This is a genomic window from Allosalinactinospora lopnorensis (assembly GCF_000981225.1).
In the GTDB taxonomy this organism is placed as follows: Bacteria; Actinomycetota; Actinomycetes; order Streptosporangiales; family Streptosporangiaceae; genus Allosalinactinospora; species Allosalinactinospora lopnorensis.
Map to the genome: position 1 here is coordinate 1 of NZ_LAJC01000052.1, position 43,809 is coordinate 43,809.

A 43,809-nucleotide genomic window follows, 5' to 3' on the forward strand; every position below is an offset into this window, starting at 1 on the left:
CAGGCCGCGCAGCCGCAGGCCCAACCCGGCGGCCGGCGCGGGCGCGTTCGCCTGGCTGCTGGTCGTCGGTGTCCCGCTCTACGCGCTGCTGGTCGCGACGTTCCAGCGCAGTGAGGACTACACGGCGTCCAACCCGCTCGCGCTCCCCACGGACCCGACGCTGCGCAACTACGTCGCGGCGGTGCACAACGGTCTGCCGGGCTTCATGTGGAACACGGTGATCGTGACGGCCGCGGTGGTCCTCCTAGTTGTCGTACTCGCGACGACCGCGTCCTTCGCCGTGGTGCGCGCCCGCACCCGCTGGAGCGCGGGGATCTTCCGCGTCTTCCTGCTCGGCCTGGCGATCCCCATGCAGGCGGTGATCGTCCCCGTCTACCTGATCATCGTCGAGCTGGGCCTCTACGACTCGCTGACGGCGATCGTGCTGCCCACCGCGGCGTTCGCGCTCCCGGTGTGCATGCTCATCCTCACCGGTTCGATGCGGGACATCTCCGACGACCTCTACGAGGCGATGGCACTGGACGGCGCCGGGTCCGTCCGGACGTTCCTCCAGCTGGTGGTCCCGATGTCCCGCCCGGGGATCAGCACGGTGGCCGTGTACGCGGCCCTGCAGGCGTGGAACGGCTTCCTCTTCCCGCTCATCCTGACCCAGTCCCACGAGAACCGCCTCATCACCCTGGGGCTGTTCGAGTTCCAGGGGCAGTACCGCGTGGACATCCCCGGCCTGCTGGCCGCCGTGGTGCTCTCCGCGATACCGATCCTGCTCGTCTACCTGATCGCACGCCGCTCCCTGGTCGCCGGTCTGATGGGGGTCGGCGGCAAATAGCCGGCCCCCTCCCGGGCCCGGGGAGCCGACTCCCGCTCCGCGAAACGAGCACCGACCTTAGAAGGGCGACCACATGACGCGTCTTCCCGACTCCGACGACGGCCGCCGCGCCGGGGCGACCCCCGCGGGCGCGGTGGAGGAGGCCGCCGCACCGTGGCGGGACCCGTCGCTGCCGGCCGTCGAGCGGGCCGAGCGCCTGCTCCGGCTCATGACGCTGGAGGAGAAGATCGCCCAGCTCCACGGGATCTGGGTGGGGGCGGACGCCGCCGGTGAGAAGGTCGCGCCGCACCAGGACGACCTGTCCGAGGAACCGCTCGACTGGGACGAGATCATCGCCGGCGGCCTGGGGCAGCTCACCCGCCCCTTCGGAACCGCGCCCGTCGACCCGGCAGCGGGGCGGCGGGCGCTGGCCCGCTCCCAGCGGGAGATCGCGGCCGCGAACAGGTTCGCCATCCCGGCGCTGGCGCACGAGGAGTGTCTGGCCGGATTCGCGGCCTGGACCGCGACGATCTACCCGGTCCCGCTGGCATGGGGGGCGTCCTTCGACACGGAGCTGGTGGGGCTCATGGCCGCGCAGATCGGTGAGAACCTGCGCCGGGTCGGTGTCCACCAGGGGCTGGCGCCCGTCCTCGACGTCATCCGCGACCCGCGCTGGGGGCGCACCGAGGAGACCATCGGCGAGGACCCCTACCTGGTGGGAACGGTCGGCACGGCCTACGTCCGCGGGCTGCAGTCCTCCGGGATCATCGCGACCCTCAAGCACCTCGCCGGGTACTCCGCCTCCCGCGCGGGACGCAACCTCGCTCCGGCCTCCGTCGGCGTCCGCGAGATGGCCGACGTGCTGCTGCCCCCCTTCGAGATGGCGGTGCGCGCCGGCGGCGCGAGGTCGGTCATGCACGCCTACAACGACAACGACGGCATCCCCCCGGCCGCGGACCACACCCTGCTCACCGAGCTGCTCCGGGACGAGTGGGGATTCGGCGGGACCGTGGTGTCCGACTACTACGGCGTCAGCTTCCTGGAGACACTGCACGGTGTGGCGGACTCCCCGGGCCGGGCCGGCGTCCTGGCCATCGCAGCGGGGGTGGACGTCGAGCTGCCCACGGTCCGCTGCTACGGAGCCCGGCTGACCGAAGCGGTCCGTTCCGGAGACGTTCCCGAAGAGCTGGTCGACCGGGCCGCCCGGCGGGTGCTGACCCAGAAGTGCGAACTGGGAATGCTGGACGCCGGGTGGACGCCGCTCCCGGAGGAGCCCGCGCCGGACGCAGGGGACGGCCACCGCGGGGGCGAGGGAATCGACCTGGACCCGCCCGAGTACCGGGAGCTCGCCCGGCGGCTCGCAGAGGAGTCGGTGGTGCTGCTCGCGAACGGAGGAGGCGCGCTCCCGCTGGCGCGCGACCCGCGCCTCGCCGTGGTCGGCCCCAGCGCCGCCACCAGCACGGCCATGCTCGGCTGCTACTCCTTCCCCAGCCATGTCGGCTCCCGCTTTCCCGAGTTCTCGCTGGGGGTGGAGATCCCGACGCTGCTCGACGCGCTACGCGCCGAAATCCCGGGGGCCCGGGTCGAGTACCAGGAGGGGTGCGACGTCGACGGGACCGACACGTCCGGGATCGAGGAGGCCGTCGCCGCCGCGCGCTCGGCCGAGGTCTGCGTCGCCGTCCTGGGCGACCGCGCCGACCTGTTCGGGCGCGGCACCTCGGGCGAGGGGTGCGACGCCGAGGACCTGCGGCTGCCGGGCGTCCAGCACGAGCTGCTCGAAGCCCTGGTCGACTCCGGTACCCCGGTCGTCCTGGTGCTCCTCGCCGGCCGGCCCTACGCCCTGGGCGGGATCGCGGACCGGCTCGCGGCGGTCGTGCAGGCCTACTTCCCGGGAGAGGAGGGCGGTCCGGCCGTGGCCGGGGTCCTTTCGGGGCGGGTGAACCCGAGCGGCCGGCTGCCCGTGAGCGTGCCCCGCACACCGGGCGCGCAGCCGGCCCCGTACCTCGGCCCGCCGCTGGCCCACCGCAGCGAGGTGAGCTCGGTCGATCCCACACCGCTCTACCCGTTCGGCCACGGTCTGTCCTACACCCGGTTCTCCTGGGAGGACCCGCACGTGGCGGGCCGGGCGCTCGACGGCGCCGAGCCGGTGGTCGCGGGTACGGACGCGGCGGTGACGGTCGATTGCACGATCCGCAACGTCGGCGACGTCGCCGGTGCGGACATCGTCCAGCTCTACCTGAGCGACCCGGTCGCCCGGGTGACCCGGCCGGCGCGCCGGCTCGTCGGCTACGCGCGGGTCCACCTGGAACCGGGCGCCGCCCGGGAGGTCGAGTTCACCGTGCACGCCGACCTCGCCGCCTACACCGGGCCGGACGGCCGCCGCATCGTCGAGCCCGGCGACCTGGAGCTGTCTCTGGCGGCGTCGAGCGCGGACGTGCGCCACACCGCCCGGGTCCGCCTTGAGGGAGCGGTCCGCACCGTCGACCACACCCGGAACCTGACGAGTGAGGTGTGGCTGAGCGCTTCGTGGCCGGCCGCCGCGCGGCCCTGACACCAGCGGTCCCCGATTCCCGCCCTCGACCCCTGAGCCGCTCATCCGGGGAGGGGAGGCCCATACTTTTCAGGAAAGCGATTACCGAGCGGTCACGGTGCGGCTGCCCAGCACGCGGGCCCGACCCGGCGAACCGCGGCGGGTCGGCCCGAGCGAGTGAGGAGAAGGATGGACATCCCCCGTCGACCAGAAGACGCACCGGCGGTCCCGGTACGCGCGGCGATCGTCGGCACGGGCACCATCGCCCGGTTCCACATTGAGGCGCTGCAGTCGATGCCGGACCAGGTCGAGACCGTGGCGGCCGTGGACGTGGCCGAGGAGAACCTGGCGAGGTTCGGTGCCCGCTACGGGATACCCGGCCGCTACAGCGACCTGCCGGAGATGTTGTGCGAGGCGGCGCCCGATCTGGTGCACATCTGCACGCCTCCGGCCCTGCACCGCGAACAGGTCGTGACGTGCCTGAAAGCGGGCGTCTCCGTCCTGGTGGAGAAGCCGCCGGCGCTCAGCCTGGCCGAGTTCGAGGACATGGCCTCCGCCGAGGGCGGCCAGGGACCATGGGTCGCCACCCTCTTCCAGCATCGGTTCGGCTCCGGAGCGCGGCGCGTACGGGCGCTGGTGGCGGTATGCCACACGACCTGGTACCGCGAGCAGTCCTACTTCGACGTCCCGTGGCGCGGCCGGTGGGAGACCGAGGGCGGCGGTCCGACCATGGGGCATGGCATCCATCAGATGGATCTGCTTACCGCCCTCCTCGGTGATTGGGTCGAGGTGTCGGCCACCGCCCATCAGCAGGCCCGTGATGTGGAGACCGAGGACATCTCCCTCGCCCACGTGACCTTCGCCAACGGGGCGGTGGCCAGCGTCGTCAACAGCCTTGTCTCATCCCGCGAGGAAAGCTACATCCGGATCGACTTCGAACACGCGACCATCGAGCTCCCCCACCTGTACGGCTACGGCGACGACGACTGGCGGGTGACCCCCGCCCCCGGGTTCGAGGAAACGGTCATGGCCGCGTGGCGGGCCGGTGAATCGGGCGTCAACAGCGGTCACGCCGCCCAGATCACGCACGTCGTCGCGGCCGTGCGGGCGAAGCAGGCGCCGCCCGTGACCTCCGCCGATTCACTGCGGACACTGCGGCTCGTCGCCGGCGTCTACGCGTCGGCCTTCCAGCGGCGGCCGGTCACCCCCGCCGACCTCGGCCCCGGGTCGCCGTTTCACGACCGCATGAACGGGGACGGGCCGCGATGGTGATCGCCGCTCTCATCGAATAGCCGGACCGCACGCATCGCGACACGACCTCCCGATCGACAGGAGTCGGTTATGACCACGGATCAGCGCGCCGCCGGCACCGGCGCGCCTCATCACGCGAACGACGGGACGGAGCCGCCCGCCCGGGGCATCGGGCTGGTGCACGAGCACGACCGCTCACTGATCCTGACCCACGACGGCGCGGAACTGGCCCGCTACGTCTACCGGCCGTGGGACGCCCGGCTGGAGTCGCCGCGTCCCTACTTCCACCCGATCCGCACCCTCGGCGGCGACCTGGTCAGCCTGTACCGGCCGCACGACCACGTCTGGCACAAGGGCATCGCCTGGTCGCTCCCGAACGTCGGGTCGGCCAACTTCTGGGGCGGCCCGACCTACGTACGCGACCAGGGCTACCGGCAGCTGGGCAACGACGGGAGCATGTGCCACCGGGGGTTCGACCGCCTTGAGACGCTCGCGGACGCGGTGGTGGTCGGCGAACGCCTCGACTGGATCACCGAGCAGGGCCAGACCTGGTTCGCGGAGCATCGGGGGATCCAGGGCACCGTCGACCCGGAGCGCGGCGTCTGGACCCTGGTGTTCGAGACGTCGTTCAGCAATCTCACCGAACGCACGATCGCCATCGGCAGCCCCACCACCGAAGGCAGGGAGAACGCCGGATACGGCGGGCTCTTTTGGCGTGGCCCCCGCTCGTTCACCGGTGGCCGCGTCTACACCCCGCAGGCGGAGGGGGGCGACGACCTGGTGGGCGTGCGCGCGCCGTGGATGGCGTTCGCGGGGCGGCACGACGAGCACGACCGCTCCTCCACGCTGGTGTTCGTGGACGCGCCGGACAACCCGGGCCACCCCACGCGATGGTTCGTGCGCACCGGCACGTTCGGCTGCGTCTGCCCGGCGCCGTTCTTCGGCGAGGAGGTCCCGGCCGAGCCCGGCGCCACGCTGTCCTACCGTTACGCGGTGGTCATCGCCGACAGGGACCGCGAACGGCAGGGCTCCGCGCGGCTCGCCGAGATGGGCCTGGCCGAACTCGAACAGGCGGACTCCCGCGGGAAGGTGGCCGGCCCGTGACCGCTTAGGACCGACGGCCGCAGGCCGGGCCGACCGCGGCACCCCCGGGCTTCCCCGGCGGTACCGCGGTCTCCCACCTGCGGGTCTACGACTGGCCGACCGCGGACGCCCTGGCCGGCGGCTCCCCGCACCTGCACACCGCCTCCGCGGAGGGGTACGTGGTGGTGCGCGGCGAGGGAACGCTGGAGACGCTGAGCAGCGCGGGGTTCCGCGAGACCCCCTTGGGACCGGGCACCCTGCTGTGGTTCACGCCGGGTACCGTCCACCGCCTGGTGAACCGCAGCGGGGACCTCGAACTGCTCGTCGTCATGCAGAACGCCGGGCTGCCCGAGGCGGGGGACGCCGTTCTGACCCACCCGCCGGAGGTGCTCGCCGATCCGCGCGCCTACCAGCGGGCGACGGCCATCCCCGCTCCGGATGAGTTCGACGACACCGCTTCGGCGCACGCCGCGATGTCCCGGGCCGCGCGCCGCCGCCGGGACCTGGCCATCGAGGGCTACCTCGCGCTGCGCGACCGCGTCGCCGCCGAGGGCGGCGGCGCCCTGGCGGACCTGCACGAGGCCGCCGTGCGGCTGGTGCGGGACAAGGCCGCCGGCTGGCGCCACCACTGGGAACGCGGTCCCCTGGGCCAGGCTGAGGCGACCGGCCATCACCTGGGGGAGATCGCAGCGGGGCGCGGGGAGCACTTGAGCCGGGCCGCCGTGTACACGGCGGACTCCCCGCCCGGTCCGCTGCGCAACGGCATGTGCGGAATGCTGAAGGTCTGGGACCTCGACGGCGCCCGGCCGCTCGGCTGAGCCGACGCATCCCGGCGCCGTCTCCGCTGCGGGATCGTCCGGCGGTGGAGGGGAGCGCGGCCTTCGGGGGCCGCTCGGCTCCGGAGCCGCCGCGCTTCGGCCTGTCATCCGGTTGATTCCTCCTTGCGGCGGGTCAGAGGTTCGGATTACGCTACGGAAAACGCTTTCCCCATGGTTTCCGAGGTGCACCCGTGACTCCCGCTATCAGGCTCCCCGGCGCAGACGGCTCGATCGCCGAGCACCGTATGCGCGAACCGAAACAGTGGCCCCGACCTGCCGATCCCCCGCGCAGCCGGGTCGCCTACGCCGCCGCTCACGTCGCCGCCGACCCGCTCGGCGACAACGCTCTCGGAGCGCCGTCCGCTGTGGATTGGGAAGGCACCCTGGCCTTCCGGCGCCACCTGTGGTCGCACGGTCTGGGGGTGGCCGAGGCGATGGACACCGCGCAGCGGGGCATGGGACTGGACTGGGCCGCCACCCGGGAACTCATCCGCCGCAGCAGCGCCGAGGCCAGGAGCGTCGGTGGCCGTGTCGCCGCCGGGGCGGGCACCGACCACCTCCCCGCGCGGGTGGCCGACCTGGACGCCGTGCTGGCCGGGTACGAGGAGCAGATCCGGGTCGTCGAGGACGCCGAGGCCCAGGTGATCCTGATGGCCAGCCGCCAGATGGCCGCGCTCGGGCGGGGGCCGGAGGACTACCACAAGGTCTACGGCACACTCCTCGGCCAGGTCCGCGAACCGGTCATCCTGCACTGGCTCGGCCCCATGTTCGACCCCGCGCTGGCGGGCTACTGGGGGTCGGAGGACATCGAGCGCGCCTCCGAGTCGCTCCTCGCGCTGATGCGCGAGCACGCGGCCAAGGTCGACGGTGTCAAGGTCTCCCTGCTCGACGCCGACCACGAGGTCCGGCTCCGCGCCGAGCTGCCCGAAGGCGTCCGCCTCTACACCGGCGACGACTTCCACTACCCCGAGCTGATCAAGGGCGGCGGCGGTTCGCACAGCGATGCGCTGCTCGGGATCTTCGCCGCCATCGCCCCCGCGGCGTCGGCCGCCCTGCACGCCCTGGACAACGGGGACGAGGCCGGCTACGACGCGGCGTTCGACCCGACCGTACCGCTGGCCCGGCACCTGTTCACCGCCCCCACCTACTACTACAAGACCGGGATCGCCTTCCTGGCCTGGCTGTCGGGGCACCAGCCCGGTTTCACGATGGTCGGCGGGCTGCACGGCGGCCGCGGCATCGTGCACCTGTCCCGGGCCTTCCGGCTCGCCGACGAAGCCGGGCTGCTGCCCGACCCCGAGCTGGCCGCGGCCCGGATGAACTCGTTGCTCGACGTCGCAGGAGTGGCCCGATGACCGATCCGCGGATAGCGCGCCTTTCGCTCAATCAGAAGACCGTCAACCGGTGCACGGTCGCCGAAGCGGTCGACGGCTGCGCGGAGTTCGGGATCCCGGCCATCGGGTTGTGGCGCGAACCCGTGCACGACATCGGCGTGCGCAAGGCGGCGGGACTGGTGCGCGACGCCGGGCTGCGCGTGTCGTCGTTGTGCCGCGGCGGCTTCTTCACCGTCGAGGAGGGCCCGCAGCGGCGCGCGGCGATCGACGACAACCGCAGAGCCATCGACGAGGCCGCGGATCTCAGGACCCCGTGCCTCGTCCTCGTCGTCGGCGGGCTTCCGAGTGGATCACGCGACCTCGCCGCCGCCCGGCTGCGTGTCAGCGACGCGCTGGTCGAGCTGGCGCCCTACGCCGGGGAACGCGGCGTACGGCTGGCCCTGGAGCCGATGCACCCCGTCTACTGCGCCGACCGCGGGGTGCTGTCCACTCTGGGGCAGGCGCTGGCGATCGCCGAGCCGTTCCCGCCCGAGCAGGTCGGAGTGCTGGTCGACACCTTCCACGTGTGGTGGGACCCGGAGGTCTTCCCCCAGATCGAACGAGCGGGATCCCGTATCGCCGGCTTCCAGGTCTGCGACTGGATCACGCCGCTTCCCGCGGACGTGCTGCTGGGGCGCGGGATGATGGGCGACGGCCACATCGATTTCACGTCCCTGCGCGCGGCGGTGGACGCCGCGGGGTACAGCGGCGACATCGAGGTGGAAATCTTCAACGAGGAGGTGTGGGCCAGCGACCCCCGCGAAGTCCTGCGCACGATGGTCGAGCGCTACCTCGGCACCGTTTGCGGGCCGCCGCACCAGACCCCGGAGGGGCCGCGGCGCCCGGGCGGGTGACCGTGGCGGGAGTGCGGGGCGCGGGCCTTCCAGGTGCGTCTCACTCCCGTCCCGGGGGAGTGGTGCTCTCCCGTATCACCACCTCGCCGGCGATGGACACGCGGCGGGGGGACCCGGTCGGTTCCTCCTCCAGCGCCAAGCGGGTGGCCTCTTCCCCCATCCACTCCAGCGGCAACCGCACGGTGGTCAGCGTCGGGGTCAGATCGCGCAATGTGGGGATGTCGTCGAACCCGGCGACCGAGAGGTCCTGCGGTACCCGCAGGCCCGCGTCGCGCAGCGCCGCCATGGCGCCGGTCGCCATGACGTCGTTGACGGCGAAGAGGCAGGTGGCGTCGGTGCCGGCGGCCAGCAGTTGGCGCGCGGCCTCGTAGCCGCCGTCGCGGGTGAAGGTGCCGTGCACCACGTTGTGCGACAGGAGTTCGGCGTCGGCGTCCGACAGGGCGGAGCGGAAGCCGTCCAGTCGTTCCTGCGCGGTGCGCAGGTCGGTGGGGCCGGCCAGGACCGCGAAACGGCGGTGGCCTTGGGCGGTGAGTTCCTTGGCCAGCGCGGCGGCCCCGCCCGGGTTGTCGGGGACCACGGTGTCGGCGGGCAGCCCTTCCTGGGAGACGCACGTCACCCGCCCGCCGCGGGCGATGAACGCGGTCATCTCCTCGGCCAGTCGGCGCGCGTCCTCCTCCGAGGTCGTGCGGCTCCCGGCCAGCACGACCGCGCGGGCGCGGTGCGAACGCAGCGTCGACACCAGTTCCGTCTCGCGCTCCGGATCGCGGCCGGTGGTGCCCAGCATGACGACGAGCCCTTCGCCCTCGGCGCGACGGGTCACCCCCGCGGCGATGCTGGAGAAGTACGGGTCGGCGATGTCGTGGACGATCAGCCGACGAGAGAGCTGGAGTTGCGGGCCAGGGTCTGCGCGGAGGCGTTGGGAAGGTAGCCGAGCTCGCGGGCGCTGGCGGTCACGCGCTCCCGCAGTTTCTCACCGACCTGGCGAGTGCTGCCGTTCAGCACGCGCGAGGCGGTGGCCAGTGAGACTCCGGCCTTGCGAGCGACCTCTTCCAATGTCACGTGTTCGCTGCCCAAGGTGACCCCCGCCTTCGTTGGAAAGCTTTTTCCCTTCGATAATAGTGCGAATTTCCGCACCAGTTCCCGCGACTTGTCGCAGCGGAAGGCGGTGGCCGGCGCTCCCGGCTCCGCGTATGCCCGCGCCGAGGCAGGCGAGGGCCGCGGACGGGTCGGGACCGCGTGCACCGGACGGCACCGGGGGCGCCCCGCAGCTCGCAGCGGGACGCCCCCGGTGTGTGTCAGGAGGGCCGCTCCGCCCCGGCCCGCGGGGGCGCCGCACGGGAGCGGCGCCGCTCCCGTGCCGCGACGGCCATGTCAACGGCGAGGAACAGCAGCAGCGAGACGCCGAGCACCGGCATCAGGTAACCGATCCCGGCCGCGGCGAGCACGATCAGGACGCGGGTGCCGATCGGCAGGTTGCGCCATGCTCCGCGCGGGATCGGACGGCCCAGGGAGAAGCTACCGCCCGCCGTCGGACGCCGTTGCCACCACATGCGGTAGCCCCAGATCACCAGGCCGATGACCGACAGGGCGAGAGTGGCGAGCAGGAGCTGGTTGGCCAGACCGAAGAGCAGGCCCATGTGGGCCGCGATGCCCCAGGTGGTGAGCTTGGCCATCAGGGGGTAGTCGGCGAACCGCAGCTCCTCGACCACCTGGCCGCTGTGCGGGTCGACGGCGACCGAGTCCTTCTGCGTCGGCCACTGGCTCCGCGTTTGAGTGACCGCGTAGGCCGCGCCCTCGGCTTCGGGGTAGCTGACCTCCACGGGGCCGTCCAGCCCCGCCTCACGCGCGGATTCCAGCACCCGGTCCACCTCGACGCCGGCGCCGTGCGCGCCGTGCCCGCTGTGCCCGGAGTCGGGGGCCGCGGCGGACAGCGCGGGCGTCTGCCACTGCATCGCCTCGCGGATCTTCGAGATGTTGTCGCCGGCATATGTCGACCAGCTGAGGCCGGTGGCGGAGAGGACGAGGAGACCGGCCGCGGCCCAGACCCCTACGGAGCCGTGCCACGACATCGTCCTGCTCCGGCCGCGCGCCTGGGAATCAGGGGCCAGGATGGCGCGCAGGCGCCGCTTGCCGCGCCGCTTCGACACCCACAGGGCCACCCCGCCGGCGGCGACCACCCAGACCCAGCTCGCCGCGAGCTCGCTGTAGAGATGCCCGGCGTCGCCGAGGTGTAGATTGCGGTGGAACTGCGCGAGCCAGGCGCGCACCGGGAGTGAGCCGCTGCTGCCGTAGCTCTCCAGCGCCCCGCGCACCTCGCCGGTGTAGGGGTTCACGAAGGCCCCGAGGCGGTGCGACTCCTCCATGCCGGGCACGTCGAGAAGCACGCGGGTGCTCTCGTCGGCCGCTTCAGCGGGGCGCACCCCGCTCAGCGTTCCCTCGGGATGGGCGGAGGTGGCCGCGGCCACCTGCTCGCTCAGCGGCAGCCGTTCCTCGCCCACCGGAACGTGCAGTTCGTCGGCGTAGAGGACCTCCTCGATCTGAGGGGTGAAGGTGTAGAGCAGGCCGGTTATGGCGGCTATGAGGATGAACGGCGCCACCAGGATGCCCGCGTAGAAATGCAGCCGCAGCAGCGCCGGGCGCAGCAGCGACCATGTGGAGCGCCGCCCGGAGGGAGGCGGCCCGGCGCGCTGGGCGTCCTCACCGGGAGGAGGGTCGGGTGGGGTGGGACTGACAGAGACATGGTGATGAGAGGTCATGATGCGTCTTCCGTGACAGCTCGACGCAGTGGCATGCGCACGCGTCGAGACGGACGTGATCGATGCGTCCGGGCGCACCTGGGCGCGCGGACGGAACCGCCGGGCATGGGCGCGCGGGCGGCGGTGAACGTCAGGTCGGGAAGAGCAGCGGCGGGCCGCGGCGCACCAGGATGTGCCGCAGGAAGCCCAGGGACGCGGACCCGGCCGCGACGCGGTGGTGCCACACCGGGACGGAGCGGCCCCATGCCCGCAGGGGCGGGATGACCAGGACGAACAGCGCGTCCCAGAGAAGTCTGCGCAGAAGCCGGAGAAGAGTGAAGAGCGAGGACTCGCCCTGGCGCAGCCACCAGGCGCTGACCAGCAGGGCCAGGACGTGGGCGAGCAGCATTCCGGCACCGGCACTGCTGTCGGCGGTGCTGTCCGGCAGCACCAGATGCCCGGAGCTGTGGATGCGGGCGAGCCCTGATACGGGCAGTCTCTCCGTCGGGTGGAAGACGGAGAAGAGGATGTGCAGCGCCATCTGGCCCCACGCCATCCAGCCGCAGATGAGGCCGAAGCTTCTCTCCTGCGAGGCGACCGCGTATGCGGTCAGGAAGACCAGCAGGAAGCCCGCGGCCAGGCCTGCGAACGGCACCCCGTGGCCGGAGGCCAGGGCGTGCCCGCTCGCCGACACGCCGACACACACCGACGCGAACACGGCGGCGCGTGGTGAGCGTAGCGGCGCTCTCTCGGGCACGGCCGTCATTGTTGCACCTAAGGTCACAAAACGGTAGCCCGATTCTTACTCTAAGGACACATATCGCTCCACCGCCGGGGCTCCTGGCCGGTGTCGCGGTGAGCACGACGAAACCGGTCCCCCGGCGGGCGCCGGGGGACCGGTTCTCTCACGGCCGCGGGACGGTCACGTCAGCGTCGCGGCCTCACCGAGCGAGTACCAGGTTCTGTCCTGGTAGACGAGTGGTGAACGGGGGCGCCTGCCCGCCTGGACCTGGACGACGCGGACGAGGACCACGATGGAGCTCCCGGCCGCCATTCGGTCCACTACCCGGCCGCGCAGCCAGCTGTCCACTCCCAGCAGCACCGGCTCGCCGCTCGCCAGCCGGGTCCAGCTGTCCGTGTCGGCGAACCGGTCGATCCCGCCGGTCGCGAACCTCTTCGCCAGGTCCAGGTGCTCGGCTCCGAGCAGGTGGACCAGCACCGTCTCGGAGCCGGTGATCCCCGGTGTGGCCGAGGAGTCCGCGGCCAGGGAGAACAGCAGCAGGGCCGGTTCCGCGGAGACCGAGGTGACCGATGTCGCGGTCAGGCCGGCCGGCCCCGTGCCGTCGTCGGCGGTGACGATGGAGACGCCCGCCGGGTGGTCCCGGAAAACGGCCTTGAAATCCTCCGCGGCGACCGTGTCAGGCGAGGACGCGTCCGGTACGGAACGGTGGACGTCTCTGGTCGGGCCGGCGGGCGCACTCGCGTTGCGGAAAGTCATGCGGATCAATCACCTTAGGCGCTGTCAGCGGGTGGTCCGAGTGCTACCGTCCCTGCTCCTGCAGGTCCAGGAAGACCCATCGGGAACCCGGCGCCAGCCCGGCCAGCCACTTGCCGCAGTTCTGCAGCACCACCGGCCCGGAGGTGATGTGCTGCGTCCCCGCGTTGAGATCGCGGAAGAACCGCTGCAGGTCCCCCCGCCGCAGGGCCGCCGTGGCCGCCCACTTGTACACCACCTGACCCGCGGCCTGCACGGACCAGGTCGTGTGGTTCAGCGCCAACCGGGTCAGGGTCTCCTGCTCCGTGTCGAGGAGCTTCCCCCGATCCAGCATCGCTTCGTTGTCCGCCCAGACGTCCATGGCCCATGCGCGCGCCGCCCGCAGCTTGCTCTCCGCCTCCGCGTACTCGGCGTAGAACTGCTGGGTGTCCACCGAGGCGTTCGGTGTTCCGGTCTTCCTCGCGGCCAGGGCCTTCAGCTCGTCCAGCATCCGGCGACCCACACCGAGGGCCCACCCGGTGTGGCAGATCCCGGCCATGTTCGCCAAGCCCATGCGGTAGATCGCGCCGCCGATGCGGGCGTCCATCGTCGCCACCTCGTAGACGTGGCTGTCGGGAACGAACACGTCCTCGCAGGTGTAGTCGATGCTGTGGGTGGCGCGCAGCCCCATCACGTCCCAGTTGTCGATCAGTGTCGCCTGCTCCTTGGGGAACGTGAACACCAGGGGCCGGCCGGTTTCCTCGCACAGCGCCGCCGTGTGGATGTGGCTGGCCATGGGGATGCCGGAGGCGAAGTGCCAGTGGCCGCTGATGCGGTAGCCCCCGTCGGCCCTGACCGCTTTGCCGAGCTTGGTCCCCTGTCCGGCGATCAGCGCGTAGCGGCCGTTCTCGACATCGGGGTACAGGTCGCGGGACGCCTCCTCCCCGAGGTAGGCCGCCGTGGTGCCGGTGACCATCTGCACGGCCATGAACGCCCAGCCCGCGGAGGCGTCCGCGTAGGAGATCTTGGCGATGGTCTCGATCACCTGGCGGGGCGAGAACTCGTAGCCGCCCAGGACGCGGGGGATGCCGATCTTGAAGGCACCCGTTCCGTACAGGGCCTGGACCACCTCGTCCGTGAGGCGGCCCAGTTCCTCGCACTCCTCGGCACGGTCGCTCACTATGTGGCTGATGCCGTCCAGCCGCTCCATGAGCGGCTGGAACTCCTCGCTTACGTTGATTCCGGTCGTGGCTGCGAGCTCAGTGGCCATGTCGTCCATTCCTTGGTGAACGCCTAGCGTGGTCGAGGATCCAGGTAATGACCGGTTTGATCGTATGATCAGAATTCGACTCGAATGTCAGGCCGTGCCCGTTTCCGGTGATGCCGTACTCGGGAAGGTGCACGTGCTGGGCGCGGGCGCCCGCCGTGTTCAGGAAGTCGACGACGTGCGGCGCGAACCCGGCGAAGGCCGAGGAGCCTCCCGTCACCACGGCGACCGCCGTGCCGGCGAGAGCCGGGATGCGCAGCGTCGCCGGGTCGGCGTTCTCCGCCTCCTCGGGGCGGTGCAGCTCCGGGTCGTAGGTGATCCGGTGAGCGGTCAGCCCCCAAGCGAGTTTGCCGAAGCCCGGGAACTCCGCGAAGGCCGGACCCATCGGCTCGATCGCCGCGATCGCCGCCACCCTGCCCGGCCGGGCATCGGCGACCAGCCACCCGACCGGTCCACCGGCGGAATGGGTGACCAGGACCGCCGGGCCGGTGATGTCCAGGAGGCGGCCGAGCCGGTCGGCGTCCATCCGCTGGGACTCGGCCAGGTCCGCGGGCAGCGGCCCCATTGGGCAGAGCAACTGATCGATATGGGGGGACCCGATCTCCCGCTCGTAGACCCACTGGGTCTGCTCCGGTCGGACCTCATCGGGCAGGAAGAGCGCTTTCGCCGCCTCGTACGGGAACTGGCCGCCCATGGCGCCGACGACGTCCGGATGGAAGGGCGACCGGCCGTGGCCGCAGCGGTCGACCACGTACACGGCGAAGCCCGCCTCCACGAAGCGGGTCGCCCATCCGGGACGTCCGTCAGGGGTGCCGGTCCAGTCGGTACCCTGCCCGCCGCCTCCGTGCACCAGCACGAGCGGGTAGGGGTGTGCGGTCTTCGGCGGGGCCTCCCAATGCACGAACATCGGGGCCCGCTGGACGGTGCCGTGCGCGGTCTCGACCCGCTCTCCGGGAATCCAGAAATGCCCGCGCCTTACGGTGATCTCATGGTCGACTGCCACATGCGGTGCCGGCTGGGGTGCCATCGCACAACCTCCGAGCTCGCCCGGATCTGCTGACCGGTGTCGAGCCGACTAGATATCGATCGGTTCCAGTCGGCTGAAGATCTCCTCGCGGCGGTGTTCGAACTGCTCGGGTAGCTGGAACCTGGTTCCCAGCTCCTTCGGCGACTCGTCGCAGTGCCAGCCGCCCTCCTCGTGGGTGACAGCGAGCTCGAAGAGGGCCCCGCCCGGCGTGCGGACGTAGACGCTCTTGAAGTACTTGCGGTCCTTCAGTTCGGAGATGTCGGTGTAGCCGCGCCCTTCGATCTCGAACTTGACGTCGTTCTGGTTGCTCAGCGTTCCGACGTTCCAGGCGAAATGGTGGCAGGTGCCGGCCCCGAAACCCCAGGTGCCCTGGTCGTCCTTGCGGTTGACGGTGAGTTCCAGGTGGTTTCCGTGCTTCCGGTCGCCGATCTGCAGGAAGGCCCGGTCGCCCTCCTCCAGGAGCCGGTCCCGGGAGTGGAAGGATTCGTTGGCGAACTCCACCATGCGCTCAGGGGTGGAGACGTGCAGGCCGACGCCGTGGATCCCGTGGATGGCGTGCTCCTGCGGAACGCCGTGGCCGGTGTGGCCGACGCGCTCGTCGCCGGTGTTGCCGACGAGCACGTACTCGATCCCCGACGGGTGGCGGAACGCCAGCCGGCGCTGCCCGAGCACCTCGATGTTCCCGACCGCGACGCCGTGCCCGGTCAACCGTTCGTGCCAGTAGTCCATCGACTCGTGGGGGACCGACAGCAGTACCTCGCGGGCCTGGTTGGTGCCGCGCTTGCCGTAGAACCCCGCCTGCGCCCACGGAAACGTGGTGACCACGCTGGACGGATCACCGGTGGCGTTCGAGTAGTACAGGTGGTAGATCGGGAGTGAGCCGTCGAACAGCACCGTGCGTTTGATCAGGCGCATACCGAGGATCCTGACGTGGAAGTCCACGTCCTCCTGCGCGCCCGCCACCGAAAGGGTCACATGGTGCGAACCCTCGACGTAAGCCATTGCGTTCCTCCTCGTTGAAAGCCGGTGCCACGCCTGGCCCCGCAGTCGGTTCGGGAGCGGCGCCGGCTGCGTACAGGTGGCATGCTAGGAAGCGCCGTGGAGGAATCCATCGGTCGCGAGCGCAGAGGAATGTCGAGTGCGCGCACGAATTGCCCGAGCCCCGCGGTCACAGACGGGTCGGCCCGCGGTCGCCGCGCCGGGCCGCCGCACCGGCGCGAGGACTGCTGCGGGGCGCGCACGATTGCGCCGTCAGGCGCGTCCTCCGCGGGTTCGGGCGTGAGCCGGCCCCGGAAGTTCTCTTGCGCGGAAGATGTTCGCTCCCTATTCTCGGGCTGTGACCGGGCCGGGATCGCGCGGGACCGACGCCTCCTCGGTCGGAGCGCGGCCACTCCCGTGCGGAACGGTCCGCGCAACGCGACGGGGGGATCGAGCCCGATGAGGTCTTTCGTGCACACCGCCTACCCGGCGCGGGTGGTGTTCGGCGCGGGCACCCTCGCGCGGGTCGGCGACGAGGTGGAGCGGCTCGGCTGCTCGCGCGCGCTCGTCGCGGCCGGCCCGTCGTTGGCCGATACCGCCACGCGGCTGGGCGACACTCTGGGGCCGCTCGCCGCGGCGCGGTTCACCGGGGCGGCGATGCACACGCCGGTCGAGGTCACCGAGGAGGCCCTGGAGGTCGCGCGCGAGCACGCGGTGGACTGCGTGGTGGCCGTGGGCGGTGGATCGACGACCGGGCTGGCCAAGGCGATCGCGCTGCGCACGGGGATTCCCCAGGTCGTCCTGCCGACGACCTACTCCGGATCCGAGGTCACACCCGTGCTCGGAGAGACGTCGCAGGGGGAGAAGACGACCCGGTCCGCGGTCGAGGTGCTTCCCGAGACCGTGGTCTACGACGTCGAACTGACGCTCGGCCTGCCGGTCGGGCTGTCGGTCACCAGCGGTGTCAACGCGATGGCCCACGCGGTGGAGGCGCTCTACTCCGAGCAGGCGAACCCGGTGATCGACGGGTTCGCGCTCGACGCGATCACCCGGATGGCCCGCGCGCTGCCCGCGATCGCCGCGGACCCCTCCGACGTGGACGGCCGGGCGGACGCGCTGCACGCGGCGTGGCTGGCGGGCACGTGCCTGGCCTCGGTGGGCATGGGGCTGCACCACAAGCTCTGCCACACGCTGGGCGGAATGTTCGGCCTGCCGCATGCTGAGACCCACACCGTCGTCCTCCCGCACGCCATGGCCTACAACGCGCCCGCGGCGCCGGAAACCATGTGCCGCGTGGCCGAGGCGCTGGGCACGTGCGACGCCCCGGCCGCGGTCCACGACCTGGTCGCCTCGTTGGGCGGTCCGACCTCGCTGGACGAGGTGGGCCTGCCCGAGTCCGAGCTGGGCAGAGCGGCCGAACTGGCGGTGGCGAAGCCCTACCCGAACCCCCGGGAGCTGACCCTCGCGGGAATCACCGGACTGCTCGAGGGCGCGTGGAGGGGACGCCGGCCGCGCGATCGGGGGCTCATCGATGCCGCACGGGACACTGAACACTGAGCCGGCCGCGGCGGATTCCGGCGACCCGCCCCTTCCCGGGACAGGTGCCCGGTGACGGACCCGGTGCGCCGCCCGCCTCTCGTCACCCGGGCCGCCGCGGCGAGTCGCCGAACGCTTCGAGGGCCGAGTGGTCCTCATCCTCTGATTTCGAGTGATGTGCGTCACAGTATTGTGCGCGTCACGTATGGCAGAGTGGAGTGATTTCTTCGAAAATCGGCACTCACGTGCAGCTGCGCGAACGCGGCTGTGAGCCATTGGAGAAGAGGATGGCGTCACTGGTAGACGACCTGATGGCCTCCGGTCTAGGAGACCACGGCAAGGGACCGGAAGTCGCGTTCGACTCGTGGACGGACGCCGTCCAGCGCAACATCCTGAGATTCCGTTTCGACTGCGATCGGCCCGGCGCCTTCAAGGGGACCCTCAGCAAGCGGTCGCTGGCCGGGGTCAGCTTCATCGGCATGGAGTGCGAGAAGCACGCCGCCTACCGCGACCGGGACACCATCTCCGCCACGGACACCGGGTACTACGTGATGACCCTGCAGTTGTCCGGCCAGATGCGGTTGTCGCAGGACGACCGGACCGCCGTGCTGAAGCCCGGGTTGTTCACGATCTACGACTCCTCCAAGCCGGCCACCATAGTGTCGAGCGACGACTACAAGTCGGTGTGCATCCGGTTCCCGAGAGGCCGCATCGGCGCCAGGAACGAAGGCTCCCTGGCCGATATCACGGCGACGGCGTTCGAGTGCGATACGGGGCTGTCGTCCGCGGTCTGGACGATGGTGCTCAGCCTGAACCGGAGCCTGGAGTCGCTGGGGCACAGCGGCCCCTTGGCGGTCCGCACCATGATGGAGCTGGTGACCGCCATGCTGCGTACGGAGCTCGGCCAGTACGATCTCGAAGGCGCCGAGCGCCGGGACGCCCTCCTGTGGCGGGTCCGCGAGTACATCGACAGCCGGCTGTCCGATCCGGGGCTGAGCCCCCACAGCATCGCGGCGGCGCACTACATATCGCCGAGGTACCTGCACACCCTGTTCGAAGGAACGGGGTTCACGGTGGCCGCGTGGGTACGCGCGCGGCGGATCGAGCTGTGCCAGCGGGACCTGGCGGACCCGCGGATGGCCGACGTCCCGGCCGGCGCGATCGCCACGCGCTGGGGGTTCAGGGACCCCTCCCACTTCGGGCAGGTGTTCAAGCGGGAGACCGGCCGGACCCCGGCGGAGTTCCGGCGCAGGGTCCTGGCCAGGTTCCGCGGGCACTAGATGCTGCGGGCCAGAACGTTGGTGACGGCAGGCTCACCTGCGATCGGCGTCGGTTTCCCGGGGCGTCGGCGGATCGAGTGGCGGGGCGGAACTACGTCTTGACCTCCGGTGATGACTGCCGGTTCCCGGGTCCAGCCGTCACCCGTTTGCGCCGGAGAGGCGGCGTAGGCGGTGCCTGAGGTGTTGCTGCTCAGCGAGATTGACGGTAGTGGCGATGGCTCGTCGGTAGGCGTTCGCCGCGTCGTCGGGCCTGCCGGTCTGCTCCAGGAGGTGGGCGCGTACGGCGTTGAGACGGGGAAGGCCGGGGTGGTCGGCTTCCAGCGCATCGATCCGGGCGAGGGCGATGTCATTTCCGTCGACCATGGCCTGGGCGACGATGCGGTTCAGGGTGATCGTGGGGTTCCGATGGCCGGTCACGAGTTCGAGGAGCCGGTAGAGCGCGAGGATCTCGTCCCAGTCCGTTGCCGCGGTGCCGGGGGCTTCGGCGTGTAGGGCTGCGATGCAGGCCTGGAGCAGGTAGGGACCGGGTTCGGCACCTGGGGCGGCTTGTTCGACGAGCGTGATCCCCTCGTCGATCAGTTTCCGGTCCCACAACGCCCGATCCTGCTCGTCGAGCGGCTTGAGGCGCCCGTCCGACGCCACCCGGGCGGGGTGGCGGGCCTCGGTGAGCAGCATCAGTGCGAGGAGCCCTGTGACCTCGGTGGACTCAGGGACGCTCCGGAGGAGGAGTCGGGTCAGGTGAATCGCCTCGGCGGCGAGATCCGCGTCGCGGGGCGGTGTGCCGGCGGTTGTGTGGTGCGCCTCGGTGAACATCACGTAGAGCACGTCGAGCACCGCGGTGACACGCTCGTCCACGTGTTCGGGTGGCGGAAGGGGCCGGCCGAGTTCGGAGACGCGGCGCTTGGCCCGCGTGATCCGTTGGGCGATGGTGGGTTCGGAGACCTGGTAAACGTTGGCGATCTGGGCGGTGGTCAGTCCGGCGACCGCCCGTAGGGTCAGTGCGACCTGCCCGGAGCGTGGCAGGCCGGGGTGGCAACATAGCTGCAGCACCAGCAGCGAGTCGTCACTGTGGACGGCCTCCGGCGTCACCGGGGGATGCAACAACGCAGCGCGGGTCTCGCGGTGTCGGCGCCGGGCGTCGCCGCGGGCGCGGTCGGCATACCGGCGGCGGGCGGTCGTGGCCAGCCAGCCCAGCGGGTCGTCCGGGAACTGTGTCGGCCACCGCTGGTGCGCGTGCAGGAGCGCCTCCTGGACGGCGTCTTCGCACAGGTCGAACTGGGCGCTGCCATAGATGCGCAGCAACCGGGCGAGGGCCTGTCGCGCGAGCTCGCGCCACCGACCCTCGCCGACGGGTTCGGCTGGAATCATCCCTCTCCCAGGTCAGCGAACATCACCGGCCGTAGCTCCAGAGCGAGGCCGGGGATGTTGGCGTCGGGGATCTGCTTGGCCAGCTCCACCGCCCGGGCCTCGTCCTCGACGTCGATGAGGTAAAAGCCGCCCATGAACTCTTTGCTCTCGACGAACGGTCCATCGGTCACCTCGGGCTGGCCCCCGGAGCTGCGAATGACCTTCGACCGGCTGGGGTCAGCGAGGGCCTGGGTCGCGATGAACTCACCGCGCTCCTTGATGGCGGCCAGGAAGGCGCCGTGTCCTTCTTGGATCCGCCTCTGCTGCTCGTCGGTGAGCTGCTCCAGCACCGCCGGGTCGACCTGCATCAGGATCAAGTACTTCACGGTTTCCTCCTCGGTAGGTAGACCACTCACGTGGCAACTCACCAGGTGGTCGTCACCGACAGCACTCACACGACACTACGCGACCAGGAATCTCCGTCTGGGTGTCGTGCGGGGCGCGTCGGTGACGACCACCTGGCATGCGACCGCAGCAGCCGCGATAGGCCGGTTTCGACATTCGAGGAGGTAGGCCATGCCACAGCGGGTCCGAGTCCACTGCTTCAGCATCACCCGGGACGGGATCGGGGCGGGCGAGGAGCAGAGCTTCGAGCACCCATTCGGCCAGGCCGACCCCGGCGACCTGTTCGCCTGGGTCGGTGCCACGGCCAGCTGGGTCAACCGCACCGATCCCGGCGGCACCCGAGGGCTCGATGATTACATCGCACGCGATTTCACGCGCAACATCGGCGCCGAGATCATGGGGCGCAACAAGTTCGGTCCCATCCGCGGCCCCTGGCCGGACTACGAGTGGCAGGCTGGTGGGGCGACGAGCCCCCTTTCCACACGCCGGTCTTCGTACTCACACATCACGTGCGGCCGTCGTTCACGCTGAGCGACACGACGTTCCACTTCCTCGACACAACCCCGCACGAAGCGCTGAAGCGGGCGAAGACCGCCGCGGACGGCCGGGACGTGCGCATCGGCGGTGGCGTGACGACCCTCCGCGCGTTCCTCGACGCGGACCTGGTCGACGAGATGCACATCGCCGTCGCCCCGTACGAACTCGGCGGCGGCCTGCGACTCTGGGAGAGCCCGGAGGAGCTGACCGACCGCTTCCACCTGGAACGCGTGCCAAGCTCGAGCGGCGTCGTGCACCACTTCTTCTGGCGGCGATAGGTACGCGGAAACGGACACGGTCCGTGCTCGTCGACAACCGCTGCGAGTGTCGGCGGCGGCTGGCGCATCCACGGCCGCGACGGCGACCGAGCGAAGTCGGTGAGCCGCGCGAAATCCGCGCTCGACCCGGAACACCCGGCTGAAGCGGGCCGGGTATGCCGGGTGCACGCGGGGCAGGATGGGATGCGGGTGGCCCGACGAAGGGGATCGCCCTGTCGACGGTCGCTGTGCCGACAACGGGGGTGATGGCCAATGGAAGGGCTGTGGGAACTGACCCGTGCCCAGGACCTTGGCGAGTTGCGGGCCTGGCTCGGCGAACACGGCACTCTCGACATCGCCGACGAGTTGGCGCGGATCCCGCCGGCCGAGCGCGCGATCGCCTTCCGGCTGCTGACCAAGGACCGGGCGCTGGCGGTGTTCGAGGCGCTGGAGCCGCTGCACCAGCAGGAACTGCTGGAAGGGCTGCGCGATGCTCAGGTGCGCCAGCTGGTGGAGGACATGGCGCCCGACGACCGCGCGCGGCTGTTCGACGAGATGCCGGCGACCGTGGCCACCAGGCTGCAGGCCGGGCTGAGCCCGAGCGAGCGCCAGGCGACGGCCACCCTCCTGGGGTACCCGGCGGAATCGGCCGGGCGGATCATGACCCCGGCCTTCGTCAGCGTGCGCGCGTCGATGACCGCGGCCGACGCCCTGTCGAAGGTCCGCCGTGCCGACGTTGACCCGGCGGTACTGTACGCGCTGCCGGTCACCGACGACCAGCGCCGCCTCGTGGGGATGGTGGACCTGCGCCACGTGGTGGCCACCGCCCCCTCCACCCCGATAGGCGAGCTGGTCGGCGGCGAGGTGCACGCGGTCACGGCCGGCACCGACCAGGAGGAGGCGGCCCGGCTGATGCGCTCGGCCGACCTGGTGGAGCTGCCGGTGGTGGACACGGAGGGCCGCCTGATCGGGATCATCACCGTCGACGACGCGATGCGGGTGCTGGAGGAGGAGGCCACCGAGGACCTCGCCCGCGCCGGCGGGTCGGAGCCGCTGGGCCGGCCCTATCTGAGTTCCAGCCCGTTCCACCTGGCGCGCAAGCGTGCGGTGTGGTTGCTGCTGCTGGGCGTGGCCGCGGTGCTGACGGTCAACGTGCTCTCGGCGTTCGAGGACACGTTGGAATCGGTGGTGGCGCTGGCGCTGTTCATCCCACTGCTCATCGGCATCGGCGGTAACGCCGGCTCCCAGGCCGCCACCGTGGTGATCCGCGCCATGTCGGTGGGCGAGGTGCGGTTCGCCGACCTGCCCCGGGTGATCTGGCGGGAGGCGCGGGTGGGCATCATGCTGGGACTGATGCTGGCCGCGATCGCCTTCCCGGTGGTCTGGTTCTTCTTCGACCTCTCCCTCGCCGCCGTCATCTCGGCCAGCATGGCCGTGATCTGCCTGTGGGCCTCGTTCGTGGGCGGGATGCTGCCGATGGTGGCCAAGCGGGTGGGCATCGACCCCGCGGTGGTCTCGGCGCCGCTGATCACCACACTGATCGACGCCACCGGACTGGTCATCTACTTCCTCATCGCCATCGCGGTGCTCGGCCTCTGACCCCCGCTGGCGCGCCGGGCACGGGGCCGGACCCGGCCCCGTGCCCCTCACCCAGCGGTTCCCCGGACCGGGCGGGTCCAGGACCAGGTCAGCGTCCACATCACCAGTACGACGATGGCCATCGCCGTTGGCACGTGCAGGGCGAGCATGTCCTGGCTGCCCAAGTGGGTCTGCAGCAGGCTCAGCAGGATCGTGGTTCCGCTCACCACCGTGGGCATCGGCGGCCCGTGGCCGGGCCGCCAGAGCAGCGCGGCGGCGGCGATCTGGATGAAGCCGGAGGCGTTCGTCATGAGCGCCCCTGTGGTGTGCAGCGGCAGGACACCGGGATTTCCCGCGACGAGCTGGCCGGCGGTGACGAACTGCAGCCCCAGCAGTGCCGCGTGCAGCAGCACGGCCACGCGCAGCCCCCACAGGTAGGGGGCCGTGGACGGCGGGGAAACGCGCTCGCCAACGTCTTTCCTGGCCATGGAGAAAGTGTTTCCATGACCTGCCACGCTGTACCGCGCGGTCCGGTTCGGCGGGAACATCCGCCGGATCCCGGCGGTGCTCCCTCATCGGAAAAGGCCGTGCGCGCGGCCGTCATGGCCCCTGTGACCGGGCCCGGCCCGGGCCCTTCGCGCCACTAGGCCCGCCACTCCCCGGCGTTAGGATCTACGCGGCCCGTTATGAGAGGAGTGGTGGTGGCGATCCGCATCGTGCACCGGCCGGCCCGGACCGTGTACCCGCCCCCTCAGCGGGAAACCCACGAGGTCGAGGCGCCGCCGACCCTGCCCGACGGCGGCGCGCAGGCGAACCCGCTCATGACCATCCTGCCGATGGTCGGCATGATGGCCTCTCTCACCATCATGATGGCCCTGCGGAACCCGGCGTTCATGGCGCTCGGGGCGCTCGTGCTCGTCGTCGCGGTCGTCGCCGCCGTCGGCATGCTGTTCTCGCGCCGCGGCCAGGCCGCCCGGCAACGCCGCAACCAGCGGGAACTCTACCTGGAGTACCTGGAGGAGCTGCGCGAGGACCTCGGCAAGTGGGAGCAGGAGGCCCGCTCCCACGCCCGGCAGTTTGATCCGCCCCCGGAGGCGCTGTACGACGTCGCGCGCGACCCGACACGCATGTGGGAGCGCCGCCGCAAGGACCGGGACTTCCTGCGGCTGCGGGCCGGCACGGGCGTCATGCCCGGGCGCCCGCTGCGCGTGGCGGAGAAGGGCACCGCACTGGCCCCCACAGATCCCTTCATGCTCTCCGAGGCGCGGACCGCGGTCCGGCGGTTCGAGACGGTGCCGGACATGCCGTTCACCGTGCCCCTCGACATGGTGGGCAACGTCAGCGTGATCGGCGAGCGCGCCGATGTCATGCGCCTGGTGCGGGCGCTGATCGCCCAGTTCGGCGCCTTCCACGTGCCGGAGGACGCCGCGCTGGCGGTGATGCACCCCCGATCGCAGGCCACCGACTGGGAGTGGCTGAAATGGCTGCCGCACGTCTTCGACCAGCACCGCCGCGACGGCGGGGTGAACGCGCGGCTAATCGCCCCCAGTTCGGCGAAACTGGGGGCGATGCTCTCCGACGAGCTGCGTGCGCGTACCGAAAGGTGCCCATCGGGCTGCTGGACGACGCCGGCAAGCAGTGGCAGGGGGTGTGGGAGCTCGACCTGGCCGCCTCGGGCGGCCACCTGGCGATCGTCGGGGGACCGCAGACCGGCAAGACGACACTGCTGCGCACGATGGTGCTCTCCATCGCCCTGACCCACTCCCCGAGCCAGGTCGCCGTCTACGGGCTCGACCTGGTCGGCGGCGGCCTGCAGGCGCTGTCCGGCCTGCCGCACGTCGGGGGGATCGCGGCCCGTACCGACGCCGAGCGGGTGCGGCGCACCGTCGAGGAGATCCACGGGATGCTGGAGCACCGCCAGGAGGTGTTCCGGGAACGGGGCATCGACTCGGTCCAGCAGCTGCGCCGGATGCACGCCCGCGGCGAGGTGCCCGAGCTGCCCTGCGCGGACATCGTGCTGTGCGTCGACGGGTTCGGAGCGGTCCGCAACGACTTCGAGGAGATCGACGACACGGTCTCCGACCTGCTCAGGCGCGGCGGCGGCTACGGAGTCCACGTGGTGGGCGCGATGCTGCGCTGGAACGACGTGCGCATGACCATGCAGTCCAACTTCGGGCAGAAGGTGGAGCTGCGGCTGAACGACCCGTCGGACTCCTCGGTGGACCGCAAGCTCGCCGAGACGATCAGCGCGGCGGCGCCGGGCCGGGCGCTGACCGGCACCAAGCTCTTCGGCCAGGTCGCGTTGCCCCGCGTCGACGGGACGCCGGACGACGAGAACCTGGGTGAGGTGGTCGAGAAGGCGTCGCGGGCGGTCGCCGGAGCCTGGCGGGGGCCGAGCGCCCCGTCGGTGCGGACACTGCCGTACCGGCTGCCCGCCCGCACCCTGCCGGGCCCCGAGAAGGAGGCCCGGCGGGTGCCCATCGGGGTGGACGAGCGGGCCCTGGAACCGGTCCTGCTCGACTTGTTCGGCGGCGATCAGAACCTGCTGGTGCTGGGCGACGGGGAGTGCGGGAAGACCAACCTGCTGCGCCTGGTCGCCGAGGGGCTGATGGCCCGCTACGACTCCTCGGAGCTCGTGTTCGCGGTGATGGACCCGCGGCGGACCCTGCGCAACGTGATCCCCGAGCCCTACCCGGGCGGGTACGCCAGCAACGCGCGGGTGTGCGCGGGGCTGGCGGGCGGCGTGGCCAAGGAGCTCGACGAGCGGATGCCCGACGACGCCGACCCCGACAGGCTGGAGGACGGCGAGATCGCGGGCCCGCGGATCGTCGTGCTGGCCGACGACTACGACGTGCTCACCACGGCCGGGCAGAAGCCGCTGGCGCCGTTCGTGCCCTACGTCTCCAACGGCCGCGACATCGGTCTGCACTTCGTGGTGGCCCGCCGCGTGGCCGGGGCCGGCCGCGGGCTGTACGACCCGCTGGTGCAGGCCATGCGGGAGATCGGCACCGGCGCGGTACTCATGTCCGGCGACCGCAGCGAGGGGCAGCTCTTCCCGCGGGTGTACGCCAACCGGCAGCCCCCGGGACGGGGCCGGTGGATCCAGCGCGGGGGCTCCCCGCGTCTCATGCAGACGGCACTGCTCGACGCGGACGGGGAGGACGGTTGACCTACGATGTGGTCGCGCTGGTGAGGGAGGCCCCCGGTATGCGGGCGCTGGCCGACGCGATGGTGGACACCGGACCGGACCTGCGGGTCAGGGGGGGCCGGGAACGGCGCGGTCATCCAGCTCCACGACGACGGGACCCCACTGGTGAACATCGAGGCCGCCCAGCGGGTGGACGTCCCCAGCGAGGTGGAGCGGCTGCTCGGTCCCGAGACCGCCGCCCGCATGCCCGACCCGTGCTGGTGGGTCGAGGTCCGGGCGTCCGGTACCGAGAGCGGGGCGGCGGAACTCGCCCACCGGTTCGCCGGCAGCCTGACCGACAGGTTGGGCGGCACCGTGTGGCCGCCCCGCCCGGAGGAGCGGGCCGGGCGGGAAGGGGGTACGCCGTGACGGCGCACCCCGCGGTGGACCTCGTCACCGACCGGGCGATGGTGGCGACCCAGGATCGGCCCGTGGTCCCCCTCTCCTCCTGCTGGCCGACGCGCTGTCGGCGGACGCCGAGAGCGGGCGGGCGCTGCAGGTGGTGACCCCGGCCGACGCGTGCATCACGTTCCCGCTGCGTACGGTCCTGAGCAAGCCCGGGGGCCGCTGGGTCGTGGCCGAACCCGACGGCGGCGGCCACTACGACGGCCTCACCGGCCTGCCCTTGGTGTGGGACGAGACGGCGGGCTACGCCGTGGACCGGGACGCTTCGGAAACGGAGGCGGACGCGCGGGCCGCGCCCACCCCCTCCACCACGTTCCTCCGGGAACCGGCCGTCCTCGGCTCCCACCTGCTGATCGATCTCACCGCCGTGCACCCCGCAACCGACGGCCTCGTCCTCGGCGGGGCGGCGGAATCGTTGGCCCGGACGTTCGCCAGGGCCGCGCCGGCCGGGTGGGGCACCAGCGAGCCGGCGCTGGCGGAGTGGGACCGCCCGACTCTCACCGCCACGTGTCGCCGCCGGGCGCCCAGGCCGAGCTGGTCGGTCTTCGTCGGCGAGGGCGGGGAGACCCGGCCCTTCATCGGCACCCAGCGGGTGTCCCGGGTGCCGTCGGGGGTCAAGGAGAGCATCACCTTCGCCGTCGGCTACGCCGAAGACGAGGAGCCCGCGCTGCACCGGATCGAGGACGTCGTCCAGGAGCTCACGGATCAGGGGATCCTGCACGTCCTGACGGCCCACCGGCTGCCGGGGCCGCCCCGACCTCACCTACGCGCCGCGTGTGCCGTCCGTGCCCGTGCCGGTGGGGCTGGCGATCGGCCCCGAGGGCGTCGCCGAGACGGGCCTGGACCACGTCATGGCCGCCCCGGTCAAGGGGCACCGGATCGGCCCTCCCGCGTCCACCGCCGTGCTGTTCCCCCTGGGGGACGGCACCACCCCGGAGAGCTGGGAGCGGTTCGTCCCGCTGATGCGGCACCTCCGCCCGGAGGAACAGCGCCGATCGTGACCGAAGCGGGGCCGTTCCCACCGAGGAGACCCCGCTTTCGTCAAGACCGGCGGGGCCATGGGGCTGTCAGGGGCGGGTGGAGACGCGGTGGAAGGCTTCGACGAGGTCGCTGAGTTCGGGCACGGTCTCGGCCTCGGCGAGCGTCTTCTGCAGCGCCTCGTCGTGGGTCGGGCGCGCCTGTTCGAGTAGCGCGCGGCCCTCGTCGGTGAGTTCGGTGTAGATGCCCCTCCGGTCCTCCCGGCACAGGACACGGGCGAGCAGTTCCCGGTCCTCCAGCCTGCTGACCAGTCGTGTCGTCGCGCTGCTGCTGAGCGCGGTGGCGCGGCTGAGCTGCTGCATGCGCATGTGCCAGCCGTCCTGGCGGCTCAGCGCGTCGAGCACGGTGTACTCGACCACGGACAGCCCGTGCCCGGACTGCAGAGCCTTCTCCAGAGCGGTCTCCAGCATCCCGTGCAGCGCCGCGAGGATGCGCCACCCGTGCGCGCGCACCTCGACCGCGTCGTCGGCGATCCCCACCGCACACCTCCCGCGTGTCGTTCCTGCACAGACTAGCAATTTGCGCGCCTAACAGGCGTGTGCAACTATTTATCCCGCGTTTGCAACTATCAGCTTGAGCGGGATAACTGCTTGCGCGTGAATGTGGGGCGGGGAATCACCGGCCGGACGGCCGGGCCCCGCCGAACAGGACAGCCTTCACCGACGAGAAGAGCGAGCACTGATGAACATCGACATGTCCGGCCGCACCGTGCTGGTCACCGGATCGACCAGCGGCATCGGCCAGGCCATCGCCACCGCGTTCGCCCGCGCCGGGGCGGACGTCGTGGTCAACGGCCGCTCCCGGCAGCGCGTCGACGACACCGTCGAGGCGATCCGCGAGGAGACCGGTGGTACCGTCCGCGGCGCCGCCGCGGACGTCAGCACATCCGAGGGGGCCGACTCCCTCATCGACCAGGTTCCCGACGCCGACGTCCTCGTCAACAACGCCGGGATCTTCTCCGCGGCCCCCGTCTTCGAGATCCCCGACGCCGAGTGGAGCCGCTTCTTCGAGGTCAACGTCCTCTCCGGGGTGCGGCTGGCCCGGCACTACACACCGCGCATGGTGCGGCGCGGTTGGGGCCGGGTGATCTTCATCAGCAGCGAGTCGTCCATCTTCATCCCGACCGAGATGGTGCACTACGGGATGACCAAGACCGCGCAGCTGTCCGTCGCGCGCGGAATGGCGCAGGAGGTGGCCGCGACCGGCGTCACCGTGAACAGCGTGTTGCCGGGGCCGACGCTGACGCCGGGCGTGGAGGAGTTCATCCGCGACCGGATCGGCCCCGACGTGCCGTTCCACGAGGCCGAGCGGCGGTTCATCGCCGAGGAGCGGCCCAGCTCGCTGCTGGGCCGGCTGATCCGGCCGGAGGAGGTCGCCAACCTCGCGCTCTACACGGGATCCGACGCCGGGGCGGCCACCTCCGGCGCCGCATTGCGTGTCGACGGCGGAGTCGCCCCGGCCCTGGCCTGAGCCTGGCCGTCGGCCTGGCCGGTGCCGCTTCGCGGGATCCGGACAGCCGATCCACCGGGATCAGGCCGCGGCGGCCGCCGGTCCGGTTCCGCGCGGGCGGGGACGCCGGTCGAAGAGGTGGCGGCGTTCGGGTCCGGTGTGGGGCCAGAGGGCGAGGAGGAGGGTGTCGGTGTCGGGGGCTTCGACGAGGCCGGCGGGGGTGGCGGCCCAGTAGGACTGGGTGGCCTCGCCGAACCAGACGATGAGGCCGGAATGGTGGGCCTGGACAGCGGCGGCGCGGCGGTGTTCGGCGGCAAACTCGGCGCGGTGACCGTGTAGGCGGGGTTGGCGCGCGGCGCGCTGGGCCCGGCAGGCGGGGTGGGCGCAGGACGGGCAGGCGGTGCCCTGATAGATGCCGGATCAGGGGCAGCGCGGGGAAGAGGTCTGGCGGTAGTCTCGGACATGGATTCCATTCCGTTCCTGGTTCACAAAGGGGTGGGATCTGGGCCCGGGCGGTGGTGGAGCACCGTCCGGGCCGCTCGGCGTTTCAGGGGGCGCCGATCATGGGGGTGGCGCCGGATTTGAGCGCCGATCCTGGAGGGGGCGCCGGCTTAGGCGGCGGTCCAGGCGCTGTCGGCCAGGTCGTAGGCCAGGTGGAACCACACGTGGCGGTGCGAGGGGCGCCCGCAGTCACCCCACGCGGTGGCGAAGGCATCCACCAGCGCCAGCCTGCGCCCCTGCTCCTGGAGAGGGTCGGCGCCTGCCGGGGCTTGGGCAGGTGGTGGTGCTCCCGGTGGTCGTAGCGGCGCCCGTCGGTTGCGCCGCCGTCGCGGCAGGTCAGGATCAGCCCATGAGGCGAGCGATCCGCGCGCAGCGTGTAGGTGCCGCCGGGTTGGCCGGAGCGGGTGTGGTGCAGGGCGTTGGCGGCGAGTTCGTTGCCCAGCAGGACGAACAGGTAACGGTACTCCGGGCCCTGGTCGGCGGCACACCCGGCGAGGAAGGCCCGCACAAGGGGAAACAGGGCTGCCTCGCCCCAGAAGTCGAAGGCGCGGCGGGTGAAGGGCACTGCCTTGGCGGTGCTGAAGTAGTGCTTCTTCTGCCAGGGGATGACCAGATCCACCGGGACCGTGACCGACCGTAGTCGGACCGGGGCAGCGGGAACAGACATGCGGACTCCTCAAACGGTGAGCAAGGGGGCGGACGAGAGGACAAGGAAGCCAGATCACCAGTCGGCGCCCGCGTTTCGGTCCGTTCCAAAGACAAGGCAGCGGGCGACCAGTAGCGTGATCACCAACCACCCGGGGTGATACGGCGGTGACCAGGTACACATCAAAGCTAACTCGTAATGTTCGAGTTTTCAACGTATCTTGTGAAAATTAACCGTATCGACTTCATTGGACCGCCGCCATGCGTGAACCCCGCAGCCCTTCCCTGCGCCTTCGGCGCCTTGCTGCCGAACTCCGCCGAGCCCGCGAAAGCGCTGACTACACGGTTACTCGTGTAGCCAAGGAGCTTGGCTGGAGCGCCCCAAAGGTCAGCAAGATGGAGACCACCGAGACCAAGCGCATCAGCGCCGCTGATCTCGACAGACTCATGGATCTCTACAAGATCACCGACCAGGAGACGCGCAGGGCAATGCAGGCGCTTGCCCGGGACGCCCGAGAGCGTGGCTGGTGGGCCAAGTACAAAGGGCTGTTCGGTGATCGGGCGCTGGCCGACTTCGAAGCAGAGGCATCCTCGATCCGCACCTTCGAAGCGCTCTGCATCCCTGGGCTGCTCCAAACCCCCGAATACGCCGAGTCGCTCTTCGAGGGCGGGCGCTACACCTCAGCGACCGAGATCCAGAACCGCGTCGATTACCGAATGGCCCGCCGGGAGATCCTGACCCGCTTCTCACCCGCACGACTGCGTGCGGTGCTGGACGAAGCCGCCCTGCGACGCACGATTGGCGGCCCCCAAGTCATGCGCGGCCAACTCGATCATCTGCTGCACATGGCCCAGATGCCGAACATCGACGTTCAAGTCGTACCGTTCGGGGTTGGTTCGCATGCAGGGCTCACCTCCCCGTTCATGATCCTGGACTTCCCCGAACCGCTGGACACCCCCATCGTGTGGATCGGCACGTTGGCCGGATCGGTGTTCCTCGAACAACCGGAAGAAATCGGACGGTATAACGTGACATTTGGGGACCTACAGGGCTCCGCGCTCAGCACCAAGCAGTCCGCCGAGTTCATCAAGGACATGGCTGCATCCTTAAGAGAGTGACCAGTGAACGAACTTGAGTTCCGCAAGAGCAGCTACAGCGGCCACGACGAGAACTGCGTCGAGGTCGCCCACATTCCCTCCTCCTTCCGGAAGAGCAGCTACAGCGGCCAAGAGCCCAACTGCGTCGAGGTCATCGACCTCCCCACCGGTGCCGCCCTGCGCGACTCGAAGCGTCCTGAGGCCGGGCACCTCACCTTCCCCGCCGCCGAGTGGGACGCCTTCCTCACCGCCGCCCGGGACGGGGAACTGTAACCCCGCCCGCCCCACCCGCGCCGATCTTGAGGATTTGGTTCCTTCAAACGCGAATGAAGGAACCAAATCCTCAAGATCGGCGGGGTTTTAAGGGGTTTCGAAGTGGAGCCTTGCACCTCTCCGGCACGGGCACGGTGCCGGGTGATTCCACGTACTTCTGAAGCTGCACGCGTGCTCCGGAATCTGAGTGAAACCTTCCGGGTGACACCCCAGCCGCCGAAAGCGAACGCTCCCGGCGGTCCCGTCAACGCTCTACCCCACGACCTCACCTGAATTATGCGCAGAAGTTCTTGATATGAGCTTAGCCATCCGTAGTCCGAATTTCAGGGCGTTCAAGTATAGGATTGTCGTTCTCATCGAACCCAAGGGCTATTCTCCATTTTGTCTCCCGAGATAAAAGGTCGAATATGTATCGTGCATTCGATTTTGCGTTTTCTGGAGAAGTTCCATAAACATCTACTGCCGTGCTGAACCCATCGTACATATCAAACGGCTCAACATCCAGAACCAGGCCTTCGATGCGTATCTCAGTCACACTTCTTTCTTCGGAGTGTACAGAGGAAGAAAAATGGGTCATCAAGGCAACCGCCTCACCCGATTCAGTCGAAACCATTATTGTTTCCACGTGAGCCATATTTTCCTCCTCTAAGGCCAGGCGACTACGTAACCGTCACCGATGAGAACAACTTCCTCCAGATCTCCGCCATACCTGTACAGCGAGCTTTGGAGTTCCGAAATTGCTGTTTCCTGTGTAGTACCGCCTTTTCGTAGGTCGATAACAATACGACTGGACTGCTTGGATCCATTTCTTATGTTCTGAGAAACCGCATTTTTTGAGGAAGTCTCAACCGTCTTAAACTCAACTGTTGAATTCGTTTCTACGATAATAGAATCGGGAGATTTGACACCGTTTATATCAGCCACGTCGACCGATTTAACTTCAATCCCGTTGTCCTTGAGGAACTGTGCAATATCACACTCTTTGGCAGTATAGTATTCCCAGCCGTTTCCGGTGCGACCTTGCAGCTCACTCACCGTCGGATGGACACGCGTTCCGGAGGGGAGATCCTCGGGGCGGGGCAGATGACCGTCGTGTGGAACAGTGTCATTGAAGGCGTTGGAGAGCGCATTTGGGGAGCCGGAGGCAGGGGAGCCTCCCGCGGCATCAGACCCGCCACCATCTCCGCCTCCTCCCGCGGGCGGTGTAGTGGGGGCGGTGCCGCTGGGAGTGGAATTGGTTGCGGTGCCGGAACTTCCACTGTCTCCGGTGGTGGAAGTGCCTGATGTGCCATCTCCGGGTCCGCCGGTGGGTGCCGGGGACGGTGAGGAGTCTCGGCTGGGTGGGGTGGAGGGGGCGGAGCCGCCGGTGGGGGTGGTCGTTTCGTTGGGGGTGTTGGGGCCGCCGCCTCCAGCATTGTTGGCGGAGGCGGCGGGGGCGGAGCCGTCGGGAGCGGCGCCTGCCATGGCGAGGTCGCGTTGGGAGACCCCCCTGGATCCCCGCCAGTTCCATGGTCCTTTCCAGGCCGATCTCATCGGCCAGCTCCAGCCAGGGGCGTAGCTCCTCGGTGGTGGGATCCTGCTCAGACCTGGAGGTTGAGGACTCGTCCGGGGTTCTGCTGTCAGTTCCTCCGGCGGTTGCCGGAGCAGCATCATCGGGGGTGCTCGAACCGTCCCTGTCGGCGTCCGGGGACGTGCTGTCTCCGGCTCCGGTCGTTGACGTGTCGCCATCGGGGGTGCTGTCGGCCCCTGTGGGCGGGGCGGTGTTCGGGGAGTCCGACCCGCTCTGCCCGTTGCCGCCCTGGTCGGGTGTTCCGGTGGATCCGGGGGTGTTGCCGGAGGAACCGGTCGGGGATCCCGACCCCCGTTCACCCAGGGCAGCGGCATCGTCCAGAGCGCCTTGTCGCAGGTCTTGGATCTCTCCCTGGTTCTCGCGCTGGCTCTTGAGTGCTTCCCCCACCCCCTGGGCGGGTTGCTGGCCAGACGTCTGCTGCTGACCGGATGTCTCCCGAACCGCCTCAACGTCAACATCACGCTGTTCCGGGTGAGGACCGGACCCGGACTTCCCGGCTTTGAAAAACCCCGCCCCGGAAAGCCCCAGGCTCCCGATATTGAGCACGCCCTGGGTGATCACATAGCCCGGCCGGTTGTCCCACTCGGTCCAGGGCACGAACGAATGCCCCAACTCTTCCCAAGCACCGGAGAAGTTGTTCCACCATTCGCTGCCGGAGCCGACCCCAAGACCGCCGTCCTCTGTGTAGAAGCCGGTCAGGCTCCCAATGGTGGCGAGGCCGTCCTCGAAGAAGGCCAGGTTGTTCTCCCCGGCGTCTGCGGTGAGGGGCAAAGTCCAATTACCGTCGTAGTAGACCCCGGTCAGGCCACCGACGCCCTCGGCGACGCCCGCGCCGAAGTCTCTAATGCCGGCACCGGCATCCACCCACCACTGGTGATCGACCTCCACCGGGCCGCCCCAGGCGGCCGCCACGTCTTGGGGGGCCTCCTCGAAGCCGTAGACCTCCTCGCCCTTACCCGGCTCGGTGCCCTCCGAAAGGCCGGCGCCGATGAACGTGGTGCCGCCGAAGATCCCGGTGATCTTGTTGACGCACTCGCGCTCGGCCTCCATGTAGTCGTGTTGGGCCTTCCAGACGTCATTGGACAGCGCGTTGTTCTCGTCGACCTTGTCCTCGTCCTCGTTCCAGTCCTCGTCGCCGTCGATGCCCTCGCGGAAGGCCACGGCGTCGGCCTTCAGGCTCTTCAGGCGGGCCTTGAGTTCGCGGGCCCGCTCGGCGAAGGTGAGAAGCGCCCCACCGGCCGTATCCCAAGCCGACTCGATGTCCTCACCGGTGGTGGCGACCGGGTTGATGGCCGAAAGCAGGTCGCCGGATTCGGGGGCGCTGTAGACCTCGGCCAGTCCCTGCCAGGTGGACTTGATGTCGCTTCCTGACTGGGCGATGTCCTCGCCGTCACCCTGGAGCTTCTTGGCCACGGACTCCAGTTCGTCGGCCTTTACACCGGGGATCGGGATCCGTCCGGATCGATCGCACCGTGGGGGTCACACGAGTAAGTCAAGGCCACACCATCACGTAGTCGCTACGGCTGCGCTGAGCCGCTGGTCGCTCGTCTGAGAGGGGTCGGATACCGCGTGGACTCCCTTCCAGGGCCGGCGCCCGCGCCGGTGCACCAGGGGTTGCGTCCACGCTGATGGGAACGGCTCAGGCGGCGCTGCCCGGACCGCGAGGGGGGTTAAAGGTCGAGGTCGGAGATGTCGCCGGTGTTGCCCTGGGCCTCGGCGGCCATTTCGAGGTTGCCGTCCATGTAGTGGCCGGCCGCGGCGCTGCATCCGCTGATCGCGCTGGAGGTCTTGGCGGCCATCTTCTGCATCTTGGCGCCGTACTCCTCGACGGACTCCTCAAGCGCCTTGCCGATGGGTTCGCTGGCAGCGGAGCCGGCCGCCTCCTCGACGTGGTCGTTGAACGATTCGATCTGAGCGGTCAGGCCCTCGGTGCCCTCCTCGTCGCCGAGGTGGCCGCCCACGCTCAGCAGGACCGAACTGACCCCTTCGGGGCTGACGTCCCATCCGCTCATGCGCCTTCAGTCCTCCTTCTCGCGGCAGTCTGGGGCGGCGCCGGCGGGCGGCGACGGCCAGTACCCGAAGGACCCCCTGAATGGCACGCGACTACGACAGCCAACTGCTGGAGTCGACCGCTGTGCGCCGCAAGCGGCTCCGCGAGGCGGTGTTCTTCGGTCCGCAGCGCACCCGCCGGCGTCTCGACGAGAACATCGGCAAGGTCGTCCTCAGCCTGTGCCTGTCGGCGGCCATCAGCGCGGGAACGGTCGGCTGGTCGTTCCTGCAGAGCCAGCTCAGAAGCCAGGAGGAGGAACAGGAGCAGCAGGCGGCCGGGCCCGACGCCGCGACCGCGCCGCTCCCGGGGGACTGGGTCGGCGCCGAGGTCACCTTCCCGATGCTGCGCGAGGAGCTCGACCAGGCCGAGGTCCCGCCGGACCTCTACGTTCTTCCCGGCGACGAGCGGCCGGACCCCGAGGAGGTCCCCAGCCAGCACCTGCTCACCGACGAGGGAGAGGGGGGCTACTCAGTCGGCATCGTCGAGTTCGAGCAGGGCCGCACCGGCGCGGAGTTCCGAACCGAGGACGAGGCCTCCCGCTGGCTGTACCAGGAACTGGCGACGGCTGCGTCCGACGTGCGCGGGCTCGGCGACGAGGAGGAGCGGCAGGCGGCCGAGAAGACCGCGGAGCTCGTCGACTCCGTCCGGGAGAAGAGCGGAGGGCAGCCCAACGCCACCACGGGGATGACGCTGGAGCCCGGGCAGGTGGTGGACGCGTTCGGCCCGGAGAGCGGGTCCTTCCTCTTCCCCGACGGCACCCCCTTCGACCGGCGCGGTCTTCCCGGATTCCTCCGGAACCCCCCGGGCGGCTCCGAGGAGGACGCCTACCACCGCTACCGGGTCGCGCACCCGTTCCCGGTGGAGGCGACCCTGGTTCCCGGGGAGAATGGCGGCGAGAGCGGCATCCGGTTCAGCGTCGGCGCCGACGGGTTCAGCCGGCCGCCGGAGCTGCCGAGCATCCGCTGGCTGGTCCGCAGCGGCTACCTTGAGCGCGTCGTGGCACCGGAGGTACCGGAGTGACCGCTCTCCCCCCGAGAACCCCCCTCCGGCGAGAGCCGGGACCGAGGAAACGATTGGACAGGCGCCATGACCACGTGGAGCCGGGTGACCCTTGTCGGTGAGCGGCGCAAGGTCGACGCCGTCCTCCCCGCTGAGGAACCGATCGGGGAGCTGATGCCGGACGTGCTCCGCGTGCTCGGCGAGCCGGTGCGCAACCCCGCTGTGCCGCTGCATCTCACGACCGCGGGAGGCGACTCCCTCGCGCACCGGGTCGGCCACGGGCTGATGCGGCCCTTCCGGCCGACGGAGGACGCCCTGGCCTCCCTCGAACTCGGCGAGGCGCTGCAGCGGACCATCACCACCGGCCGCAGGATCGTGGTGAGCCGGCCGCGTACCGGGGCCGGCGAGAGCACCGTGACCGCGCTCATCGCCTCGGTGTTCGCGCACTACCGGAACGACCGGGTGCTGGCCCTGGACATCACCCCCGGTTCGGACTCCCTCGCGCGGCGGTTCGGCGTCCGTCCCGAGTCGTCCCTCGACGACATCGAGCGCGGTGCGGCCAACCCCGGGTCTTTCGAGGAGCTGGAGCCGTACCTGGCCCGGGTCCGCGACCGGCTGTGGGGGCTCCCCGGTGTCCGGGACGGGCGGCCCGGCGGTGCCGGCGCGGAGGTCTTCCACCGCACGCTGCTGCCCCTCACCCGGTTCTTCGGTATCACGCTCATCGACCGCGGCGCCGACGTCTTCGACGGGTTCAACCACGCCGCGCAGGCCAGCGCGCACGCCCATGTCCTGGTGGCCCCCGCTACGCGTGAGGGAGCGGTGAGCATCGGCCGGGCCTTCGACTGGATGACAGCGAACGGTAATGAGGCGCTTCCGGCCCGGATCGTCGTCGTGTTCGTCGAGCAGCATCGGGACGAGGAACCGGCCTTCGACGCCGCCGGGGCGACGGCTATCCTGCGCAGGAGCGGTGCCGGGATCGTCAGGATCGGCTACGACCGCCATTTGGCCGCGGCGGCCGCGTTCGATCCGCGCCGGATCGTCGAGGCCACCCACGACGCCGCGAAACGGATCGCGGTCGAAGCCCTGCGCCGGGCTCTGTGAGTGATGCTCCGAGAAGGCGCCGACTCAGAACCGCCGAACGACGTTCCAGGGGGTGGAGAGCACGATGGGACCCATGCCGGACCGCCCGCCGGGCCAGGAGCCGCCCGTCAGCGGGAGGCCGACGTCCGCTGCCGTTCCTCCCCGGGCGCACGGTGCGCCCGCTCCCTCCGTTCCGGCGGCGGACGCGCCGCGGGGGCGGCCCCCGGCACCTCCAGCAGGGCAGGCCGAGCAGAGGCGGTCCCTCGTGGGATCCGACGACGCGGCCAGAGCCTTCATCGAAGGAGTCGGCCCGTCCAGTCCCGGAACGCGGCCGACACGGTCGGCCGCGCCGGCGTCCGGCTACGAGGAGATGCTCAACGCTCTCCCCGACCTTCCGTCCTCCCGTTGGCGCCGCGCGCTCTACCGGCTCACCGGCGGAAGGATGCGGTCGGACACCCCGGCCACCGCACTACGCCGGCGGCCGGGGGGATCCAGCGGGCCCGGTGGGATCAGGCGCCGATGAAGGCCAGCAGGTCGTTGTTGAACTGGTCCTTGTAGGCGGCGATGCTGGCCAGGCCGTGCGGGGCACCGGGGTAGACCTTCAGGGTGGCGTCCTTGACGAGCTGGGCGGACATGTGGCTGAAGCGCCGATGGGGACGATCTGGTCGTCGTCGCCGTGGGCGATCAGGGTCGGCACGTCGATCCGCTGGAGGTCCTCGGTGAAGTCGGTCTCGGAGAAGGCCGCGACGCAGTCGATCGCGCCTTTCAGCCCGACCTGCATGCTCATCAGCCAGAACGCATCGCGAATGCCGGGCGAGACGGTGGAGCCCGCCCGGTTGGCGCCGTAGAAGGGCGCGCTCAGGTCCTTGTAGAACTGGGAGCGGTCGGCGCTGATCCCGGCGCGGATGTCGTCGAAGACGCTGATCGGCAGGCCGTCGGGGTTGGCCTCCGTTTTCAGCATCAGCGGCGGAATCGCGCCCAGGAGGACCACCCTGGCCACCCGGGAGGTGCCGTAGCGGCCGATGTAGCGGGTCACCTCGCCTCCACCGGTGGAGTGGCCCACCAGGACGGCGTCCCTCAGGTTGAGCGTTTCGAAGAGGTGGGCGAGGTCCTCGGCGTAGGTGTCCATCTCGTTGCCGTGCCAGGGCTGGCTGGAACGGCCGTGGCCGCGGCGGTCGTGCGCGATGGCGCGGAAACCGCGGGACGCCACCAGCATCATCTGGTCGTCCCATGCGTCGGCGTTGAGCGGCCACCCGTGGCTGAAGACGACCGGTCGGCCGGACCCCCAGTCCTTGTAGAAGACCTCGGTTCCGTCCCTGGTGGTGATCATGCCCATTGTGTTTCCCCCCGTTGTGTGTGTACTGCCTGCCCCGTCTGGGCGGCGAGCGTGTCGCCGGTCAGGTCAGCCGCTCGCGTGCTCTCTGCCTGCCTGCACCCTTTGGGTGGTTTGCTAATCGATCGTGACGAATATGCGCCATCTGGCGAAATGTAATGGTTTAGGTGGTTGGATGTGCGTCCGACCGTGGAACGCGGGGCCGCCGCGAGCGCTACGGGCACCGGTCAGGGCACGGCTCCGATCGCTCACTGTGTCCAGTCCGGGCCGACCCGGTTCCATTCCCGTTCCCAGACCGGCAGCGCCGTCCAGATCATGACGTGGCGCAGGAGCGTCCGCAGCGCCACGCCGGCCACACCGCCCAGCAGCAGAACGCCCAGGCCGACGGTCCAGCCGCGTGTCTTGGCCTCGGAAATGCTGACCGGGGGCTTCGCCGGCTCACCGGACCGGTCCAGCCATACGGTGACCTCGTCCCCCTTCGTATGCCCCGGCTTTGTCCACACCTGCATGGTCTCCGGTCGAGCGGTCCCCGTGTCGACGGAGGCCGAGGCCCGCACGTACAGCGGCTCACTCCCCCGGCCCTGCGCGTCTATTTGCGGGGGCGAGCTCTGCAGCAGCGTCGCCTGGGTCTCGCGGAGCTCACTGGCCTGCTGCCGGAACTCGGCGAGCCCATCGGAGTAGGCCGTTCTCCCCACCGCAAGGGCCATCGACGGGACGAGGACCAGCACTGCCACCAAAATCAGCGCCCCGATGACCGACTCGACGCGGTCACGCCCGCGCCGCAATGCGTCGGTGTTTTCCGCAGGCGCCCTTGGGCTGAGTACTCGTATCAGCGGCCTGAGCAGATCCCACATCGACCTTCGCCCTCTGTCCCAGACGGGAACCCCTCGGTTCGAGCCTGGTCGTGAGCTCCTCACCTGCACAGAGGCGTTCGGCACCAAGCAGGAGGGACGAACGGCTCAAGCGGCGGGCGCGTTCTGAGCGAAGGGCGGAGCCGGCGGGCGGGACCGTCCCCTGTCCGCGGGTGCGACCCCCGGTACCTACCGCACCGGCCGGTAGGTCGCGATGACCACGCCGCTGCTGGTCGGCCGGGCGTTCACCAGTTCGAGCCTCTTCAACGGAGCGTCGTCGGCGAACAGCTTCTTGCGGCCCTCACCGGCGATCACCGGGTGGATCAGCAGCACCAGTTCGTCGAGCAGGTCCTGAGCCAGCAGGGACCTGACCAGACCGGGGCTGCCGGCGACCGAGATCCCCTTGCCCTCGCCGGCCTTGAGCCGCTCGACCGCGGCGGCCAGGTCGCCCTTGATCAGCGTGCTGTTCGCCCAGTCGTCGGCGTTGTCCAGCGTGGTCGAGGCGACGTACTTGGGCGAGTCGTTGATCCAGTTCGCGAACCCCGCGTCCTCGCCGCTGGTCACGTTCGGCCAGTACCCGGCCCACTCGGTATAGGTCACCCGTCCGAGGAGCACCGTGTCGGTGGTCTCCAGTGCCTCGGTCACCGCCGCGCCCATCTCCTCGTCGAACTCGAACTGCCACTGGTCCGGCGACTCGACGACGCCGTCGAGCGAGATGAACAGACCCGAAACAACCTTGCGCACGATGATGACCTCCCTGTTCCCGGACCGGCGCGTTCCCGTGATGTCCCAGGACGACTCCCGGGCCGGGCTGACCTCGATGACTGCGCCTGGTCGGGATGTTAGACGGCACGAGGGGTCAGGTCTTGTACAGAAGCGACAGCGGCTCCGACGGGTCCCGAGCGCTCAACCGCGTGGCGGTCCGCCCGATATAGCGGGTCAACGACCGCGCCAGGTGCGGCTGGTCGAAGTATCCGAGCCGGTGGGGCACGTCGTGGGCCGGCACACCCTCCTGGATCAGGACCGCCGCCTGCCGGGCGCGGTTGATCTGCCGGGCGGCACCGCGGGTGAGTCCGGTCGCCGCCGCGAAGTGCCGCTGGATGGTGCGTTCGGACAGGTCCGGCGGCGCTCCACGGAGCACCGCGGCGACGATCGGGTCGCGGACCAGGACACCCTCGCGCACCATCCGCCGTACGAACACCTCGGCGTTGTCGTAGTCGGGAAGGTGCCAGGCGGAGCCCTTCAGCCAGAACGACCTGCCCGTCGCGCCGGGAATCTCGACAGAACCGTCGACGAGCCGGCTGATCGGAAGATGGGGCATCGAGGTACCGAGCGAGAAGCTGATCCCGAAGAACGTGGCGTCTTGGGGAACCGGGGCCGAACTCGCCGACGACTCCGGCCCTCGAACAGCCACATTGACCTGACCGCATTGCCGCCAAACGACCAGCTCGCAATGCGATGTCGCAATCGAGGTCATCCGGTCGGCGTCATAGCTGCGGCTCCGCCACACCCGCTCGATGTACGGCGAATCGGACGGCCGGCTCTCCAGTTCCAAGCCCATCGGAGTCATTCCCTCTCGCTCTGTCGGACGCCGCCTGAGCGGACAGTGCGGCAAGAGGCCCGCTACCGTACCCGGGCCCGACGACGCCGAGTGCGCCGCCAAGCCGGCCCCGGCCGCCACCAGGCGCGACTCAGTCGTTACAGGCGCCGGCCGGCACCCTGATCACGGCCGGAGCACTAGGCGGCCACCTCTTCGGTGAGCCCCGGGTGATTGTTCCTCGGGGAACCGACCGCCCTGCCGACCGGCCGCGGAACGAGGGAGGGATCGGGGATCGCGTCGATGAGTCGGCGCACCTCCCCCTTGTCGGTGGTGGACTTGGCCAGCCAGTCGCCCACCATGTCGTGGGGAAGGATGACAGGGCAGCGGTCGTGCACGTGACCCAGCGCGTCGGTGGCCGGCCGGGTGAGGATCGTGCACGTCCACACCCATTTCGCCGGGTCCTCCTCGGCCACGTCCGGGTCGGGCCACAGTTCGTAGAGTCCGGCGAAGGCCAGCACGCTCTCGTCGTCCGGGTGCAGGTAGTAGGGCACCTTGCCGCCGTTGTTCCTCTGCCACTCGTAGTAGCCGTCGGCGGGAACGACGCAGCGCCGCTTGGCCGCCGCGCTGCGGAACGCCGGCTTCTCGGTGACAGTCTCGGAGCGGGCGTTGATCATCCGGGACGCGGCCTTGCGGTCCTTGGCCCAGACGGGCAGCAGGCCCCAGCGGACGTTGCGCAGCCGACGCACCGTCCCCCCGTCCTCGGCCTCCTCCAGGATGACGCGCACGGTCTGGGTGGGCGCGATGTTCCAGGAGGGCGCGAGGTGCTCACCGACACGTTCGTCGGTGTCGAACGAGAGTTGCAATTGATGGTCATTACGGGCACTGACGTAACGTCCGCACATGCACCAAGTCTTACCCGGCGCGGCGCTCCAGCCAAGCGAATCCGCCCCGTTTCCCGGAGGGCGGACGGTCAGGGGGTGACCTCCCACAGGTCGCGGTAGAAGGCGACGCGCCGCGGATCCCGGGCGACTCCGTAGGCGCCGAGGAGCGTCTCCTCCCACCCCGGCCTGTAGTTCCACACCGTGCTCCAGGTGGCCACGGCGAGGTCCGCCCAGCTCGTTGCGCCACACCGGCCGGAGGTCGCGTCCGGCGGCCGCGGCCGCGACGGCCTTCGGGGGGTCCACGTCTCCACCGGGGACTCCTGCGATCATGGCGGATATGGCGGATAGTGTCCCGCCGCCGGACCGGTGCCACCGGAGCCGGACGGGCCCGGCGGCGCGGGTGGTCAGCCCCGCTTGACGCCCACGCCCGCGTGCTCCCAGATCTGCTTGTCCGGATCCGTGGGGCGCGGCTGCGGTTCGATGTCGCCGTTGCGCCAGGTGTCGCAGTCGACCAGCGTCCGCGCGGCGGAGCCGTCCGTGCTGGGGGAGACGATCTCCAGCCCGTCGAGGGCCCGGGCGCACTCGTCGGGGGAGCGCACGCGCCCCCACTCCATCCCCAGTTCGTGCACGCGCTCGGTGAAGGTGCGGGCGGCGTCCTCGTCCGAGGCGCACAGGTGCGAGTAGATCAGCGCCGATCCCGCGGGCAGCCACTCGAAGTACCTGCGCACGAGCCCGAAGGGGTCGTCCTTGTCGGGGACGCAGTGCAGCAGGCTGACGAGCATCAGGCCCACCGGTCGGCTGAAGTCGACGAGGCCGCGGGTCTCCTCGGCCGACATCACCCGTTCCACGTCGCGGAGATCGGCCGTGACCACGGTGGTGGTGGAGTTCTCGGCGAGGATCGCGCGGCCGTGGGCCAGCACGATCGGGTCGATGTCCACATAGACCACGGAAGCGTTCGGGTCGACCGACTGGGCGACTTGGTGGGTGTTCTCCACGGTCGGTAACCCGGACCCCAGATCGATGAACTGGCGTATTCCCAATTCGGAGACGTAGCGCACGCCGCGTGAGAGGAACCCGCGGTTCTCAAGGGCGAGTTGCGTGGTACCGGGATTCGTCTGCTCCACCGCCATAGCGGCGTCGCGGTCGGGTTGGAAGTTGTCCTTGCCGCCGAGCAGCGCGTCATAGGTGCGCGCCACCGTTGGTGTGGACATGTCCAGGTCGGGCGGATACCGGGAATCGGTCCGTTCTGCTTCCTGCGCGGAATCACTGGTCACGGGGGTCTCCCATTCGGGATCGGGGGTGGGGAGTGGGCGCCTTCGGTGCCGAGCCTGTGATGGAACCGGTTCCGACTATACGAGTCCGCCCCGGGCCGGCGGGGGCTGTTGTATGTACGGGGGAGGTTTTTCTCCGGCGGGCGGCGGATCGGGGCGGCGGCCGGCCGCGGCGTTCCCCGAATAGGAGCCCGCGGCCGCGGTCCCTTTTCCGCGCCGGGGTGAGAATGGCATAACCGGATTCCTGTTCCGCGCAGGGATATTCACGGTGGCGGTTCTCCGCGCCTTGGGAGCACGTACGGAGATGAGTCCTCGTCTGTTCTGACCCGACCTGCCCGAACGGCCAGCGAACCGCTTCCTTTCAGCGCCGAGCCGGGTTCCACCGATGAGTTCGGTCCGGTCGCCCCCGATCCCACGACCAGCCGGCTCGCCGACATCGAGGTCCGGCGCCGGGTCCGGGCCCGCGCCCGCCGTCTTGGACCCATTCGCGAAGGATCGCGGCT

39 protein-coding genes and 6 pseudogenes are annotated in these 43,809 nt (G+C 70.3%); 21 read left to right on the forward strand and 24 right to left on the reverse strand.

What is annotated here, in order from left to right; all coding sequences use genetic code 11:
* The 7 genes from VS93_RS18025 to VS93_RS18055 all read left to right on the forward strand — a co-directional run.
* The coding region (locus VS93_RS18025; protein WP_046471083.1) for a carbohydrate ABC transporter permease at window positions 1-826 on the forward strand (826 nt) is incomplete at its 5' end.
* Between the two features lie 73 nt (window positions 827-899).
* A complete protein-coding gene (locus tag VS93_RS18030) occupies window positions 900-3,356 on the forward strand; it encodes a beta-xylosidase/alpha-l-arabinosidase (protein WP_082126987.1) in 2,457 nt (818 codons plus the stop codon).
* Window positions 3,357-3,524: 168 nt separating this feature from the next.
* Window positions 3,525-4,607 carry a Gfo/Idh/MocA family protein gene (locus VS93_RS18035; RefSeq protein ID WP_046471084.1) on the forward strand — a complete coding sequence of 361 codons (1,083 nt, stop codon included), beginning with the start codon at window positions 3,525-3,527 and terminating at the stop codon, window positions 4,605-4,607.
* A gap of 69 nt (window positions 4,608-4,676) precedes the next feature.
* On the forward strand, window positions 4,677-5,690 hold the full coding sequence (locus tag VS93_RS18040) for a DUF6807 domain-containing protein (RefSeq protein ID WP_046471085.1): 1,014 nt from the start codon (window positions 4,677-4,679) through the stop codon (window positions 5,688-5,690).
* A gap of 77 nt (window positions 5,691-5,767) precedes the next feature.
* A complete protein-coding gene (locus tag VS93_RS18045; RefSeq protein WP_046471086.1) occupies window positions 5,768-6,487 on the forward strand; it encodes a cupin domain-containing protein in 720 nt (239 codons plus the stop codon).
* Between the two features lie 245 nt (window positions 6,488-6,732).
* On the forward strand, window positions 6,733-7,842 hold the full coding sequence (locus VS93_RS18050; protein ID WP_046471113.1) for a dihydrodipicolinate synthase family protein: 1,110 nt from the start codon (window positions 6,733-6,735) through the stop codon (window positions 7,840-7,842).
* Window positions 7,839-8,714, forward strand: coding sequence for a sugar phosphate isomerase/epimerase family protein (locus VS93_RS18055; RefSeq protein WP_046471087.1), 876 nt, complete (start codon window positions 7,839-7,841; stop codon window positions 8,712-8,714). The genes VS93_RS18050 and VS93_RS18055 overlap by 4 nt, the downstream gene beginning before the upstream one ends.
* Before the next feature lie 40 nt (window positions 8,715-8,754).
* Here VS93_RS18055 and VS93_RS18060 read toward each other — a convergent pair.
* The 7 genes and pseudogenes from VS93_RS18060 to VS93_RS18090 form a co-directional block, all read right to left on the reverse strand.
* Window positions 8,755-9,788, reverse strand: a pseudogene (locus VS93_RS18060) (LacI family DNA-binding transcriptional regulator).
* Between the two features lie 221 nt (window positions 9,789-10,009).
* Window positions 10,010-11,470 (reverse strand): PepSY-associated TM helix domain-containing protein, encoded by a 1,461-nt coding sequence (locus VS93_RS18065; protein WP_046471088.1) that lies wholly within the window; start codon window positions 11,468-11,470, stop codon window positions 10,010-10,012.
* 130 nt (window positions 11,471-11,600) lie between these two features.
* Window positions 11,601-12,215, reverse strand: coding sequence for a hypothetical protein (locus VS93_RS18070; protein ID WP_046471089.1), 615 nt, complete (start codon window positions 12,213-12,215; stop codon window positions 11,601-11,603).
* 156 nt (window positions 12,216-12,371) lie between these two features.
* Complete coding sequence (locus VS93_RS18075) at window positions 12,372-12,947, reverse strand: flavin reductase family protein (protein WP_046471090.1); 576 nt, start codon at window positions 12,945-12,947, stop codon at window positions 12,372-12,374.
* 43 nt (window positions 12,948-12,990) lie between these two features.
* A complete protein-coding gene (locus VS93_RS18080) occupies window positions 12,991-14,193 on the reverse strand; it encodes an acyl-CoA dehydrogenase family protein (protein WP_046471091.1) in 1,203 nt (400 codons plus the stop codon).
* Window positions 14,183-15,217 carry an alpha/beta fold hydrolase gene (locus tag VS93_RS18085; RefSeq protein WP_046471092.1) on the reverse strand — a complete coding sequence of 345 codons (1,035 nt, stop codon included), beginning with the start codon at window positions 15,215-15,217 and terminating at the stop codon, window positions 14,183-14,185. Before VS93_RS18085 ends, VS93_RS18080 begins: the two co-directional genes overlap by 11 nt.
* 48 nt (window positions 15,218-15,265) lie before the next feature.
* On the reverse strand, window positions 15,266-16,219 hold the full coding sequence (locus VS93_RS18090) for a VOC family protein (protein ID WP_046471093.1): 954 nt from the start codon (window positions 16,217-16,219) through the stop codon (window positions 15,266-15,268).
* A 435-nt stretch (window positions 16,220-16,654) separates the two neighbouring features.
* On the opposite strand from VS93_RS18090, the gene VS93_RS18095 reads away from it, so the two are divergent.
* Both VS93_RS18095 and VS93_RS18100 read left to right on the forward strand, forming a co-directional pair.
* Window positions 16,655-17,752 (forward strand): maleylacetate reductase, encoded by a 1,098-nt coding sequence (locus VS93_RS18095; protein ID WP_046471094.1) that lies wholly within the window; start codon window positions 16,655-16,657, stop codon window positions 17,750-17,752.
* A gap of 266 nt (window positions 17,753-18,018) precedes the next feature.
* Window positions 18,019-19,011 carry an AraC-like ligand-binding domain-containing protein gene (locus VS93_RS18100; RefSeq protein WP_201776675.1) on the forward strand — a complete coding sequence of 331 codons (993 nt, stop codon included), beginning with the start codon at window positions 18,019-18,021 and terminating at the stop codon, window positions 19,009-19,011.
* A 138-nt stretch (window positions 19,012-19,149) separates the two neighbouring features.
* On the opposite strand, the gene VS93_RS18105 is transcribed toward VS93_RS18100, so the two are convergent.
* Together VS93_RS18105 and VS93_RS18110 are read right to left on the reverse strand one after the other, a co-directional pair.
* Window positions 19,150-20,379 (reverse strand): RNA polymerase sigma factor, encoded by a 1,230-nt coding sequence (locus tag VS93_RS18105; protein WP_046471095.1) that lies wholly within the window; start codon window positions 20,377-20,379, stop codon window positions 19,150-19,152.
* Window positions 20,376-20,744 carry a YciI family protein gene (locus tag VS93_RS18110; RefSeq protein WP_046471096.1) on the reverse strand — a complete coding sequence of 123 codons (369 nt, stop codon included), beginning with the start codon at window positions 20,742-20,744 and terminating at the stop codon, window positions 20,376-20,378. Before VS93_RS18110 ends, VS93_RS18105 begins: the two co-directional genes overlap by 4 nt.
* 190 nt (window positions 20,745-20,934) lie before the next feature.
* Between VS93_RS18110 and VS93_RS18115 the strand changes: the two are divergent.
* Window positions 20,935-21,578: pseudogene (locus VS93_RS18115) on the forward strand (dihydrofolate reductase family protein).
* A gap of 252 nt (window positions 21,579-21,830) precedes the next feature.
* Window positions 21,831-23,156, forward strand: coding sequence for a magnesium transporter (gene mgtE / locus VS93_RS18120; protein ID WP_046471097.1), 1,326 nt, complete (start codon window positions 21,831-21,833; stop codon window positions 23,154-23,156).
* A gap of 47 nt (window positions 23,157-23,203) precedes the next feature.
* On the opposite strand, the gene VS93_RS18125 is transcribed toward mgtE, so the two are convergent.
* On the reverse strand, window positions 23,204-23,623 hold the full coding sequence (locus VS93_RS18125) for a hypothetical protein (RefSeq protein WP_046471098.1): 420 nt from the start codon (window positions 23,621-23,623) through the stop codon (window positions 23,204-23,206).
* Window positions 23,624-24,738: 1,115 nt separating this feature from the next.
* Between VS93_RS18125 and eccCb the strand changes: the two are divergent.
* The 4 genes and pseudogenes from eccCb to VS93_RS32590 form a co-directional block, all read left to right on the forward strand.
* Window positions 24,739-26,304: pseudogene (gene eccCb / locus VS93_RS33720) on the forward strand (type VII secretion protein EccCb); the annotation flags it as partial.
* A gap of 144 nt (window positions 26,305-26,448) precedes the next feature.
* Window positions 26,449-26,691, forward strand: coding sequence for a hypothetical protein (locus tag VS93_RS31870; RefSeq protein WP_052745835.1), 243 nt, complete (start codon window positions 26,449-26,451; stop codon window positions 26,689-26,691).
* A 133-nt stretch (window positions 26,692-26,824) separates the two neighbouring features.
* Window positions 26,825-27,409 (forward strand): annotated as a pseudogene (locus VS93_RS32585) (DUF6177 family protein); the annotation flags it as partial.
* A gap of 73 nt (window positions 27,410-27,482) precedes the next feature.
* A pseudogene (locus VS93_RS32590) lies at window positions 27,483-27,728 on the forward strand (DUF6177 family protein); the annotation flags it as partial.
* Window positions 27,729-27,794: 66 nt separating this feature from the next.
* On the opposite strand, the gene VS93_RS18140 reads toward VS93_RS32590, so the two are convergent.
* Window positions 27,795-28,244, reverse strand: coding sequence for a MarR family winged helix-turn-helix transcriptional regulator (locus tag VS93_RS18140; RefSeq protein ID WP_046471099.1), 450 nt, complete (start codon window positions 28,242-28,244; stop codon window positions 27,795-27,797).
* A gap of 202 nt (window positions 28,245-28,446) precedes the next feature.
* On the opposite strand from VS93_RS18140, the gene VS93_RS18145 reads away from it, so the two are divergent.
* Together VS93_RS18145 and VS93_RS29295 are read left to right on the forward strand one after the other, a co-directional pair.
* On the forward strand, window positions 28,447-29,235 hold the full coding sequence (locus VS93_RS18145; protein ID WP_046471100.1) for an SDR family NAD(P)-dependent oxidoreductase: 789 nt from the start codon (window positions 28,447-28,449) through the stop codon (window positions 29,233-29,235).
* A gap of 117 nt (window positions 29,236-29,352) precedes the next feature.
* Window positions 29,353-29,553, forward strand: a complete 201-nt coding sequence (locus VS93_RS29295; RefSeq protein WP_046471101.1) for a hypothetical protein — start codon at window positions 29,353-29,355, stop codon at window positions 29,551-29,553.
* Between the two features lie 208 nt (window positions 29,554-29,761).
* On the opposite strand, the gene VS93_RS18155 is transcribed toward VS93_RS29295, so the two are convergent.
* Window positions 29,762-30,382: an ATP-binding protein gene (locus VS93_RS18155; RefSeq protein ID WP_338022765.1), complete on the reverse strand. Its 621-nt coding sequence runs from the start codon at window positions 30,380-30,382 to the stop codon at window positions 29,762-29,764.
* 239 nt (window positions 30,383-30,621) lie between these two features.
* On the opposite strand from VS93_RS18155, the gene VS93_RS18160 reads away from it, so the two are divergent.
* The gene (locus VS93_RS18160) at window positions 30,622-31,479 is read left to right on the forward strand and encodes a helix-turn-helix domain-containing protein (protein ID WP_082126989.1); all 858 of its coding nucleotides are present in this window, start codon (window positions 30,622-30,624) and stop codon (window positions 31,477-31,479) included.
* Between the two features lie 3 nt (window positions 31,480-31,482).
* Window positions 31,483-31,731, forward strand: coding sequence for a DUF397 domain-containing protein (locus VS93_RS18165; RefSeq protein ID WP_046471103.1), 249 nt, complete (start codon window positions 31,483-31,485; stop codon window positions 31,729-31,731).
* A gap of 301 nt (window positions 31,732-32,032) precedes the next feature.
* Here VS93_RS18165 and VS93_RS29300 read toward each other — a convergent pair whose 3' ends face one another.
* The 4 genes from VS93_RS29300 to VS93_RS18180 all read right to left on the reverse strand — a co-directional run bounded on the left by VS93_RS29300 (window position 32,033) and on the right by VS93_RS18180 (window position 35,313).
* Window positions 32,033-32,365, reverse strand: coding sequence for a hypothetical protein (locus VS93_RS29300; RefSeq protein ID WP_156184902.1), 333 nt, complete (start codon window positions 32,363-32,365; stop codon window positions 32,033-32,035).
* Window positions 32,366-32,376: 11 nt separating this feature from the next.
* Window positions 32,377-32,766, reverse strand: coding sequence for a CdiA C-terminal domain-containing protein (locus VS93_RS29305; protein ID WP_156184903.1), 390 nt, complete (start codon window positions 32,764-32,766; stop codon window positions 32,377-32,379).
* Between the two features lie 130 nt (window positions 32,767-32,896).
* Window positions 32,897-34,714 (reverse strand): hypothetical protein, encoded by a 1,818-nt coding sequence (locus VS93_RS18170; protein WP_052745838.1) that lies wholly within the window; start codon window positions 34,712-34,714, stop codon window positions 32,897-32,899.
* A 257-nt stretch (window positions 34,715-34,971) separates the two neighbouring features.
* The gene (locus VS93_RS18180; RefSeq protein WP_046471106.1) at window positions 34,972-35,313 is read right to left on the reverse strand and encodes a DUF6507 family protein; all 342 of its coding nucleotides are present in this window, start codon (window positions 35,311-35,313) and stop codon (window positions 34,972-34,974) included.
* Window positions 35,314-35,393: 80 nt separating this feature from the next.
* On the opposite strand from VS93_RS18180, the gene VS93_RS18185 reads away from it, so the two are divergent.
* The gene (locus tag VS93_RS18185) at window positions 35,394-36,371 is read left to right on the forward strand and encodes a TNT domain-containing protein (RefSeq protein ID WP_046471107.1); all 978 of its coding nucleotides are present in this window, start codon (window positions 35,394-35,396) and stop codon (window positions 36,369-36,371) included.
* Between the two features lie 66 nt (window positions 36,372-36,437).
* Window positions 36,438-36,611, forward strand: a pseudogene (locus VS93_RS31880) (EsaB/YukD family protein); the annotation flags it as partial.
* Window positions 36,612-37,939: 1,328 nt separating this feature from the next.
* Here the strand turns inward: VS93_RS31880 and VS93_RS33725 are convergent.
* The 8 genes from VS93_RS33725 to VS93_RS18220 all read right to left on the reverse strand — a co-directional run bounded on the left by VS93_RS33725 (window position 37,940) and on the right by VS93_RS18220 (window position 43,309).
* Complete coding sequence (locus tag VS93_RS33725; protein ID WP_269082868.1) at window positions 37,940-38,065, reverse strand: hypothetical protein; 126 nt, start codon at window positions 38,063-38,065, stop codon at window positions 37,940-37,942.
* Window positions 38,032-38,766 (reverse strand): alpha/beta fold hydrolase, encoded by a 735-nt coding sequence (locus VS93_RS18195; protein ID WP_236700603.1) that lies wholly within the window; start codon window positions 38,764-38,766, stop codon window positions 38,032-38,034. Before VS93_RS18195 ends, VS93_RS33725 begins: the two co-directional genes overlap by 34 nt.
* 245 nt (window positions 38,767-39,011) lie before the next feature.
* Window positions 39,012-39,617 (reverse strand): Rv1733c family protein, encoded by a 606-nt coding sequence (locus VS93_RS18200; RefSeq protein ID WP_449353796.1) that lies wholly within the window; start codon window positions 39,615-39,617, stop codon window positions 39,012-39,014.
* 186 nt (window positions 39,618-39,803) lie between these two features.
* Window positions 39,804-40,358, reverse strand: coding sequence for a dihydrofolate reductase family protein (locus tag VS93_RS18205; RefSeq protein WP_046471109.1), 555 nt, complete (start codon window positions 40,356-40,358; stop codon window positions 39,804-39,806).
* A 115-nt stretch (window positions 40,359-40,473) separates the two neighbouring features.
* Entirely contained in the window at window positions 40,474-41,175 is a 702-nt protein-coding gene (locus tag VS93_RS18210; RefSeq protein ID WP_046471110.1) for a helix-turn-helix domain-containing protein, read from the reverse strand.
* 176 nt (window positions 41,176-41,351) lie between these two features.
* Entirely contained in the window at window positions 41,352-42,056 is a 705-nt protein-coding gene (locus VS93_RS18215; protein ID WP_046471111.1) for an SOS response-associated peptidase, read from the reverse strand.
* Window positions 42,057-42,124: 68 nt separating this feature from the next.
* A complete protein-coding gene (locus VS93_RS32600) occupies window positions 42,125-42,253 on the reverse strand; it encodes a hypothetical protein (protein ID WP_269082869.1) in 129 nt (42 codons plus the stop codon).
* A 186-nt stretch (window positions 42,254-42,439) separates the two neighbouring features.
* Complete coding sequence (locus VS93_RS18220; RefSeq protein ID WP_269082870.1) at window positions 42,440-43,309, reverse strand: SAM-dependent methyltransferase; 870 nt, start codon at window positions 43,307-43,309, stop codon at window positions 42,440-42,442.
* Window positions 43,310-43,809 lie beyond the last annotated feature (500 nt).

What these genes read in the sequence shown, in the direction of transcription:
- VS93_RS18105 (WP_046471095.1), bottom strand. Translation starts at nt 20,379, where the DNA reads ATGATTCCAGCCGAACCCGTCGGCGAGGGTCGGTGGCGCGAGCTCGCG.
- VS93_RS29300 (WP_156184902.1), bottom strand. Translation starts at nt 32,365, where the DNA reads ATGGCTCACGTGGAAACAATAATGGTTTCGACTGAATCGGGTGAGGCG.
- VS93_RS18200 (WP_449353796.1), bottom strand. Translation starts at nt 39,617, where the DNA reads ATGTGGGATCTGCTCAGGCCGCTGATACGAGTACTCAGCCCAAGGGCG.
- VS93_RS18085 (WP_046471092.1), bottom strand. Translation starts at nt 15,217, where the DNA reads ATGGCACCCCAGCCGGCACCGCATGTGGCAGTCGACCATGAGATCACC.
- VS93_RS18080 (WP_046471091.1), bottom strand. Translation starts at nt 14,193, where the DNA reads ATGGCCACTGAGCTCGCAGCCACGACCGGAATCAACGTAAGCGAGGAG.
- VS93_RS18185 (WP_046471107.1), top strand. Translation starts at nt 35,394, where the DNA reads ATGGCACGCGACTACGACAGCCAACTGCTGGAGTCGACCGCTGTGCGC.
- VS93_RS18100 (WP_201776675.1), top strand. Translation starts at nt 18,019, where the DNA reads ATGGCGTCACTGGTAGACGACCTGATGGCCTCCGGTCTAGGAGACCAC.
- VS93_RS18195 (WP_236700603.1), bottom strand. Translation starts at nt 38,766, where the DNA reads ATGGGCATGATCACCACCAGGGACGGAACCGAGGTCTTCTACAAGGAC.
- VS93_RS18040 (WP_046471085.1), top strand. Translation starts at nt 4,677, where the DNA reads ATGACCACGGATCAGCGCGCCGCCGGCACCGGCGCGCCTCATCACGCG.
- VS93_RS18070 (WP_046471089.1), bottom strand. Translation starts at nt 12,215, where the DNA reads ATGACGGCCGTGCCCGAGAGAGCGCCGCTACGCTCACCACGCGCCGCC.
- VS93_RS18180 (WP_046471106.1), bottom strand. Translation starts at nt 35,313, where the DNA reads ATGAGCGGATGGGACGTCAGCCCCGAAGGGGTCAGTTCGGTCCTGCTG.
- VS93_RS18210 (WP_046471110.1), bottom strand. Translation starts at nt 41,175, where the DNA reads ATGGGCTTGGAACTGGAGAGCCGGCCGTCCGATTCGCCGTACATCGAG.
- VS93_RS18065 (WP_046471088.1), bottom strand. Translation starts at nt 11,470, where the DNA reads ATGACCTCTCATCACCATGTCTCTGTCAGTCCCACCCCACCCGACCCT.
- mgtE (WP_046471097.1), top strand. Translation starts at nt 21,831, where the DNA reads ATGGAAGGGCTGTGGGAACTGACCCGTGCCCAGGACCTTGGCGAGTTG.
- VS93_RS18125 (WP_046471098.1), bottom strand. Translation starts at nt 23,623, where the DNA reads ATGGCCAGGAAAGACGTTGGCGAGCGCGTTTCCCCGCCGTCCACGGCC.
- VS93_RS18160 (WP_082126989.1), top strand. Translation starts at nt 30,622, where the DNA reads ATGCGTGAACCCCGCAGCCCTTCCCTGCGCCTTCGGCGCCTTGCTGCC.
- VS93_RS18030 (WP_082126987.1), top strand. Translation starts at nt 900, where the DNA reads ATGACGCGTCTTCCCGACTCCGACGACGGCCGCCGCGCCGGGGCGACC.
- VS93_RS18155 (WP_338022765.1), bottom strand. Translation starts at nt 30,382, where the DNA reads ATGTCTGTTCCCGCTGCCCCGGTCCGACTACGGTCGGTCACGGTCCCG.
- VS93_RS18215 (WP_046471111.1), bottom strand. Translation starts at nt 42,056, where the DNA reads ATGTGCGGACGTTACGTCAGTGCCCGTAATGACCATCAATTGCAACTC.
- VS93_RS18090 (WP_046471093.1), bottom strand. Translation starts at nt 16,219, where the DNA reads ATGGCTTACGTCGAGGGTTCGCACCATGTGACCCTTTCGGTGGCGGGC.
- VS93_RS33725 (WP_269082868.1), bottom strand. Translation starts at nt 38,065, where the DNA reads ATGTCCGCCCAGCTCGTCAAGGACGCCACCCTGAAGGTCTACCCCGGT.
- VS93_RS18050 (WP_046471113.1), top strand. Translation starts at nt 6,733, where the DNA reads ATGCGCGAACCGAAACAGTGGCCCCGACCTGCCGATCCCCCGCGCAGC.
- VS93_RS18075 (WP_046471090.1), bottom strand. Translation starts at nt 12,947, where the DNA reads ATGACTTTCCGCAACGCGAGTGCGCCCGCCGGCCCGACCAGAGACGTC.
- VS93_RS18095 (WP_046471094.1), top strand. Translation starts at nt 16,655, where the DNA reads ATGAGGTCTTTCGTGCACACCGCCTACCCGGCGCGGGTGGTGTTCGGC.
- VS93_RS18035 (WP_046471084.1), top strand. Translation starts at nt 3,525, where the DNA reads ATGGACATCCCCCGTCGACCAGAAGACGCACCGGCGGTCCCGGTACGC.
- VS93_RS18145 (WP_046471100.1), top strand. Translation starts at nt 28,447, where the DNA reads ATGAACATCGACATGTCCGGCCGCACCGTGCTGGTCACCGGATCGACC.
- VS93_RS18055 (WP_046471087.1), top strand. Translation starts at nt 7,839, where the DNA reads ATGACCGATCCGCGGATAGCGCGCCTTTCGCTCAATCAGAAGACCGTC.